Raw genomic sequence first — 57,671 nt, forward strand, 5'->3', positions numbered from 1 at the left:
CTAACCTGGGTGAGAAAAGGGCCGTAAAATCTATCAATAAGTTACTACAAAACTCTGACACAGAAGATTTTGTAAAAAGGAAGGCCAAAGAAAGCATGGATATTCTGAATACCATCTGATCTAAACAAACAATTATGAAAAAGCTATTACTATACATGGCATTGATATGCCTTGCAGGAAATCTGTATGCTCAAAAAAGCAAAATAACGGGATATGTGATTGATTCAGCCGGAACAAAAGCCGTAGAATTTGCCACTGTCGCCTTACTGAAAGAAGGAAAACCCATCGACGGGTCTACCTGTGACGAAACCGGGAAATTCACTTTCCACAAAGTAGCCGAGGGGCTTTACCAGCTGAAAATCAGTTTTATGGGTTACAACACAAGAACCGTTCAGAATGTACTGGTCTCGCCGGACAAAGATACCGACCTGGGAGCCATTAAGCTGGGACAGAACAGCATTGTCCTGGACGAGATAAAAGTAGTGGACCAGAAATCTCTTTTCGAAGACAAGCCCGACCGGCTCATTTACAACGCTGAAAAGGACATTTCTGTAAAAGGAGGAAACGCTGCTGACGTCTTAAGAAAAATCCCATCCATTTCTGTAGATATGGATGGAAACATTGAACTGAGAGGAAGCGGGAATATTAAAGTACTGATCAATAACAAACCATCCAATATCATGGCCAGAAGTGTGGCGGATGTACTCAAGCAAATACCTGCTGACATCATCAGCAAGGTGGAAGTAATTACCTCCCCTTCAGCCAAATATGATGCGGAAGGCACTGCCGGGGTCATCAATATCATCACCAAAAGCAACAACCTGGAAGGTATGAACGGGAGTGCCAGCGTGGCCGTCAGGCAGTGGGGTGACAACCTGAACGGGTCAATCAACTACAGGAAAAAGAAAGTAGGGATATCTACCCGCGGGGGATACAACCGCTGGCTCAACCAGGGCATGAACATTGTGACAAGGCAATCTGCTGTAGAAAACATCACCAGCAACCTGACACAAACATCTGATTTTAAAGGAGTAGGCCAGAATGGTTATGGTAATATTACCCTCGACTGGGACATTGATTCACTGAACAGAATCAGTGGGGGATTAAACTTATATGACGGTAAAAACGGAATGAACTTTGACTATCTCAATGATTTTTCGAGTTCATCGGGAGCCAAACAAATTTTCAGCCGTGATTTGTTCAGGGTCTATGACTGGCAGGGCAAAACCATTAACCTGGATTATACCAAAACATTCAGAAAACCGAAAAGAGAGTTTAACTTCCTGACGCTCTACTCTACCGAAGGAGAGGACGGAGACTATCATTTTGACCAGTTTGAAAAAACCGAACTTCCGACTTACCGTGAAAAAAGCCTTAACATCAGCGACAACCGGGAAGGAACGATCCAGATGGATTTCACCAATCCGATAGACAGCACCAGTACCATGGAATTCGGCTTGAAATCTATCCTGAGAAGTGTAAAAAGTGACTACACTGTCCAGAATTCACCGAATGGCTCGGATCCGTTCAAAGATGTGCCGGAGCTGGCTAATATCTTTAACTATTCGCAGCAGGTGGCCTCCGGGTATATGACTTATTCCTATTCCGGTAAGAAAAAATGGAGCATGAATGCAGGTTTCAGATATGAACACACTTTTATTCAGGCAGAATTTTTAGCAGGAAAAGTGGCGTTCACCAATAATTATGGCAACATCATCCCGAATATCAGTTTTTCAAAAACCCTCCCGAAGGACCAAAAGCTGAGAATCAGTTATTCGCAAAGAATTCAAAGGCCTATGTTGTGGTTTCTGAACCCTTATGTCAACCAGAGTGAGCCTAAATCAACTTTTTCGGGAAACCCGTACCTGAAACCTGAGCTTACCCATTCAGCTGAATTGAATTACAATGTTTATCTTAAACAAAACTCAATCACGGCGGCGTTCTTTATGCGACAAACCAACAACGCTTTTGAAAGGATCAGGGAGTTTGACGGGGAAGGAAATTCGCATACCACCTTCCAGAATATTGCGAAAAATTCTGCTTACGGGGTAAACCTGAGCGGCACCATCAAGTTTAAAAAGCACTTTTCGACCAATACCTCCTTTAATATGTTCTATAATGTATTGCAGAGTCCGGTGCTACAGGCGGCCAATCAAAGCTGGATGTACAGGGTCAATGTCAACGCCACCTACGATTTCGGGAAAGGTTATAAGGCTCAGCTGTTCGGGTTCTTTAACTCGCCGCGTGTGATGCTGCAGGGCAGAGCAACCGGTTACAGATACTATAACCTGGCCATCCAGAAGGAATTTACCAAACAAAAAATCAACGTCAGTGCAGGATATGAGAACTTCTTCAATAAATCACTGACACAGACAACCACTTTATCATCCCCTGATTTTGTGCAGGAAGTTCAGAGTATCTACTTTAACCGCGGATGGAGAATGAGTGTTTCTTATGAATTCGGGAAACTGAAAGCCCAGCAGAAAAAAGGTAAAAAGATTTCAAATGACGATAAAGCCAGCGGAGATGGCAATTAATAATTAATCAAGGATAATAAACCTAAAATACAAAAATGAAAAATCAAGTAAAAATGAAAAATGTAATGATCATAGTGCTGAGTTTGATCATCAGCTCAGCCATGGCTCAAACCAAACCATTCAGGGTACCTTTCAGCGGACAAGGCAAAAAAGTATTGATAAACATCCAGCAAACCACCGTTGAGATCGAGGGATATGACGGAGCCGACGTGATACTGGAGCAAACCGGTGAAAACCGTAAAGAATTACCGAAAGAAGCAGAAGGTCTCAGGTTATTTACAGACGGAGTAGTGGACAATACCGGATTGGGTGCCAATGTGGAAGTGGAGGGCAGTACCCTTAAAATAACCGTTCCGAAGAACAAATATGCCGGAGTGCTCATCATCAAGGTGCCTAAAAATCTGAACCTTAATGTGACAGAAACTCAGGGATGGGGAACAAACAAATTAACGATCAGCGACATTGCAGGTGAGATTGAGGTAGAGTCTTTTGCGACCAAACTTTTCCTGAATGACATCACCGGGCCATTGGTAGCCAATAATCAGAAAGGGAGAATCTTTGTAAGCTACACCAAAGTCAATCAAAGCTCACCTAGTTCGATCCACGCCAGGGATGCCATAGACATCACCCTGCCGGCAGATACGAAAGCCAATCTGAAAATAAAAAGCTATTACGGCGACCTGTTTACAGACCTTGATATTGTCGGAGTCAAAAAAGAAGTGAAGGAAAATACCTCGGCTTCTACTTCCGTTTCAGGGAAAGTAGCTGCTGTCGAGAAAACAGGAGTGGTAACGATCAACGGAGAAGGTCAGGTAAACAACAAGGTTAACATCAACAGGGATGAATACCCCGGACAAAAAGCTTATGCCTATGTCGGCAACAGAACCCCGGATAATTTTGAGGGTACCATTAACGGCGGAGGGGTGACCATAGACCTCAAGTCAAGCAACGGCAACATTTACGTGCGTAAAAAGAAATAGTGGAGAAATAGACGTTACAAATACAATAAGCCTGCTGATTTTCGGCAGGCTTATTTTTTTATCAATTGAAAAAAAAGTGGTTTGAAGATTTTGTGCGGTGTTTCGGTTTTCAAAATATTCATCCCAAATGAATTCAATAAACTCGCAGATTCACAACAACCACATCGTCACAGACAGATTCGCCGGGGCCAAACGGCGGCATAGATTCTGATGACCTCCACGTAATGCGGAATGGCAATTATTAGATAGAGCCAAAACGAATATGCGACCCCGCTGGGGTCGTGAATTTCAGGGGAAACATGTTTTTCTACAAATATTTGACCCCGCTGGGGTCACTCTCTGTAAACATTTGAATCCTTCAGATTCATTCGCAGAGGAAGAATGTAATTGGTCTTTTCGGGACCCTGAAAGGGTCAAATGTTTATAGAAATTATCAATTCACTCCAACCCTCCATTTCTCTGCCCGAGTAATCTGAAGCCAAAAGCACAGCAGATCAAAACAAAGGTAAGCGTAAGCCAAAGGGAGTTATACCCCCATCTTTCGGCCAGGTAAAAACCGCTGGTGGGTCCGATGACCTGGGCCACCGACCAGCTTAAAGTATGCCCGGCGGCATATTGCCCGCGGTTATATTCATTGCTTCTGCTGATCACAAAAGTATTGACAAATGGCAGGGCAAACATTTCACCTATGGTAATCAATGTCACCGATAAAACAGCAATAAGAATAGGTATAGATTTTGGCAGCAACAGCAAAGCATAGGAAGAAGCCATGAACAAGACTCCGATCATGATGAAGAAGACCGGCGATTTCCTGTTTTCGATTTTACTGATCAGCACCAGTTCAAAAATGGCGATAATGACCCCGTTCAGTCCGAGCAGCATACCGATCATCCACTCATTGATGTGCCATTCTTCTTTGTAAAACAAGGGCACCACCCTGAAATTAAGAAAAAAACAGGTGGTAAATACAGTGGCCAGAACGATGAATTTCATAAAAAGAGCATCTTCCCAGGGCTTTCTGACTTTGATGTTCAGGAGTTTTTCTTTGGTCCTCTTTCTGAAGGCTTTGGCGGAAGGCAAAAGCCACAATATACTTAAACCGGCAATAATGCTCACCGAACCGTCTACAATAAACAGGAGCTTGTAATTAATAGAAGCCATCACGCCACCCAGGCTACTCCCGACAGCCCAGCCGATGTTGATCATCAGCCTGTTCAGTGAATACGAACGTGTCTCTGTATTGGGAGCTGCATAAGCCGCAATGGCCGTAAAATTAGCCGGACGGAAAGCCTCTGCAAAAAAGCTGATGATAATAGTCAGTAAGCACAGCAACGCGAAATGAGTCACCATAGAAAAAAGCAGGAAAAACAGTCCGCTGATGATAGAGGAGAAAATCTGAACGGGCCTGAAACCGATCATGTCGGTGAGCTTCCCTCCTGCCGAGGCCCCGATGATTGATCCCACACCAAATAATGTAATGATAAGACCCGCATCAGAAGGCGGGCGGTGCAGAAACTGGGTGACATACAAACTCATAAAAGGCACAGCCATGTAACCGCTCCGGTTAATAAACATGACGATACTCAGTAACCAGGTCTCACGGCTGAGGCCAATGAAAGAACTTTTATAAGCGTTGAAAATCTGTCTGAACATCCTGCAAATATCCGCGAAATTCCATGGATTGCAAAAGAAGAACAGAGATATTAAAATTAAATCTGCCAGTTAAATGCCATCCCCGAAGTTATCCTCAAAATGCACTTTTTTGTTCGACAACTTAACGTAATCGACAGTACCCGTTCCATGAAAATTGAAAGATATCCCGATGATTTTAGCTTTGTCAATCTTGTCATTGACTTCATAGGCCACCTTGTCATTGACCATCAGAACGGCCTTCCCTCCTTTTGAGACGATTTTCAGTTTCACAAAATCATTGAAATCAACCCCGAAACCGGAAAGGTCTTTTTTCTTTCCATCCTGAAAATGCCCGGTAAAAACAAGATTAAGATCTGAAACACAACCTTTGGCACTGAAATTAGCCCAGATGACATTGCCCTGGCACTGAAGATAGACGGTGGTATACTGACAAACCGATGAACCTCCGCTGACGTCATTCTTAAAGGAAGTTTCGAACTCAAAATCATCGGAATAAATCTCTCCGTAATCCTGGATATTAGTAAAGAGTACCTCCGGAGGCTCGGGCTTCAAGCTGACATTTTCTTTCGCAATCTGCTCCTGACTGACGCTCATTTTCCCGTTGGTGATCACTTCTTCGTTTTTCAGATACACCGGCACCGGGCTTCGCCTGATGATCGGCATCCAGCCTGACGACTTTATCAACAGACCATGCTCTTTAACAATGGTATTGCCGACAATCAGCTTGGCATTGAAATAGCCCGGATAATAATAAATAGAAGTATGTTGTTTCTGATTCTTATGCACTCTTGATTGTAAACGATTATCCCACGATTGTTGTATGATCACAGAATCGTCCGGAGACTTGGCCGCATCCAGGTCAAATATCACCGAATTGGGGATTCCTTCACTGACTACTTTCTTGCTGCTGAAAGCATAATCTTTCGGATCAGGGTCTGCCGCCCGGCCCGAGATGATGTTGATCAGTACGACCGCCAGCAGAATGGCGGCTCCGGACCAGATCACATAACGTTTGAAATCGGATTTGTTTTTTTGCTCCGGTATCACAACTACCGGTTCTTCAACCTGTGTTTCCTGCTCCTGTTTAAACCTGAACTCCAGCCAGTTTTCATAATCCAGGTACTGGGCGAGGGTGTTAAGGGTATGTGTGTTGGGCAGGCTCTCGTATTTTACTTTGCCCCAAAGTCTCTTGAGTGTCTGGTGACTGAGAGAAACCCCGTTTTTTTCAAATATCTTCTCGCTCAGGTTTATAAAATCCTGATTGAGCCAGTCTTTGCTGTCACCCCAACCTAAGCGGGCGGCGATCATTATCCTGGCTTTTTCTATTAATTCTTCCTGCGTGATTTTGCTCATATTCCGTGCAAATTTAAGGATAAAGATAATAATAAACCTGCGATTTTACGCTTGTTCCAACTTGTACAACCCGTGAATTGTCATAATTCCTGATACTTTTCAACTTTGACCCCGGATCTGTAAGTTCACCTTATTAATTACATCAATTATGAAAAAGCAAATCATTTATTTATGCTGTATGCTCATCAGCGTCTCAGCCCTCGCACAAAAGAAAAGCAAAACATCCGCCTCGCCTCCGCCGGCTCCTGTAGCAGAAGTCATTCCGCTCAAAGCTGAGAACTGGGATTTCGCTCCAGGCAAGGTAGTGTTTACGGATCACAATTCGGTACCTTCCATGAAAATCACTGCTAATTCTGCCCGGGTAGTCCTTAAAAACAAGGATTTCAAAGACGGCACCATTGAATTTGACATGGACCCGCTTGATCCTGCTTTTTTTACTTTTTACTTCAGGAGAAAAGACGACAAAAACGCAGAGTGTTTTTATTTCAGAACGGCAAGGGCGGGTTTCCCGAAAGCCACAGACGCGATCCAGTACGCTCCGGTGATAGACGGCGTTAACCTCTGGGATATGCTGTACCATTATCAGGCCAATGCAGACTTTAAAACCGGTCAATGGAATCATGTCAAACTGGTGATTTCAGGCAAACAAATGAAGGCTTACGTCAACAACATGCAAAAGCCTGCCCTGGAAATTCCGCAATTGGAGACCGACGTCAGCGAAGGCGGGATCGCTTTTGAAGGCTTCGGAATACTGGCTAACCTGGTCATCAAACCGGGCCAGACCGAAGGACTTTCGCCCGCAGCAGGCATTGATCCGAGCCATCATGACCCGAGGTATCTCAGAAACTGGCAGGTAAGTAATGCCATGAATACCCTTCCGAAAGTTGATTTCAGCTATGAGCAGATACCGACTGCCGAGACGAAATGGGAAGACATAGAAGCTGAAAGAATGGGACTGATCAACCTCACCCGGAAATTCGGTAAAGGAGATGCCCGCAGGATCGCCTGGTTAAAAACCAACATCAATTCTTCCATCGCCCAAAATAAAAAGATTAACCTCGGGTTCAGTGATGAAGTATGGGTATTTGTCAATAAGAAGTTGGTCCACATTGATAAAAACCTCTATGGTACCCAACCCCACAAAGAACCGGACGGCCGCTGCTCGCTGGAGAACAGTTCCTTCGTGTTACCACTGAATGCCGGCGACAATGAGGTGCTGATCGCCATAGCCAACGACTTTTACGGATGGGGAATTGTGGCGAGGCTTGTTAATACTGAAGAGATCAGGTAAAGGAGAAAGGTGGAAAGGAGAAGGGAGAAAGAAATAGCGTCTATTTATCATCATTTAAACATTAACAATATGACAAAGAAGATCATCACCTGCGTACTGCTCATTTTTTCGCTGAGCTTTATGGCTGAAGGACAGACCATTACGCCCGACCTGAACGATCCTTCCAAATGGACGGTACTGAACCGGAAGGTGACCAACATTACAGATGGCGACAGAAAAGGCATTTATATGAATGAAAATGAAGAAGACGGAGGCATGATACTCAACAACTTTGAGTTTTCCGACGGAACCATCGAATTCGACATCAAAGGCCGGAATGTACTTCAAAAGAGTTTTGTAGGAATAGGCTTCCATCTTCAGGAAGATAAAACTTTTGACGGCATTTATTTCCGCCCTTTCAATTTTATGAATTCCGATACCGTCAGACGGTGGCGTGCAGTACAGTATGTGCACCATCCTGATTTCCCGTGGGATAAATTAAGGAAGGATTTTCCGGGTAAATATGAGAACAAAGTCAATCCTGTGCCGGACCCTGACGGGTGGTTTCATGCTAAAATCGTCATTAAAGGAAAGAACATCCAGGTATTTGTGAACGACTCTCCGAAACCCAGTCTGGTGGTGGAGAAACTGAGCAACACCCGTTCAGGCAAAATATTTTTATGGGCCGGCGTAGTATCTGACGTGTCATTTACCAACCTGAAAATCACCCCCTCAAAAATGAATTGAACCTCATCAGCCGCTGAACCGTGGCGTCTTCCACACAACACCAGTCTGAAAAAGCTTCCCGAAAAAGTATTTACACCTGATCTTCTATCACTAAATCCCGGAAAGCATGCATCTTTTGCATGCTTTTCTTTATCTTTATTACAAAAACATCATTTCATGAAAATTGCCCGTTTCCTGGCTGTGTTACTGCTTTCAGCCATTCTTATTCCAGCCTTTTCACAAAACCCCGGCCTGAAAATCGGCTATGAAACCTTTACCCTCAAGAATGGACTGAAGGTGATATTCCATGTAGACCGCTCCGACCCTGTCGTGGCAGTCAACCTGACCGCCCACGTGGGTTCTGCCAGGGAAAAAGCAGGCCGCACGGGCTTTGCCCACCTTTTTGAACACCTGCTTTTCCTGGAATCTGAGAACCTGGGCAAAGGAGGTCTTGATAAATTATCGGCCCGCATAGGTGGCTCCGGTGCCAATGGCTCCACCTCCCGCGACCGCACCAATTACCTGCAGACTGTGCCCAATGATGCCCTCGAAAAAATGCTGTGGGCTGAAGCCGACAAACTCGGCTGGTTTATCAATACCGTTACTGAAGAAGTACTGACTAAAGAAAAACAGGTCGTTAAAAACGAAAAAAGACAAAGCTATGACAACGCCCCCTACGGTCATACGCATTACGTAATAAGCAAGGCCCTCTTTCCAACCACACACCCGTACAACTGGGAAGTGATCGGTTCACTGGAAGACCTTGACAATGCTACCCTGGCTGATGTGAAGGAATTTTTCCGCAGGTGGTATGTCCCTAATAATGTGACGCTGGTAGTTGCCGGAGACTTTGATACGGTACAGGCTAAACAATGGGTGATTAAATATTTTGATGAAATTAAGAAAGGTGAGGAAATTCCTGCCTTACCGAAAGACCCGGGTTCACTGAAAGCCACGGTAAAACTTTATCATGAAGATAACTTTGCCAGACTGCCGGAACTGACTTATACCTGGCCGACAGTAGAAGAATTCCATCCTGATGCCTATCCGCTTTCTGTATTGGCCGAGTACCTTTCGACCGGGAAAAAGGCTCCGCTTTACAAGGTTTTGGTAGAGGATAAAAAACTGACGTCCGATGTAAGGATCAATACTTATGAATCTGAAGTAGCCGGTCAGCTGCTTTTATCTGTCAGGGCTTTTGCTGATAAAGACCTGGATGAGGTTTCAAAAGGGATAACAGAGGCTTTTGCCCTGTTTGAAAAGGAAGGTATTTCTGAAAAAGACCTGAACCGCATCAAAGCCGGACAGGAAAGACAATTCTATAATTCATTGTCCAGCGTATTAGGCAAAAGCTCTACCCTGGCCCACTACAGTATCTTTGCGGGTGATCCCGGCTATGTGGAAAAAGACATTAAAAACATCCTCGCCGTTACCCCTGCCGATGTGATCAGGGTATATGAAAAGTACCTCAAAGGCAAAAACTATGTGGCCACCAGTTTTGTACCGAAAGGCAAAGCAGACCTGGCCCTCGAGGGGTCTGCTAAAGCAGAAGTAGTGGAAGAAAAGATCGTCACCGGGGCTGAGAAAACTTTCGATTCCTCGATCGCCGCTACTTACGAGCGTACGCCTTCTACCTTCGACAGAAGTGTGGAACCTGCCTACGGTAAGTCTCCGGAAGTAAAAATACCGGCCATCTGGGAACAGAAACTTAAAAACGGCATCGGCATTTTCGGGATCAAAAACACCGAAGTGCCGCTGGTACAATTTAATCTTTCTATCAAAGGCGGGCAACTGCTGGAAGCTCCCGGCAAAACAGGTGTGGCGAATCTTGCAGCCAGGCTGATGATGCAGGGAACACAGACCAAAACCCCTCAGGAGCTTGAAGAAGCCATCCAGCAGCTGGGTGCACAAATCAGGGTTTCGGCAGACAAAGAAGCCATTAACATCAGTGTCAATACGCTGGCCAAAAACTATGAGGCTACGCTTAAACTGACAGAAGAAATCCTCCTGAAACCGCGTTGGGATGCGGAAGAATTCAAGCTGCAGAAACAGGCGGTGCTGAGCCAGATCCGTCAGCAGGAGGCAAACCCGAACAGCATTGCCCAGAATCATTTCAACGAGCTGGTTTACGGCAAAGGCCATGTCTATGCCAAAAATATCCTGGGAACGGAAGATGAAGTAAAAGGCCTCACCATCGAAGATCTGAAAGCATTCTATAACCAGGCTGTTTCACCTTCTGTGACCACGCTGAATGTCGTAGGATCGCTGGATAAAAGTGTAATCGTCAATTCATTAACAGGCCTTTCGTCAAAGTGGAAACCTAAACAGGTAAATATTCCTGTCCTGCAGGTTCCTGTAGCCCCCACCCAGGCAAAAGTATATTTCTATGACATCCCGGATGCCAAGCAGTCGGTATTGAGAATCGGTTACCCGGCACTGGCAGCGACTTCGAAAGATTATTATCCTGCCACAGTAGCTAATTATATCTTAGGTGGTGGCGGTTTTGCGTCACAACTGACTCAGCAACTGCGTGAAGGTAAAGGCTATACCTACGGCATCAGGTCCGGTTTCAGCGGATCGAAAGACCTGGGTGTTTTTGATATATCCAGTGGGGTGAGGTCGAACGTGACCCTTGAGTCGCTGCAGCTGATCAAAGACATTCTGCTCAATTATGGTAAAAATTACTTAGCAAAAGACCTTGAAACCACGCAGGGATTCCTGGTGAAAAGCCAGGCCAGGTCTTTTGAAACGGCCAATGCGAAACTCGGTATGCTGGAAAACATCAGCAAATACGGCTGGAAATATGATTACATCAAAGGCTGGGAAAGTATCGTGAAAAATATGACGCGTGAGGAAATACAAAGACTGGCAGCTCAATACCTGGATGCCAACAAAATGATCTGGCTGGTGGCCGGAGATGCCAAAACGCAGCTGCCGAGATTGAAAGATCTGGGATTTGGAGAGCCTGTTTTATTGAAATAAAGGAGAACGGAAAAAGGAGGAAGGAAAATGCAGGCTGGAGTAAGGAGTACGGAAAAAGGAAGATGGAAAACGGATTCCTTTCTCCTTAATACGAACAAAATCTATCATAAAAAATCCCGGCAGTGTCTTTGACATCTGCCGGGATTTTGTGTTTTAAGCTATTACAGCATCTGCTCCACTTCCTCACCTTCAAGTGAGAAGGGTTGCTTATAGAGTCTTTTACCTGTTGCCTTGAAGATCGCGTTGGCGAGGGCTCCTCCTGTCGGTGGCAAAGCCGGTTCTCCCAAACCTGTCGGGTCAATGCCGTTGTCGACAAATGACGCATCGATTTCAGGTACTTCATTGTACTTGATCAGCCGGTAAGCATTGTAATTGGTTTCCTGTGGCTTACCGTCCTTGAAAGTAAGGTTACCATACATCGCATGACCCAGTCCGTCCACAATGGCTCCGTAAATCTGGTTTCGGGCACCACTCTGGTTGATCACGATCCCGCAGTCTGTTACGGCATATACTTTTTTCAACACCGGTTTTCCTTTCTTCAACTCCATCTCGGCGATCTGTGCCACGTAGGAATTGTGAGAGAAGTAAACGCTGAATCCCTGCGAGAAGCCTTTTTTAGGTTTGCTCCAGCCTGATTTCTCCGTTACGGCTTTGATTACTTTCTCGAAACGGTCCGGTTCGTAAGTGATCTTGCCTACCGGCGATTGTTTCACTTTAGCCAGCAGGTCGAGTCTGAACTGAACGGGGTCTTTTCCAGCTGCAAAGGCCACTTCATCCATAAAAGCCTGCTCTGCATAGGCCAGGAAATTGGTGATCGGTGCCCTCCAAGGTCCTGTGGTGATGTCTGATTTATAGTCTAATGAATCTACCAGGACGTTCTCCACCGCACCGACAGGGAAGTTGTCCTGTCTGGTCGCGTTTCCGGCATTCATCCCGATACCCCTCAGCATAAAGCCGGTCATGTTACCGTCTTTGTCCAAAGCAGCTTTAAATCTGTATCTTACGGCAGGTCTGTATATTCCGCCTCCCATGTCATCCTCTCTGGTCCACATCACTTTGACAGGAGCTTTGATGATGCTTGACAGTTCGGCAGCCTCCAGGGCATAATCATTGTTAAGTCTGCGGCCGAAGCCCCCTCCCATTTTGGTGAGTTCCACCGTAATGTTGTCTACCGGGATGTTGAGCAATTTCGCTACCGCCCCCTGGGCTGACTGCGGCACCTGCGTAGGACCTACCAGTCTTGCCTTATCGCCTTTCACATCTGCGAAGAAGTTCATCGGCTCCATCGGGTTGTGAGGCAGGAAAGGACACTGGTATTCAGCCTGAACTACTTTATGGGCGTTTTTGAATGCAGCTTCCACATCCCCGTCTTTCCTCCTGACTTCAGCTTTGTCGCTGTTCATGAGGTCGGTGAATATCTTATTGTGCATTTCATCACTCTCCAGTTCTTTCTCATTGGTCCACTCCATTTTCACTACACCCCTGGCTTTCATGACCTGCCAGGTAGACTTGCCCACAATGGCCACTTTATTGCCGAAAGAAACGACATCGACAATGCCCGGAAGTTTTTTGGCTTCTGTGGCATCAAAAGATTTGAGTTTTTGTCCGAATCCCGGAGGTCTTTGTATCTGGGCATACAGCATGCCTTCGGTCTTATAGTCCAATCCGAAAACAGGTTTACCCAATAATACATCCTTATTGTCCACACTCTTGATGGTCTTACCGATGAGGCTGAACTCGGAGGTCTTTTTCAGTTTGACGTCTGCCGGAACGGGTAATTTTGCGGCAGCTTCTGCCAACTCACCAAAAGAAAGTTTCTGTCCGGTACTGCTGATGATAAAACCTTTCTGGGCTTTGCAGGTCGACGCACTGACGCCCCATTTCCGGGCAGCGGCTTCGGTCAGCAACTGCTTGGCGGTAGCCCCGGCTTTGCGTAACCTCTCCCACGAGTGTTTGATGGCCCCGCTGCCGCCGGTCAGTTGTCTTTCGTATTTTTTAGTATCCAGGTTGGCCTGTTTCACGATGACGTCTTTCCAGTCGACGTCCAGTTCTTCAGCCACTATGACGGCAAAGGCCGTTTTAATACCCTGCCCGATTTCGGGGTTAGGTGAAAATATCGTTACGCTGCCTTTCGGAGAGATGGACAAAAAGGCATTGAAGGCCAGTTCGTCGAGGGCAGGATTCTGTACAATTTCAGCGGCGAAGGTCTCAGAACCCATCCAGCTGAATCCGAGGATCAATCCGCCACCTGCTGCGAAAGTATTTTTCAGGAAGTTCCGTCTGCTGTTATCTGCTATGTTTTTCATGTTCATTCCTTTTAATAATTACTTAGCTTTTTTAGCGGCAAGTTTAACAGCATCGTGAATCCTGTGGTAGGTTCCGCATCTGCAGATGTTTCCGGACATGGCCTGCTCGATGTCATCGTCCGTAGGGTTGGCTTTTTGTTTGAGCAATGCAGCGGCAACCATCATCTGCCCGGCCTGGCAATAGCCACACTGGGGCACATCTATTTCATCCCAGGCTTTCTGCACCGGGTGGGAACCATCTTTGGAAAGCCCTTCGATGGTGGTGACTTCGGATGTTCCAACTGCCGAAACGGGCAGTACACAAGAGCGGGTCGGGGTGCCATTAAGGTGAACGGTACATGCTCCGCACTGGGCAATTCCGCATCCGTATTTGGTACCGCAAAGATCAAGGGAATCGCGAAGCACCCACAAGAGCGGGGTATCTTCTGCAACTTCAACGGAAGAAGATTTACCGTTGATTTTCAGTTTGTAATTTGGCATAACGAATAAGTTGAATAAGTAATAAAGCTAATGATTATTCCGGAAAATACCAAATTTGGGCGATGGAGGCCATCATTTCACCATGCATATGATACATATATCCCGGTAAACGCAGGTTTATACTTTCCACCCTCCACATCCTGCGGTAAAGGTGTCTCTTTGTCGCTAAATTCCGTGAGTTATCGAGATTATAGCCCGAAAATTACACGGGAAAGCCTGAATATGAACATAACAGGTCGTTCATCCGGCAAAGAGGCCGTCAAATATATGGATGAAACCCTGAATTTTATAGACGTTTATTGCCGCTCAGTTGTTTTACCTGCAGGTATTTAAAATGTAATAATCAGTTTTGAACGTTACGGAAGCAGAATGATAAACGACGGAGTCATCACTGAATATGCATTAGTTAAAACCTTTCGACTCCCCAGTCAAATGATGCTTTACGGTGAGCCTATTTAAAAAGTCGGGACAGGTATTGATCATGTCGTGCAAAAAATTGTGAAGGTAAGCGGTAGTTTTGTCACCCGGGTGGGTAGTTCCTCTTCTCGTGTTAGCAGGTTCTTCGCTCGTGTCGCCATATTCTTCACTCGGGTCACTATGTTCTTCACTCGGGTCGGTATATTCTTCACTCATGTTACTATGTTCTTTACTCAGGTCACTATATTCTTTACTCAGGTCACTATATTCTTCACTCAGGTCGCTAGGTTCTTTGCTCGTGTTACCAGTTTCTTCGCTCGTGTCGCTGTATTCTTCATTCGGGTTGGTAGACTCTTCAATCCGGGAGGCAGTTCTCTCGCTGCGGTAACCAATTTCATGCGATCACCCGGAAGTTTGATCAAAGAAGTGAAAAAATGCGTAAATGGGATAAAGGGTGGTGAAGTTTCTGGTGGGGGTTCTTATTTCGAAGGGAGAAGAAGGCCCGGTGAAGTAAAATGAATGGAGCAATACCTGTTAATATTTAGTTAAACACCCGGTATATCTAAAAAATAACACGACCTATACCGTAATTATTCCTAAAAAAAGCTAGATTTAGCCATGAAATTTGCACTCGTTTTACTGCTTTTTGTGACAGTCGGTGTCTACGCACAAAACACGCCTCCCAATGATCTTGAAAATTATCGTTCGGAGAAAGACAGTGTGATTTATTCCAGGCTGAAAACCCGGATGAATAAGAGTAAAATGGGTGGTAAACTCTACGGGTTTGTTTTCAGGGATGTATACAACAGTAACAGCAAAAAAGTAGAGCTCAACGGTCTGGAAACGAACCCTTTCCAGGTATATGAAGGCAAAATCATCACGTCTGTCAGGATACAGCAACTGGAAGTGCTCGGAGGAAGTGTTAACGATACCACGCGTAAGGGAAGCCGGATCGGCGAGTTTCTGAGCAAGACCCTGCACACCAATACCCAGGAAAAGGTGATCCGTAATTCATTCCTGCTTTTTAAGGAGGGTGACGCTGTCAATCCGCAGAGGCTTAAAGACAATGAAAGGCTTCTGAGGGCCAACCCGATCATTCATGACGCCCGTATCCTGGTGCTGGACAGCAATCCTGCGGACAACTTCGTGGACATTGTGGTGGTGGTGCAGGACGTGTGGTCGCTCAATATTGTGGCGGGATTCAGCAGTTTTAATGATTTTCAGCTGGGCATTGAAGAAAAAAACTCCAGGGGGATGGGCAATTCGTTCCTGAATAAAGTGACCTGGAAAAAAAACGATCCTTATAAATCTTTCGGATTCAGGAGCATTTACACGATCCCTTATATCGGCAACAGCTTTATTACAGGGCAAGTCAGCGTGATTTCAGAAAAAGACCTGACTGAATTTTCAGGAAGTTTATCCAGACCTTTCCTGACCGTCGAAACCAAAAACGCGGGGGCTTTTGAGGTCGGATATTTCAAAGAAAGAGAGTATAAAAAACTAAAAATCAACAACATTGAAAAGGACTATATATACCAGGTAGGTTATTTTTATTCTGATATCTGGTATGGGCGGGCATTCAAAACGAATTTCGGGAGTAAAAACCAGCGTCTGATCCTGGCTGCGAGACGGAGCAGTTATAATTTTATGACGAGACCGGATGTGAGTGCGGACAGCAATAAAATTTACTGGGACAGGAAAACCGTGCTGGGGAGCATCGGCTATTCCACCCGGAATTACCGGAGGGATATCCTGATTTACGGTTTCGGACGAACCGAGGACGTGCCGATAGGCGACCTGGTATCTGTGACTTACGGGCGTGAGCAGACCGAATTCGGCAGCCGTAATTATGGGGGCATACAGTTTGCGAAAGGCTTGTATCTGCCTAAATACAAAGGTTATGTTTACAGCCTGGTCAATTTCGGGACCTACTTCAACGGTAAAAAAGCCGACCAGGGTACGCTCAATATACAGCAGTCCTATTTCACTCCGCTCACCAAATTAGGCAAAGCACAAACCCGGCATTTTGTTGACCTCGGGTTTACTTATGGTATCAACAGGGACGACCTGGACTATCTCAACATCAGCGGCAAAGAGGGGATTCTTGGGGTAAACAGCTCGGGTCTGAGGGGTGACAAAAGACTTACACTCGGCATTGAGTCGGTTTTGTTTTCAAGAAGGAGCCTGGTGGGTTTCCGTATTGCGTATTTTACCTTTGCCAATTTTGGCCTGGTCAGCCTCAAAGGGCAGTCGCTCTTCTCCAGTAAACTCTACAACGGCTTCGGACTGGGGATGCGGATCAGGAATGAGAACCTGACGATCAACACGTTCCAGGTCAGGATCGGTTTCTACCCTAATATCCCGGACATCTCTTCACCATGGAGATTTGCTTTCGATGGTATCCGTCCGTACAGGCTAAGGGATTTTGATATTTCTGCTCCGACGATCATTCCTTTGGAACAACAGCAATAAAATAGTATTTTCAAGGCATCATTAATCAACCATTAATTATTAACAGGAATGTCTTTTAAAAAACTGCTCAGTTGTTTTTCCCTGCTCTTCGTTTCGAACCTCGTGATGGCCCAGAAAGCCGACCAGCCGGACTTCCGGAAACCTGTAGAAATCAAAGGAATGAAGCTGGTCTGGAATGATGAATTTAACCAGCCCGGCCCGCCAAACCCTGCGAGTTGGAGACATGAAAAAGGTTTTGTGAGAAATAATGAACACCAGTGGTACCAGCCGGAAAACGCATATTGCAAAGGCGGCCTGCTGGTGATTGAAGGCCGGAAAACGAAAATACCTAATCCGCTTTACAAAGCAGGAAGTGAAGACTGGAGGACCAAACGCGAGTTTATAGAATATACCTCTTCGAGCATCCAGACCCGGGGTATGCACAAGTGGAAATTCGGGAGATTTGAGGTGCGGGCAAGAATAGACACGACGATGGGTGCCTGGCCTGCCATCTGGACTTTGGGCGTCGAAAAAGAATGGCCGCATAACGGCGAAATTGACATCATGGAGTTTTACAGGGTAAAAGGTGTGCCGACGATCCTGGCGAATGTGGCCTGGGGAACAGAAAAACGGTATTCTGCCAAGTGGGACGAGGCCAAGATCCCTTTCTCGAAGTTTGCGGCGAAAGATAAAAACTGGGTAAACAAGTTCCATATCTGGCGGATGGAGTGGGATGAAAAGAGCATCAAACTTTTTCTTGACGATGAACTGCTGAATGAGGCCTTACTGAGTGAATCGCTTAATCCTGACGGGACCAGTCCATTCACGCAGCCTCATTACCTGCTGCTTAACCTGGCTTTGGGCGGCAACAACGGCGGCGATCCGGCAGCGGGCAGGTACCCGGTGAAATATGAGGTGGATTATGTGAGGGTGTATCAGAGGTTGTAGGACAATGGAAAAAGGAGAACGGAGGAAGGAAGAAGTCCATCCGGCCTGGGCGGCCACGTCGGACGGGGATGAAGGAAATGGAGATCCTTTGAGTGGGCTATTTTTATAAAGTATTTAATTAAACATCAATGAACAAAATGGTAAAATTCAGATTTACGAATCTTGTTTGCGGGGGAATGAAGGGAGGGTTGTTAATCCTTTTCGTCCTGGTTTCGCAGCTTAGTTTTGCACAGGGAAAAATCAATGAAGACTCGCTGTATATCCGTCAGCATTACACCAAAATGGAGAAGATGATCCCGATGCGTGACGGGGTTAAGCTTTTTACTTCTATTTATGTACCTAAGGATGCCTCGGCTACCAAACAGTACCCGATCATGCTGAACAGGACACCTTACAGCTCGGCACCCTATGGAGAAACACTTTACAAGACATTGATCGGGCCTTCGATGCTGTTTGCGAGAGATGGCTATATCATTGTTTACCAGGACGTCAGAGGAAAATACATGTCTGAGGGTGAGTTTGACGGCTACCGGCCGTTCATCACCAAAAAGAAAGGCCCGAATGATACGGATGAGAGCTCTGATGCTTATGACACGATTGAATGGCTGACCAAAAATATTGACGGCAACAACGGCAGAGTGGGCACCTGGGGGATTTCAGCTCCGGGGTATTTTACGACCATGACGACCATAGAAGCCCACCCGGCCTTGAAAGCGGCTTCGCCCCAGGCTCCGGTAACCGACTGGTGGATGGGTGACGACCGTCACCACAACGGGGCTTTTTTCCTGATGGGTTCCTTCTCCTTTATTTCTTCTTTCGGAGCTCCGAGGCCTGCCCCGTCCTCAAAAGGCACACCGGGTTTTTCGGCTTACGGAACGCCCGACGGATATGAATTCTATAAGAACATCGGTCCTATCAAAAACCTGGACGCGAAATACCTGAAGGGCCAGAACAAGATATGGAATGACCTGATGGAACATGAGACATACAATGAATTCTGGCAGTCGAGGACACCTGTTCCGCACCTGAAAAACATCAAACCTGCCGTAATGGTCGTGGGCGGATGGTTTGACCAGGAAGACTTATACGGACCTTTGAAGGCTTACCAGGGTATAGAAACGAACAAGCCGAAGTCGCCTAACCTGCTGGTGATGGGACCATGGATTCATGGCGGATGGTCGAGAGGCACAGGGGAATCGTTGGGAGATATCCGTTTCGGATCAAAAACGAGTCCTTTTTACCAGGCTGAGATAGAGTTTCCGTTTTTTAATCATTATTTAAAAGACAAAACCAATCCTGACCTTCCGAAAGCCTACATCTTCGAAACCGGGGCCAACGAGTGGCGGAAGTATGATGCCTGGCCGCCTAAAAACACGGTGGAAAAGAAGCTGTACCTGCATCCGGGCGGTAAACTTTCGTTCAACCCGACGATGAGTATCATGGAAGTGAATGCGAAGCCTTCGTTTGATGAGTACGTCAGTGACCCGGCCAAACCGGTGCCTTTTACGTCTACCATCAGGGTGATCAGAGGAGCTGATTTTATGTATGAAGACCAGCGTTTTGCGGCTCAGCGGCCGGATGTGCTGGTGTATGAATCGGATGTGCTGACAGAAGACGTGACGATATCAGGCAATGTATTTGCCGATCTGTTTGTATCGACGACGGGCACTGACGCGGATTTTGTGGTGAAACTGATCGATGTGTATCCCGGAGATGCTCCGAATAACAGCCCTGCTAATCCTCAGAAGGCAATGGGAGGCTTCCAGTTGCTGGTCCGCGGAGAAGTGATGCGGGCGAAGTTCAGGAAGAATTTTTCGAAACCCGAAGCGATGGTGCCGGGTAAAGTTGAGAACGTTAAATTTGACATGCAGGATGCAGCCCACAGGTTTAAGAAAGGGCATAAAATCATGATCCAGGTGCAAAGCAGCTGGTTCCCGCTGGTTGACCGCAACCCTCAGAAATTTGTCAATATCTACAAAGCAGACGAAAGCGATTTTCAGAAAGCTACCCATAAAATTTTCACGTCCGGCAAAGCCTCCTCTTATATCGGGGTGAGGGTGGTGGAAGATTGATTATGAGACCATGTCATCTTTTTTGGGATGACATGGTTTTATTCAAAGATTGGAAAAAACTGATTCTGAAAAAACAACAATAACTCCCGTTCAATTACTTCTACCTAATAAATACACGAAAATACTTTACCAGCCCTTGCATTATTGTTTTTCTTCTTTACATTTGAAACGTAATCCATTACGAATTTGAAAAAACATACAACCACAACATGTACCTGCTTAACCCTGATCACTTTGATATCCTTAACTTAACGGATGAGGAAATCTCACACATTTTTTCGTTTTTTAAGGAAAAACATTTTCCAAAGGGGACTTTCCTGCTGCAAGAAGGTGAAAGTTCAAATTTGATTTTCTTTATCAGAAAGGGGCTGGTAAGAGAATTTACTTTCCGCTGCGATGAAAACGGGAATGAAAGCTCTTCCAGTCTTAACTTTATGCATGAAGGAATGTTTGCTCTCTCAATAGAAAGCTATCTGAGCAATTCTGTTTCCAAATCCCATATTCAGGCCCTGGAGAACACGCATACAGCATTTATAAAAAAAGAAGACCTTGAAAAGCTATCTCATTCATTGCATTCCGGGGCTTTATTTCTATCGGTGATCTATCAGAGCTGTCTGGCAGAACAGGAAAAGAAGAACAGGATACTCAAAAGCCCGAATTCCAAATTGGCTTATTCAAAATTCATATCAGCCTACCCTGGCATAGCCGAGAGAATTCCCGACAAATTTATCGCGTCTTATTTAAACATACATCCCAATTCGCTCAGCAGGCTAAGGGGCAAAAGAAACTAACATTTGTTAACCTTATTTCTTAACATTTGAGGATTTTATCGGAATCAATACCCGGATATATTTGACAAAACAAAACTAAAAATATGAAACACATCATTTTCTCTTTCATCATCTGTCTGTTCAGCTCTTTAACACTCTCCGCTCAAACTGAAAACAAGAGTAAATGGGAAGCAGCTGTAAATCTGAAGTCATTATTTGTGAAAGGTACAGTCAACCAGTACTACGTCAGGCTGAACACCAAAAAGGAAGACATCAGTTTAAGGTTTTCATTTCTGCCCAATTTGTCGCTCAAGAAGAAAAGTGACCTATATTTTGAGCACAGGCTATCGGGTTCCATTTACGCCATGGCCGGAGTGGAAAAACATTGCTATACTGACCATAAGATGGATGTGTATATTTTTGGGCAATTGGGAGATAAATTATCAATAAACAACATAGACTATATTAATATCCTGATTCCGGGTCTTGTGCAGATAACAGAAGAAAAAAGAGTTCCTTATCTGACCAACCAAATCCTGCTCAGTCCCGGAATCGGTTTTAAGTATGCTTTAACAAGTAAACTATCTGTCAATTTTGAAAGCCAGCTGGATGTTTCTAAATCTTTTAACCGCAGGGGTTATCTGCTTTTAAATACTATTGAAAATGGACAAACTCATGGTTATCTAACCGGAACCATGCTTAGTAACCTGCCTGCAGCTGCCATTTCTTCAAATCTTACTGCTTTTTTGGGCCTGAGTTTCAACTTTTAACTTTCTTCTGCAATCACAGAGACCGTATCGTTTAAACAGCCCTGGAATACTAACATTTGTTAACCTGATTTTCTAACATTTGGTGATTTTATCAGAATCACCAACCAAATATCTTTGACAAAACAAAGCCTGATCAATCCTGGCAGACTATCAGGCTTTGCATTTTTGTTTGCCTAACAATTAAACAAAGTTAAAAATATGGAAAGAAAACAAAACTAACAAATTCATGAAACGCACCGTCTCAGCATTAGTAATCTGTCTGTTCAGCTTTTTTACACTCTCCGCTCAAACTGAAAATAAAAGTAAATGGGAGGCCGCTGTAAATCTGAAATCTTTGTTTGTTAAAGGCACTGTTAATCAATACTATGTCCGGCTGAACACCAAAAAGGAAGACATCAGTCTAAGGTTCTCTTTTCTGCCCAATCTGTCGCTCAAAAAGAAAAGTGACTTATATTTTGAGCACAGGCTTACAGGGTTTATTTATGCCATGGCGGGGTTGGAAAAACACTGCTATACTGATCGTAAAATGGACGTGTATGTTTTCGGGCAACTGGGCAACAGATTGGGAATTAATGAACGCGGAACCTCTGTCAATATTCCCATCCTACCTTTTGCAAAGATAATCGTAGCAAAGAGGGCACCTTACCTGACAAATCAAATCCTTATTAGTCCAGGGATTGGATTTAAGTATGCTTTAACAAATAAACTATCTGTCAATTTTGAAAGCCAGCTGGATGTTTCCAAATCCTTTCATCAATCCGGATACCTGAGATTGGAGACTGAATATAACAATCAAACCACCAGCGAGACTGCCGGGATGATTTTTAGTTTACCAGGGGCTGCCATTTCTTCAAACCTTACTGCCTTTTTAGGCTTAAACTTCAACTTTTAAAATGAAAAAAATATTGTTTTTATCATTGCTATGTCTCAAAGCATTAGCTCAGTCTGTAACAATTACATGTGGAGAGCCCGCTTGCTTCTCGAATATTGAGCCTAAAACGGGAAGCATATCAAGTTACACAGTGTACACTGCAAACCTCTCAGTTTCTAGCACAGCTACGGACATAACGTATGAGTGGGACTCTCCTGGCGGCGATGTAATGCCACCAGGAGTAAAAAATTTACAGGTTTACAATGCCTGGTTTCCTAATACTTCGAATTCGTCGAGTCCAAAGAAAATTAAGGTAACAGTAAATTATAAGCTTGGTGGAGTCGCTCAGACAGCAATAGTGAAGGAAGAAACAGTAACCGTAAAACATATCGGGGCCATCAACACGATGAAACTAAACGGGGCGTCGGTAAGCAACGGTGGAAGCCATAGTATTTCCTGCGGAAGTCAGACGGTGAATGTCGTCTTAAATGGCGGCTCAGATGTGGTAACAGACCCCTATTCCGGCGTAACCTATACCTGGCAATATCCATCCGGTTGGTCGGGTTCTACTTCCACTTCTTCGCCCTCGGTGTCACTGACAGCAAATACCGGAAGTGCTGGCCTTTTAAAGGTTACCGCCAAACGCAATGACGGAACAACCACCCAAACCTTCCAGGTAAACATCACCAGGCCTACGGCCGGTACCGCTTCGATTTCCGGAGCTAATCCATTAATTCTCTGCGGAAGCGGGACAACCACACTTTCCGCATCGGCAACAGGAGCCAGCACTTACACCTGGACACCCTCAGGAACGGCGAGCATTATTTCCGGTCAGGGGACTTCCTCCGTTACGATAGGAGCATCATCAGACGGAGGCGGCTCATTTACCGTTACGCCTTCAAATACTTGCGGCGACGGCACGACCAGTTCTCCACACCCTATTTGGCGGGGGACTCCGAAAATAACCAATGCAACGGTTGACGGCGGATCACTCCAATATCCCAATTATGTAGGTTCGCCGGGAATCTTACAGCTCTATACCAACGGTACAACAGGAACCAACTGGTCCGTTATCAATGGAACGGGATACGTAAGCCCTCTCGGAACAACTTGTTATGGATACCCGAATACCTTTATAAGGGTCTACGGTCAAACTTACAATAGTTGTGGAAACGGAGAAGACAGGACTTTCTATCTTCAGTTATCAGGGTCATCTATGTATAAAGTTGGTCCAAATCCTGTGAAAGAGCATAGCCTGAATATTGAGTTTGCGGATCAAGCTATTCTTAGTGAATTACTCAAAGAGGTGACCATATTTAATGGTAACAATGAAAAAGTTCTCGCCTTCGACCTTAAGAAAGAGGCGGCAAACAGAACAGATACCCAAAAGAAGGACATTACAGTCAATACGAGCGATTTGAAAACCGGCATCTATTATCTTCAGTTGAATATCGGTGACAATATTTACAAAGAGAGAATCCTTATTGAATAATGCACAAAAAAGACAGTTTCAAACTTCATCATCATTTGAAACTGTCTTTTATCTAATCACTATTCCAAAGAACTAAGCGGCCTGACCGTTACAAACGCCCGGAGTTTGATGTCGTCTTCGACGTCGATGGGTTTAAAGAGGTCGTACCAGCCTGTCCGGAAACCACTTGATCCGTAGTTGATGTGCACATAAAATACCCCGTCTTTTTTGAGATAGCCGTCAATGACCGTGGAGTGTCCGTATGTCGTAAAATTCCCCATGTGAAGGTAGACTGGTCTTTTCTGATCGATTTCCTTCATGACTACCAGTTCCACACTGTCTCTTTTTATCAAATGCCTGATACTTTCTTTTTGAGCAATGCCGAGCAATTGTTCCTCTGAAAAAGGAATTTTGCCGGAAAAACTGCCGTAGAACTCCGCTTTGCAGTCGAAGTGTTTTTCCAACTGAGGGGCAGGATTCACCATTTCCAGGTATCTACCTGTTCCGAAGTCTTTGCGAATGGCCATGGCTGTCAGGTAGGAATACCTGGCGACGGCGTCAATGTTTTGGGGAGAGCTGTTTTGAGTGATCTTTGATTCGAAATCTTTCCAATTGATGTTGTACTTCGAAAGGGTATCGCTGATTTTGTAGCCTCTTGAGCATTGGTAGTCGACCAATCCGTGGGGTTTCAGCTGGTGATAATACAGGATTTGAGCCAGGGCGGTACTCCAGCATCCTAATACCTGGTTTTCAGGAGTGTATTTAGCGTAAACACCCCACTGATCCCAGTTGGTTTTGAGCAGAAACGGGGCATCTAAAGAACGTGGTTCCTGCTGGGGCACGGTTTCTTTGCTGATCTGGGCCTGGCCCGATAATGAAATGAGGGCGAAGATGACGGTGATGATTGTTTTCATTCTGATATTGTTTTTTGAGGTAAAACAAGCCGATAGAAAACTGTGAGCCCACTTAAAACGTGTTTTGAGTGTAAATAAATGAAGGTTTTGAAAGAGTTTGACAGGATTACAAGATTTTCAGGATGAACAGGATTTTTGTCGGAGTTATTGTTTTGAAGACCTTTGGTAGGTTTTGGGGGAGGCTCCATCGAATTTTCGGAAGATGCGGTAGAAGCTGGCTTCGGAGTTGAAACCGCAGTCGAGGGCGATGCCAAGGAGTGTGAGATGCTGATAAGTGGAATCTGATAGTCGCTTTTTTACTTCGGCAACCCGGTAAGAGTTAACGAGGTTTCTGAAGTTCTGATCAAAATGGCGGTTGATGGTGGCTGAAACCTGGGCTATGGGGTACCCGGCTGCGGCTGCGAGTTGTTTTAAGCTGAGGTCGGGATCTAAATGCAGTTGTTTTTCTTCAAAACAGGTAATGATGGCTTCCCTGATGTCGTCAAAAGGAATGTTTTGTCCTGTGGTTTCCAGCAGAGTTGCGGCGGTTTCTTTAATCGGTATTGATTCCTCGCGGTTGGTAGTCCACTGTGAGGACAAGACCTGATTGCGGCCGTTGATAGCAAAGAAATAGATCAGGAACGACAGGTACACGTAAAAAAGCTGTGTATAGACAAACCCTGAAGAACCTGTCTGGATGATGTTGGATTGTAAAGAAGCGACCGTCAGCGTAATGACAAATATCCCGGAGCCAATCAGCAGGTTACGGATCCACGTGAGTTCAGGGTAATGCGTGTCTGACTGGTTTTCAAAAAGCCATTTTCTGTATTGCTGCACATGCCTGAACGACAGCACCCAATAAAAAATGGCCGACAGGAGAGCCAGAACATCTTCGGCCCATTTGACTCGGTTATACCCCCACCCTTCGGCCAGGATTTCTTTTTGGGCAGGATCATTGTGGCCGACCGTGAGAAAATAGACCAGCAGACCGTGCAACATAAAAAGGCCCGGAATGATGAAATGAATAAGTTGACTCCCCTTTTTCTGATGAAAATCTTTTGTGAGCGACAATGCATACAGATAAATCAGGGGCTGAAAAAGGGTGTCAATGGCCAGCGGAAAATACCGGAAGAGGGGCTGCTGCCACAAACCCAGGGTGTGCAATAGGATCTTGAAACTCAGCAGCACCATGACCAGCAGCAAAACAATGGTCAGACTTTTCACCCGTGATTTTACCGGGCTTAATAACAGCAAAACCGCATAGACGATGCCCTGGATCATCCCTGCAATCACGATCAGATCAAATATGCTGAATAATTGGTTCACTTTACAAATGTGTGATTCTTTTCAGGGAAAACAAAATGTATGGTTGAAACGCCCTTAAAAAAGTAAAGCTTATGCATGAGACGTGTATTGTTTAGAGGAATATCTGTATTAATTTTGGAGGGTTCAGAGGTCATAAATGAGATTCAATTGTGATTTTAAATTGTTTGCTACAATTATTTAAAGGAGTAGATATTTTGATATGAAAAACGAAAAGACAGTTCTTTGTCAGGTTAAACTTATTGAAGGAAGTGATTTACACTTCAGGTATGCTGACGGCAAAGCATGCTATACAATAATAGATCATAAATGGCAATCAGACATGGAGAGTTCTATTATAGGGAACCTTTTTTCCAATGTCACCAATTTACTATTCTACAAAATGCAGGGACAATTCAAGTTAGAAAATACTGTAAGACTTAACATAAGTTTTTACGACTCTGATAGCATGTCCGTGGAAATTAAGGAAAAAACCAATGGTAGAACTAATAACTTTATGTTAGGTGCTTATCCAAGTTTTGCAAGAATTGGTTACAACATTTGTTCCATGTCACGTTCGTATTTTCACAGTTTACCAACAGATGGAGAAAGGTTAAGCTATGCCGCAGAATGTATATACAAGTCATTAATGAATTTTTGTATTGAATTTAAGCAAGACACGTCAGAGCTGGAAAAAGGATACGAAGAGATAAAGTCTATGACCGATTGGTATTTACCAAACAGAGGAGGTAAAAAATCGGCCAATAAACAGGAGACTCATAAAATATGGATTCAGCGTTTATTCGGATATCAAAAAGATAAAATCAGGCTTGCGGTACAGGATTTAGTGACAAATCAAACACAATATTTCTTCGTTGCAGAGAAAGATCCATGGATTAAAATATATATTGAGAATAATTTGGCTGAAGCTTATCGAAAAGGAAATAGTGAAGGGACTCCTGCAATAAGATTTGACATCCTGGGCTGGAAAAAGAAAGGAACTGTATTTCAGTTCAATTGGGGCGAAGAAGAGTTTTATGAGTTTTCGTTGAACACGATGGAGTTGGTGAGGAAATAACGACAGCTCCATCAATTCCAAAGTTTCTATTTATTATCAGTCTATTATGTTACGACAGAAATTTAAAGATGAGTCTTATTTTGTATTCTTTTTTATTGAAACCATAGAAAGATTAAAAACTGGTGAAGAAAAACTAATTAAGGGAAAAGTCGCAAGTGATATGGTAAAATGGTTTATAAAAGACCAATTTAACCTACATCTTCGTCGTACCATTGCCAGCTACACCAGCGGAGAAAATCTTGAAAGTGTAAAAGAAAAGTTAATTACAACTATCTATTATATGGATAAAGGTTGGATGCCTGAAGTTGTCCTACTAAACAACAGAGGAAAAGTTTATAATCAGTATGCCGAAACTTATGACGAAATGCTCTGGATTTTATCGTTAGGCTATTTACTTGACATTGAAAATGATACTTTCCAAAAGCTTGTAGATTTTATTGACAGGGATAAAGTAAAGGATTTTCTGTATGAATTTATAATTCAGGCGAAAATAAAAGACAGGAGAATAATAACCGAGGAAAGTTGGCGGAAATACTTTGGAATCCCATGGACATTCGAAAAGTTAAGACAAGTAATAAAAGAAACCGAAAAGGAGTCGGCAGAGTATCTAGTAAAAGAGTTTGTTAGTAAAGAATGGTATAGAAGACATAAACAATATAGCTGGCACGATGATCACAAGTATGAAATTTGCATATACTCCGGTTACTGGAGCTTCGAAACAGCGGCGGTTGTAAAAATCATGGGTCTTGATGACAGCAGTTTTATTGACTGCAAATATTATCCTAAGGACTTAGTGCATCAGGAAAGATCACTATAAGGTCTGCTAAATCAAAAAAACACTCCAGTATCTGACAAAAAAACAAACTACATGAATCAAAAATTATTGCTGGCCCTGCTAATTTTCATCTGCGGCTGTAAGCCCTCACCGAAATACATTACCAAAGAAGAGGTGTATAAAGTAGCTTTCAGTAACCCGGAAGAGGTGGAACAAATCCGGACGGCTATTTATGACAGTATAGCAGTGTGGAAAAAGGAGAAAGTTGAGCGTTATAATATGGCTCCTTATGTTAAAATGAAGATTGATACACTGATTTGTTTTAATAAGAAAAGAGATAAATTAATCACTTGCAGATTGAGTAGTCCAAAAACAACCACCTCTTTCGACAATATTGTTTATTTTTATGGTGTAAAAATAAATGAGAAATGGTATTTCTTCGACGGGCCTGGTTTGGTTATCGGTAGAAAAGATGAAAAAATACCTAATACTTTTACCCAACTCAGCAGTATGGCCTATCAAGAGGTATTCAGTGGCTATCTAAAAAGAAACAAAGAAGGCAAATTAGAGATAAATGACGACTTTTTTGCTGATCTGACCAGCGGAGCATGGTATCGCGACACACCTTACCCTCACAATAAAGAAACATGGGATAAGCGATACCTGGAAATTGTATCAGAAAATCGTTCTAAAATAGATACTAATGATTATTCGAAGATGAAGTAATCTCCGAAACCCCTAAAAACATATATTGCCGCACCAGGAGTGCGGCAATATGCATTTGTTCACTAAAAACCCGCTAAAAATTTAGTCCCCACTTTGCACGTCATCATTTCTGATGCCACGCTTGTTCTTTTTGATCGATTCTTTCAGTTTTCCGAATTTGTAATTCATACTGACATTGAATGATCTGAAGTAATCTCTTCTTTCATTATTCTGTAAGAAATCAGGGCCGAAGCTTTCTCTGATGTTCTTTCTGTATTTGTTGAAGGGGTTGTTGAACGACGCCGAGAAAGATAATTTATCTTTGATCACGTCTTTGTTTACACTCACCGAATAGCCCAGGTAAGTATTGGTCCTCTCCTGGATGTTGATGCCCGGACCGTTGAAATTAACATTGGCGTTGAGCCTCCAGTTTTTCTCCAGTCTGTATCCCGACGAAATATTGGCCCCATACATCAGACCTTTGTTTTTAACGAGTTTACCATTGATCATGCCTTCGGTCATGGCATAAGCTAATCTGCTGTTAACACTCAGATTCCATTTTTTACTGATCGGATGGTTAATGTTCAGGTTGGCCATCGGTAACAACTTGGCCTTGCCCACATTTCCAAAAGACGAACGGGTGATCTTCGTAACCGGATCAAACACGATCACCGGGAAGAACATGTCTTTGATAAAGGTATGGCCGATGCTCAGGTTATAGGACGTTTTCGCCGACCAGTTAAATCCTACACTGACCTCGTTCATCACAGAAGGCCTTAACTCAGGATTCCCTGTACGCTCAAAACTCGGGTTGGAGCGGTCTACGAAAGGGTTCAACTGATAAATACCCGGTCTTCTGATCCTCTGGGTGTATCCGAAATTGATACCGCCTTTCTTTAATTTCCTGTTCAGGGTAAGGGTCGGAATCACATTGAAATAGTTCTGGTTCACTTTTGAATTGGTCGACTCAAAGTCCACATCCAGGACGGTCTGTTCCACACGGACACCGCCTTTGATACCCCATTTCTTGAAATTGTACCCGTAAGTATTGTAGATACCATAGATATTCTGGGTATTGGAGAAACTATTGCTCAGAAAATCAATGACCTCGTATTGCTCGGAATCAGAGTTATGCGTCCTGTATTCAAAATCACTTTCATTTTTACGGAGGATGCCTTTCAAACCGGCTTCAATCGTCAGTTTTTTGACCGGATAAACATAATCTACCTGTAAGGTCTGCTCTGAAAACCGCTGGTCGTTGAGCTGACGGTAATTAGGAAGGTCGTAATTTACACGGTTGGTGATCGTGGTAATGTTATCATTGCCGTTGTCGTAGCCAAAATAACGGTAAGAGAAAGTCAGCAAGCGGTTTTTATCCTTTTTGAAACCCAGCTGATAGTTCAGAGCCGCATCTGCCCCTGTTCCGTTGCCTGTCCATTTGTTATTTAAATGATATCCCTGCAATGTTTCGATGTTATTGTCCAGCAATGAAGTCTGCCTTCCTGTACCGTCATTTTTATTGCCGTTGATGTTAAACTGGCCCGAGATGAGGTTGAGGCTGTCCAGTTCGTAACTGATCTCCAGACCCAGGTATCCGTTATAACTGGCTGATTTATTAAATCCTCGTTGAGTAAGCAGCGTAGAGGTTTCGCCAAAGGTTGCCCGGTCGATCATGTTGGTCGTTTCAGGGTTGTTATATTGATTGCCTCCGCCAAAAGCTGAAATACCCCATTTGCCCAATTTGGCAGATAACGAGCCTCCAAAGCCTGGTCCGCCGACAGGAAAACGCTCGCTGACGTTGATGCTGCCGTTGTAACCGTTGTCCACCGCCTTGTTGGTGATGATGTTGATGATCCCTGACAATCCCTCCGCGTCATATTTGGACGGCGGTGTGGTGATGACTTCGATACGCAGGATGGAAGAGGCAGGCATGCTCCTCAGTACGTCTTTATAGCTCCTTTCGACCATGCTCGAAGGCTTACCGTTTATCAATATTCGAAAGTCGCTGTTTCCTTTCAGCTGGATGTTGTCTTCGGCGTCCAGCGACAGGTAAGGGACTTTCCTCATCATGTCCAGGACGTTGAAAACCTTGCTTTCGGGGTCAGCCTGCAGGTCATAAGAGATGCGGTCGACTTCCTGTTTAACGATCTGTTTGGTGGCACTGACTTTGACTTCTTTCAGTCCCACGGCATCTTCCCGGATAAAAAGCGGGCCTAAGTCCAGTATTTTTTTGGTGGTATCGCTGAGGTCAGCCATGACGGTTTTGCTTTTATAGCCTACCCCCGCTATTAAAAGCACATATTTCGAGGGGTTCAGACCCGAAAACTCAAATGAGCCGTCTTCTTTGGTATAACCGGCTTTCACGACGGTGTTCTTGTCTTTCATCAGGTTGAGGGTGATGAAGTCCAGTTTCTTTTGCGAAGCGGAGTCCGCCACAGATCCTGTGATCTTAAAATGCTTTGCGTTGGTTGGTGCCGGAGCGGTCTGGGCATAGGAGTAACAACTCACCATCGCCAGAAGGTAAATAAGTAATAACTTTTTCATTTTTTCATAATTAAATTATCATACGAACAAAAAGACCATAAAAATCCTGCTAAGAGATTGCTCTCTTAAAATTCTGAAACAGCATTGTCAACAGATCTGGGTTGACGGCTGTTCAAACGTACGAACAGTAAATTCCAAACTTGGTGATACAAATATATACAAAGGTACTTTGCGATGCAAGGTATTATGTAAAAATATTTCAAAAGCTGTGTTTTTTGTGATGAATCATCCGGTTATCGTGATCAATCCTGCTTTTCTTTTTCTTTCAGTTTGCGTTCGATGATGAAATTGGCGATCAGACTGAGCCCGCCAAAAAGAAAAGCCATAGACAGGAAAGCAGTACCTTTAAACATCCCCAGGAAATGAAGGTAATCGCCGATGAGGATACCGATAGCCAAACCCACCAGCAGCATACCGAATTTGAGGGTTGGGGATATCGGAGAACTTTTATTGATAAAAATGGAAGCATCTACTCCTTTGTCGATCATCGACATCCTTTCCTTGTGGCGGGTAATGAAGAATATAAACCCTAACATAAATATGCCGATGATTCCGGCCACCATTACTAATCCAGGTCCCATACTATTTTTAATTTAAGATTTTACGATTTAAAATTAATTGCACATATGACTGGGGAAGGGGGAAAAAGGTTACAACATTTGCCGGAAAATATTTTTCGAAATAAATAGTCCGGAATCTGTAACCTCCACGACAAAAAGCGGGTCTAAGACATAAGTTAAAAAACAATGACTTAAATTAGTGTATCATTTCCTGTGCAAGCGTCCCTTAATTCATGAAAGAAGCAGAAGATAATGTCTATATCGACAGAATAAAGAAAGGAGATCCTGCTTCTTACGGTTTTCTCGTAGACAAATACAAGGATATGGCGTACACTATTGCCCTGAGAATCCTCCATAATTCGGGGGATGCCGAGGACGCCGCCCAGGAAAGTTTCGTGAAGGCTTATCAGCAGATACACCGCTTTGAAGGCAAATCGAAATTCTCGACTTGGCTGTATACCATTGTTTACAGGACCTCGGTGACCAAGCGTCAGAAAAGTAAGGCGGAGGTCTTTTCGATCCATGACCATTTCAGCGACACTTACATGGCGGACGATGACCAGAACCAGGTGGAGCGGCTGCAGGCCAGCGATGAGCAGAAATTTATCAGCCAGGCCATTGCCAAGCTGCCTCCTGTGGAAAGCCTGCTGATTACTTTGTTTTATATGAATGAGAATTCAATTAAAGAAATTATGGAAATTACGGGCCTGACGGAATCCAACGTGAAAGTGAAATTATTCAGGGCCAAGAAAATATTGGAGGAGCAGTTAAGGTTTTTATTGTGAGTTACCTTGATAAAGAATTTAAAGCAATGAAAAAGGAAGAGCGTTTCAGAAAGTTGATACAAAAAGCAGAACCGGACAAGCCTTCGTCCGGATTTTCGGCCATGGTCATGCAGCAGATTGAAGCTGAAGCAGTCACGGCTCAGAGCAGAGAGGTAGCACTGGATCTTCTGCTGAAACAACAAACTGTAACAATAGCACCGCTTTCATTCGGTGAAGATGTGATGCAGAAAGTGCTGGCACCAAAACCCGCTCCGAAAACAGTAAGCATCAACAAAGTAGCCTGGTATTCCGTGGCCATAGCTTGCATGATCCTGATTACGCTGGCATTCTTGCCGGGGGCTCCTTCTCCGGAGATCGTCCCACATACCCCGCATCCGGGCTTTTTTGCCATTATCGCCCCTAAACTGGGGGCTATCCCGATGGTTTACCCGATTACTTTTTTTGCCCTCGGTATGCTGGTGGGTATGGATTATTTACTGAGGAGGAAGCTGGATTTTTGAGAGGCTATAAGCTTTAAGCGGTAAGCTGTGGGCCAGTATTCAGAGATCGGAAATCCGGTTATTTTTGGGGCGGCACTGACAGGATAACACCTTTTTCGGGTTCCCGGAGGAGAATGCTGTGTTCGTCGAGCAGTTCCCTGGCAGCTTCGTAAGGAAGGGAATCCAGGCTTTCGTTTTTCAGCTGGAAAGACCTCACTTTACCGTCAGCCTGCGTCCACTTAATGATCTTACAGCGGCAGAGGGCGTTTTCAGGTTCGTTGATGATTTCTTTCACGGTTCCGCCTTTGCCCAGTTTGATATACACTTCCCTGATGCCGATGATGCGGTTGCGATCACCGATGTCGAAATTCCAGGACGCGGAAATGACGCTTGAGAGGGTTTTGTTTTTTTCCAGTTTTAATAAGGAATGTTTGGGCGACTCATTTCCTGCGGCGTTCTTTACCCGGGAATGAACAGATACCAGCCACGGCGACTCAAACTGCATAAATCCTGTATGGTTGAAATTGGATCCGTACCGGACAAAGGTAAAATATCCGTCTTTATAGGTTACGTCGGCAATATTCGAAACCACCATATGATAGCGATCCGGATCAAAACTGCGTGCCTGAGGCGAACCGGTGTAACAAAGCCAGATGCCTTCCAGGCTGTCGGTTTCTGCCTTTGAGGGTGAATATGGCAGGATATTAAAGTCTTCTTTCAGGGTTTTCAGCTTACTCTTTTCCTGCAGCCAGAAGTAAGTGACCGCAAAAAGACCTGCTGTCAGAATGAAGACCAGTCCTTTTAGTAAGCCGGGTATTTGCCGCCAGCTTAAATAATTCCCTCTGCCAGTATTCTTTTGTTGAAGAGGGCCTTCTGAAACTGCCGGCTCATCATTATCCAGAAGAGCGGGATCCGACGGATTTTCAGCAAAGCCTTTCCGTCCGACACCAAAAAGGTAAATATAGCAGGCATCAACCAGGAACGGCCTGGGGTGGGTGACGATCTGGTTGTAGTATGCATCTTTGACCTGGTTGCCGGTGATGTCGTATTTCCTGAACGGGTATTCCGACTTCCTGATGCCTCTTTCGGGTGGGTAACGTTCATGCTGAAGGGCTTCGGCAGTAGTGGGCAGCTGGTTGCTGATCACACTCAGGGCCCGGGCTACTTCTTCATAGTTTTTACGGTTCGAATTACGAATCACCTTCTGACCGGTCTCGTCTTCAAACTTCTCGATGACCTTTCCTAATAAATAAGCTATCTCTTCTTTACCGGATTTTAATTTCATTTCTCAAAGGGATTCAACCTGGATGAGCAGCTTCAGACGTTCTGCACTTTTTTATATAACTCACTAAATAACAAACAATTAACGAATTCCAGAAATTAAGACTGAATTTCCGGAATGCATTTCATAAGTCAAAAACAGCAATAAATTGCCGGCCTTTTATACTTTTGGAAAATGCGGTGGCATTTATCACGGGGATTCGTCCGTCCATAAAACACTGACATGTAACCCGGAATTAAAACTACTGAAATTCGGGTGAACGACCAAGTGAATCCTGTGCTTTGCGGCATCGCATGCTTTAAAACATGAAATTCTGAACAATCAACCTTAAACAAATGAAAAAAAATCTCCTGATCTGTTTTATTATCTTCCTGGCAAGTCATGTTGCATGGGCAAAAACCGATACCATTGAAATAGCCTCTGTTAAAATGAAGAAAGCCTATAAAGCAGCGGTGACACTTCCGGCGTCTTATGCAGGGAGTACGAAATCGTACCCGGTGCTCTATCTGCTGCACGGCGGCTTCGGGCATTTTGATGACTGGCTGTCTAAAACACCCGACAAAAACCTGGTACAGCAACTGGCCGACCGATACAACCTGGTGATTGTTATGCCGGAAGGTGAGGTTTTCAGTTATTACATCGACAGCCCGGTAGATAAGAACAGCCAGTTTGAGTCTTATATTGTTAAAGACGTCATCAGCAAGATCGATAAAACTTACCGGACGATCGCTTCCAGGAACGGACGGGTGATCACAGGACTTTCGATGGGTGGCTACGGGGCTTTGTACCTGTCCGGAAAATATCCGGAGTTGTTCATTGCCGCAGGAAGTATGAGTGGAGCACTTAATCCCGACATGCAAGCATGGAAACTTCCCCAGGACGCTACCGCCAATATCAGAAAGGCCTTTGACGGGATCATCGGGTCTTATGCCACAGACCCTAAAACATATGATCCCTATTCTGTTATCCAGATGGCCGATAAAATGAAAACCAACGGTGTAAGTCTGATCTTTGATTGCGGTACCGACGATTTCCTGGTCGAACCCAACCGTGAACTTCACCGCAGACTGGTATTCAACAATACACCTCATGATTACTCAGAAAGACCTGGCGGGCATTCGTGGCCGTACTGGGAGAACTCTCTGCCCTATCATGTGCTGTATTTCAGTAAAATTCTTGCCACGGTTAATCCAGGTCATACCTATTAAATATACCCCTATGAAAAATATCCGTTTCATCCTGCTTTACTTTTTCATCCTGTTGATCGCCGGGCAAAAGGCCCGGGCTGCCGGGGCAGATACCCTGGAAATACAGAGTGCAGCCATGAATAAAACCCTGAAAGCGGTAGTTATTACTCCGCAAAACTACGGACATTCAAAAAAGAATTACCCGGTGGTTTACCTGCTTCACGGCGGAAGCGGTAATTACAAAAACTGGACGCAGCAAACACCTGATAAAACGCTGGTGTCGCGGATGGCAGATTTATTTGACGTCATCATTGTGACGCCTGACGGCGGGGCTTCCAGTTACTATTTCGACAGTCCGCTGCTGAAAGAAAGTCAGTACGAAACCTTCATCTCCAAAGAAGTGAGAGAGAAGGTGGATAACAGCTACCGCACCATCCGTGCACGGGAAGGCCGCGTGATCACGGGCTTGTCCATGGGAGGACATGGTGCGGTTTATATTGCCACCAAACATCCGGACCTTTACTGTGCCGCCGGAAGCATGAGCGGCGTGATGAATATCAACCCGGCTACCTGGAAAGTGACGCCGGATTTTGCGAAAATCCGTATTGAGAACTTTAAAAAAATGATCGGAGAACGCGAAGAAGCAGGCCCGTTTTATCCGGGATTTAACCTGATAACGATGACCGACCAAATCAAAACTGCAGGTCTTCACCTCATCCTGGACTGCGGTGTAGATGATTTCCTGATCGAACCGAACCGTGAGATGCATAAGCTCCTGACCGCCAACGGTACGCCTCATGACTATATCGAGAGGCCGGGCAAGCATGACTGGGCTTATTGGGAAAACGCATTGCCATACCACCTTTTGTTTTTCCAGAAGGTTCTTCAAACCAAAAAACAATAGGTAACCATGCTGGCATTATTAGGTTTTCTGACCATCGCCCTGTTCCTTGTGCTGGTGATCACCAAAAAGCTTTCGGTGTTGTTGTCCCTGATCATGATCCCGGTGTTTTTTGCCCTGGTCGGAGGTTTTGAGTTGCAGGCCATCGGCGACATGATCGTTACGGGCATTAAGCAGGTGGCCCCTACGGGTATCCTGCTGATCTTTGCTGTCCTGTACTTTGCCCTGATGATCGATGCGGGCCTTTTTGATCCGGTGATCTCGGGCATCATCCACCTGGCTAAGGGCGATCCTTTAAAAATAACCCTGGGCACAGCCCTGCTGACCATGATTGTTCACCTGGACGGTGACGGTACGGCCACGTTCATGATCACGATTTCGGCTTTGCTCCCTATTTACAAAAGACTGGGCATGAACCGGCTTCTTCTTCCGTGTATTGTGGCTTTAAGTGCGGGAGTGATGCACCTCGTTCCGTGGTCGGGTACCATGGCCAGGGCTTTGCAGGTCATGCAGACAGACGCCTCGGGCTTACTTGTCCCAGTGCTTCCTTCGATGATTACCGGCATTCTCTGGGTGCTGGGGGTAGCTTGGTGGCTGGGCAAGAAAGAACGTAAAAGGCTGGGCATTATCCATCTTGACTATAAACACGCTGACGAACTGACCGAATCTCAGAAACTGAGCCGCAGGCCTAAACTGATCCTGCTCAATGCGGTGCTGACAATTTCTTTGATTTTCTGTCTGATCATGGCCCTGCTACCTCCATCGGCTTTGTTCATCATCGGGTTTTCAGTGGCGATGCTGGTCAACTACCCTTCACAGGCTGATCAGAAAAAGAGGTTGCAGGAGCATGCTTCCAATGTCTTCTTTGTGTCGGTGATGATTTTTGCGGCAGGTGTTTTTTCGGGGATACTGACCGGCACCAAAATGATTGACGCCATGGCTCAGTCGCTGGTGACGCTTATTCCTTCTGAACATGCGGGCTATCTGCCTGTGTTGGTAGGGGTAACGAGTATGCCCCTGAGTTTTGTTTTTACGCCTGACGCTTATTATTTCGGGGTGTTGCCTGTATTAAAAGAAGCGGCCATTCATTACGGACTTAATCCCATCGAGGTAGGCAGGGCGGCTATCCTGGGACAGATGACGGTAGGTTTTCCCCTGAGCCCGCTCACGGCCTCCACCTTTGTACTGGTCGGGCTTTCGGAGGTTGAGTTATCCGACCATCAGAAGTTTACCTTCAAATGGGCCTTTATGACTACGTTTCTGATGACTTTAACGGCTTTGATTACCGGGGCCATTCACCTGCTATGAAAGAACTGAAAAAAATAAGGATCGGAGCCGGAGCGGGTTTTTCCGGTGATCGCCTCGAACCTGCTGAAATATTAGCCCGGAAAGGAGCAATAAACTACCTGGTGCTGGAATGCCTGGCAGAAAGGACCATAGCCCTGGCTCAGAAAAGAAAGCTGGCAGATCCGTCAAAAGGTTACGATCCTTTACTGGAGCGGCGGATGGAAATCCTTTTGCCGGTCATCAAAGAAAAAGGGATCAGACTGATCACCAATATGGGAGCAGCCAACGCCATAGCCGCTTCGCAGAAAATCATTGATATTGCAGTAAGAAATAACATTAGAGTGAAAGTGGCTGCCGTGACAGGTGACGATGTGCTTTCCCGGATCACAGGAAACGAAACCACCCTGGAATCAGGTAAGCCCCTCAGCAGTTTTGGCAAGATCATTTCGGCCAATGCTTACCTCGGAGCTGACAGTATCCTACCCGCCCTGGAGGCTGGGGCGGATGTGGTCATTACAGGAAGGGTGGCGGATCCGTCGCTGGTGGTGGCACCGCTGATGCATGAGTTCGGCTGGACTTACGAAGATACAGAACTGATCGGAAAGGCTACCGTTACAGGACATTTAATGGAATGTGCAGGCCAGGTGACGGGCGGGTATTTTGCCGATGGAGTTAAAAAGGTGGTTCCAGGCCTGGAAATCCTGGGACATCCGTTTGCCGATGTTTATGAAGACGGCACTTCGGTGATCGGGAAAGTGGAAGGCACCGGCGGGCTGATCAGCCTGGCAACGGTTAAGGAACAATTGCTCTACGAAGTGCTTAACCCGCATGCCTACCTCACGCCTGATGTTTCGGCCGATTTTACCTCGGTCTCTCTGAATCAGATTTCAGAAGACCGTGTGAAGGTAAGCGGCGGCGGCGGATCATCAAAACCAGATCAGCTGAAAGTCAGCGTAGGTTATCACGCCGGTTTTATGGGCGAAGGAGAAATTTTGTATGCCGGGACGTTCGCGATGGAAAGGGCAGAAATGGCTGCCGGAATCATCAGTTTAAGATTGAAAGGTGCATTCCCCGACAATCTTCGCATCGATTATATAGGTAGACATTCAGGTCATCCGGGTATCAGTCAGGATCATCCCGCTTCCTATGAAGTCCGCCTGAGAATTTCCGGCATGGCAGATTCAGCAGACATTGCTGCCCTGATCGGCGAAGAAACAGAGGCTTTGTATACCAACGGCCCCTCAGGTGGTGGCGGGGTGAGAAAATCTGTGAATGAGATCATCGGGGTACAGTCCATACTGATGGACCGGAAAAGTATTCATCCATCATTTTCTGTTTTTGAATCATGAAGACGAAATTGTACAACATAGCCCACAGCCGTGCCGGGGACAAAGGCAACACCCTGATGTTATCCCTGATCCCATTTGAAGAATCAGACTACCCGGCCCTGATTGAAAAAGTAACAGCTGAAAAAGTAAAAGAACACCTGAAATCCATTGTCAAAGGCAAGGTTATCCGCTATGAAATGCCTAATATTTCATCGCTGCTGTTCGTTTGCGAGGAAGCTTTATCCGGTGGGGTAACGACTTCGCTGGCCATTGACCCTCACGGGAAGACCCTCAACTATGCCTTACTGGAGATGGAAGTGGAATGGTGAACAACGGTCAGTACAGACGATATCAATCCTTAGATACGAACGGCCGTTCGTATCTAAGGATTATCTATTTTGTGTTTATCCGCTGATTCTTCAAAAAACAGACGTCGCAGGCAAGACCTCTACTATTCTTTCTTCCTTCAAAACATGCATCCGAGATTCTATCATTTAAAATTCTGTCATTCAAAATTGTATCATTCCATCACTCACTCTTCAGTGTTTTCACCGGGTTCATGAGGGCGGCTTTGATAGCCTGATAGCCTACGGTAAACATGGCCAGAACAATGATAGCAACGGCCGACAACACAAATACCTTCATATCAAGGTCTATGTGATAGGCGAAATTGCTGAGCCATTCTTTCATGCCCCACCCTATCAGCGGAAAAGCAATGACCATAGCGATCAACACGAGTTTGAGAAAATCAGCCGACAACAAAGCGGCCACATTACCCACAGACGCCCCCACCACTTTACGGATACCGATTTCCTTTTGTCTTCTCTGGGCCGTAAAGGTGGCCAGTCCGAATAATCCGAGGCATGAAATAATGATCGCTAAGCCCGCAAAATACCTTGACAATATGCCTACCCTGCGTTCTGAAGCGTACAGGGCTTTATAATTTTCATCCAGAAACTGGTACTCAAAGGGGTGACCTTTGTGAAAATCCTGAAATGCTTTTTCTACCCTGGCGATGGTCTGGACTTCAGAACCTCCGCTGATTTTGACCATGATGTTAGGCATCACCGGGTAAACCTGGAAGAAGCAGGGCTTCACCGTTTCATATAAAGATTCGAAATTAAAGTTTTTGACAACCCCGACAATCTGCCTTTCGTTGCCCCAGAATTTAATGTTTTTGCCTACGGGGTCTTTCAAACCCATGCTTTTAATGGCCGCTTCATTAAAAACGATCTCATTGCCGGCATTCTGGTTGGGCGAAAAACTACGGCCTTCTTTCAGTTGTATCCCTGCAGTTTCGATAAAATTGTAACCCACTTCCAGGTTGGCAAAATCAATGGTTTTGCCTTCTGCTTTGCCCGGCCAGTGGAAATCGGAAATGGAGCCGTGATCACCGGTCAGGTTATGGGAATAACTGGATGCACTGACAACACCGGGTATATTCCTGATTTCACCGAGGAAGGTTTCGGCAGCTTTGAGATTGGCCGGATCCATTTCGAAAGGGATCTCGAAGTGAATAATGTTGTCGCGGTTATAACCCAGGTTTTTGGTTTGTATATAGTCAATCTGCTGATAAACCACAAGAACAGATACAATGAATATTACCGAAACTGAAAACTGGAAAATGACCAGCCCTTTTCTCACCATCAGTTCTCCGACGGAGGTCCTGAGTTTGCCCTTCAACACAGCTGTGGGATTAAACCCGGACAGGTACAGGGCAGGATAACTCCCGGCCAGTAACCCGGTGAGCAATGTAATACCGGACACAGAAAGGATAAGGTTAAGGTCAAACCCAAGACTGATCTGTTTGCCGGTGAGGTTATTGAATTGCGGCAATATCAGCAATAAAAGGACACCCGCGAGGATGAGGGAAAGGAATGCCATCATCAGGGACTCTCCGAGGTACTGTATCACAAGGGAACTGCGGTGTGCTCCTATTACTTTTTTGATGCCTACTTCTTTCATTCTTCCGGAGGCTTTGGCGGTCGACAGGTTCATGAAATTGATACAGGCGATCACAAGAATAAAAACAGCGATGACAGAAAAAAGCTTTACATAAGTGATCCTTCCTCCTGCCTGCACACCGTTTTCAAATTGTCCGTGCAGATACTTATTCGAATATTTAACGGCAAATAACTGTGTGGTCATTCCTTTACCTTTCGATTTCAGATAGTGCCTGATCTTGCTGTTGAATTTCTCCACCTCTGTTCCCTTTTTCAGGACCAGGTAGGTGCCGGGGTCGCTGTTGCCCCATTCTTTCATACCCGGACGTTTTTCAACAAACAAATCAAAGTTGAACAGTACGTCATATTTTTCAGCGGCATTTACCGGTACATCTTTAAACACACCGCCGATGTTGTACATGCCGCTGAACTCTCCGTTGTTCCATTTGATGGATTTCCCCACGACATTTTTTTCAGAGCCAAACAACTTCGAAGCCATACTTTCTGAAACCGCTATGGTTGTTTTGCCTGCAAACAGTTCGCCGGCATCTCCCTGCACCATCGGGCAGGTCATCACATTAAAGAAGTCCTTACTGACAAACTGCCCTCCGGCTTTCAGGTGGGTCTCTCCTAAGCTGATGATCCCTTTGTTTGAAAACCAGGAAGCAGGCAGCACCGTGGCAGCATGCTCAATTTCGGGCATCTCCGATTTCATTGCTTCGGCAAGAAGTCCGGCGGTGTTAGGTATGGTCTCAATCCTGTCTTCATGAAAATGATTGGCCATGACCTGGTAAAGCTGCTCATCTTTTTCATTGAATTTGTCTATCTGCCGTTCGTCCTGCACCCAAAGATAAATCAGCAAGGTGCAAGCCAGGCCGGTTGACAGACCTGCCAGGTTAAGTAAAGTAAACTGGCGTTCTTTCAACAGATTACGCCAGGCGATTTTGAAATAATTCCTAATCATATCTATATGGAGTAATGGGTTTGAATAATCACTATCTTCTTTCTTTTTTAAGGCAAAAGGCCTGAAAAAACCAAGGACGCTCCAATAATATTGCCGTTTTGCCAACCGCTCACCAAACAGGCCGACGTCCCGTTGAAAGCGTTCATGCAGATCGCCCTGCACCTCTTCCAGAAGATGAGAAGCACAGAACCATTCGAGGAAACGGTCGGCAAGCCGGGGTGGGTTGGGTTTGGTTGGCATTTTACTCTGGAAAAAGGAGAAAGAAAAACGGACAAAGTATTTTTCCTCTCTGCACCGACATCGCAGGCAACGTCTCGGATTTTATTTAATTAATTTTTTTCTAATATATTTTGAACAGACGTTGCATGCAACGTCTCTACCTCACTAAACGCTAAATAGCCAACAGCTAATAGCTACTCGCTCTTCAGCGACTTCACGGGGTTCATCATCGCGGCTTTGATGCTTTGGAAGCTTATGGTCAACAGGGTAATCAGTAAAGCTCCTGCACCGGTTAAAGCAAAAATCCACCAGGAAAGACTGGTCCGGTAAATGTATCGCTGGAGCCATTCTTCCATATAGTACCATGACACCGGGACGGCGATACACAATGAAATGAAAACCAGTATGACGAAATCCCGCGACAATAAGCTCCAGAGGTTAAAAACTGAGGCTCCGAGGACTTTCCTTACCCCGATTTCCTTGGTCCTTTGTTCTGCCACAAAAGACGAAAGTCCGAATAAACCAAGGCAGGAGATAAAAATGGCGAGTGAAGAGAAGAAGGCCGCAAGCTTTCCGATCTGTTCTTCTGCTGCAAACTTGAATTCATATTCATCATCGACAAAATCATACGTAAACGGAGAGGAAGGGTCATGTTTCTTAAAAACCGCTTCCATGTTTTTCAGGGCCTGGTCTGCTGATAAATGAGGATGGATACGCAGGGTGATAAAGTTTCCCCCTCTCGGAGCAATAAAGTATATGGTCTGCTTGACAGGTTCAAAAGGCGAACTCATGAGCATGTCTTTTATCACACCGATGACTTTGAAGCTCCTGTCTTCCCACCTGATTGTTTTTCCTACCGGGTCTTTTAAGCCCATAAATTTCACTGCGGTTTCGTTGAGCACAAAACCGGCAGAATCTGTTGAAAAGTTTTTTGAGAAGTCTCTTCCGTCGGCAAATTTCCAGCCTACGGTGTTTCCGAAATCATGGGAGACGCCAATGGTGGCAAAATCTGCCTGAAAAGCCGGGTCTTTGCCTTCCCAGTCAAAATCTATGTTGTTGGAGAACACATCGGTGGCCGGACTCGCCGATTCTGCCATATCCAGTATCGTTCCGGTTTTTACCAGCTCATCTTTCACTACCTCAAAATGTTTGTGGATGTCTTTCGTATTGAGGTGAACGCTTACCAGGCCGTTGCGGTCATAACCGATGGGGCGGTTTTTGGCAAAAAGTATCTGCTTGTAAACCACCGCCGTGCCGATGATGAGAACGATAGAAACAGTAAACTGCGTAACCACGAGCACTTTTCTGGGAACAGCAGCGAACCTTCCGGCCTTGAAAGTACCTTTGAGGGTGGCAAGCGGCTGAAAAGAAGAGAGATAAAATGCCGGGTAACTTCCGGCCAGAAGCCCTGTCAGGAAAGTAAACCCAAGACCGGCGATCCAGAAATAAGGATTGGACCATAACATATTCATTTGCTTGTCAGCCACATCATTGAAAACGGATAAAGAAAGCCAGACAATGACCAGGGACAAGATAAACGCTATAAAAGATATCAGGAGGGATTCTGTAAAAAACTGGGTGATCAATTGTTCCCGGAGTGACCCTACGGCTTTCCTGATGCCCACTTCTTTGGCCCTTTTCTCCGACCTGGCGGTACTGAGGTTCATAAAATTGATACAGGCCAGGATAAGCACAAACACCCCGATGGCTCCGAAAAGCCAGACAAACTGGATTCTTCCGCCATTATTGAGCCCATTTTTCCATTCAGAATACAAGTGCCACCTGTTCATCGGGTGCAGAGAGATTTCCGGATTTGATAAAGCTTCGTCGGCTTCGGTTCTGCCCTTTTTCATGTACCTGATCTTTTCTGAAACGAGCTCCGCGTCGGCATTTTTGCTGAGCTTCACAAAAATCCGGAATGAATTATTACTCCATTCATGGTTGTCGCGGGCTGCTCTGATCCAGTCGGAAGTAGACACTAACAGATCCCAGGGCAGGATAAACCTTACGTCTCTGAAGGTTGTATTATAAGGCAGATCTTCATAAATACCTGTCACTTTTACGTCCAGCTTATTGTTTACTTTTACAATTTTATCGATCGGGTTAAGGTCTCCGAAAAGGGCTTTTGCCAGGGTGGTCGAAAGTAAAATGGAGTTCTGTTCTTTCAATCCGGATTTTGTGCCGGCTGTCATTTTAAGAGACAGCAAGTCAGGAGCTGCGGGTGACATGAAATTTCCCTGCCGGGTTATTTTACTGTCGCCGAAGGCCAGGTTGTACCGGGTGGTCCATGAGGACATCACCACGTCATCAAAATCAGCCGGATAAGTTTTGGACAACTCCTCTCCGACCGGAATCGAAACCGCAACAGCGGATTCGATTTCCCCGTTCATGGTACGGTGCTGCATGACCTGGGCAATGCGGTCATGATTTTCGTGATAATGATCGAAAGTCATTTCGTCATAAATCCACAGCCCGATCAGCATGGCCACGGTCATCCCCGCTGTGAGTCCCAGGATGTTGATCAGTGAATACCCTTTGTAACGGAGCAGGTTTCTGAACGCGATTTTAAAATAATTCCGTATCATATTCATTTGAAGTAAAGGGTTTGAATAGTCATTATTTGTTTTCTTTTTCAAAGCAAAAGGCCTGAAAAAGGCAAGTACACTCCACAAATACTGCCGCCTGGCCGACCTCTCCCCAAACAATTTCACATCCCGCTGAAAACGTTCATACAAATCACCCTGCACTTCCTCCAGCAGATGGGAAGCACAGAACCATTCAAGAAAACGGTCGGCGAAACGGGGTGGTTGGGTTGGCATTTTATTCCGGAAAAAGGAGAAGGAAAAAAGGACAAAGGTATTTTTCTTCTCCACAAGGAAGTTGTAAGCAACGTCCTCTATTTTATTTAACAATTCTCTTATTACAAATCAATGCTGCGAAAAGACTTTACGTGCAATGGCTCTGCTTTCCTCTGTCTTTTGAATTTCTTACAGAGGTCAGTGCAATGTCTGCTTATAAACCTTGCCATCTTTCATGACAAAAACTACTCCTTCCAAAACGCCGATGTCATTTAGCGGATTTCCCTTAACCGCAATAATATCCGCAAACCGACCGGCTTCAATAGTGCCTATGGAATTGCTTCCTATTAAATCCGCCGGATTAAGGGTTGAAGCACGCAATATCTCCATATTGCTCATTCCCGATGCCACATAAGTTTTATACATTCCTATGCTGGCCTGGCCCCGCGTCATTCCCGGAAACTCGTAATAAATATCCGATCCTATAGCAATCCTTACCCCTGCTTTTAAAGCCCTTTTTATCCTGTCCTGGTATCTTGTAACACCCGAAGCATCTGTAGGAACCAGGAAAATATTCTTTTTTGCCATCAGGTTAAGTACGGCTTCAGAAATGGTATAGCCGTGTTCAATGGAGCTTACACCCGCCTCAACAGCCGTCATCGAAGGACCGTCTCCGTCTGTAGCGTGTGCCGCCACAGGCAGGTTGGCCCGCTTTGCTTCCTCAACAATAACTTTCATTTCCTCAGAAGACAACCTGCGTGCACCTGAATTGGCGATTACCTTAATGCAATCGGCACCCTCATAAACGGCCTGACGCACGGCCTTCCTGGCTTCTTCTACTCCGCTTATCTGAATATATTCCTGACCTATCAGCTGCTGGGCTTCCGGCGTAACGGATTGGAACTGTCCCCCTACCGGAGCAAGAGCCCGGGTCGAAACAAACATGCGGGGCCCGGGCACATCCCCGTTCTTAATGGCATCTCTTAACGCAATGTCGGCATTGATGCCTGCATTTCCCAGATCACGCACAGATGTAAAACCTGCCTCCAGCATTTCACGTGCCAGCCTTGCACCGAGTAAGGCCCTTCTGGCAGGCCCGAGCTGAACCATTTCCAAAAGCCTGTTCGAGTTGTCGTCACCATATTTTGCATAATACTGGTGAAGCAGGTGTGTATGGGCGTCAATAAGTCCGGGTAAAAGCGTCACATCGCCCAGGGCAATCACCTGTACACTGTCGGGAATGCTGAGGCCTGAACCCACATTCACGATCTTATTTTTTTCGATGAATATGACTGCATCCGTGATTTCTTTACCCGAACGGACATCAATCATCCGCTTTGCGGTAACGGCAATCCTCTCTGATGATTTTTGAGCCTCTGCAGGCAACATCAACAACAGGGTTGATACAATGGTTAAAAATGTTATTTTCATTTTCACTAAAAGATGGTTTATTTCACCCCGTCCGGGCAAATTCAGGCCGGACGGGAATTCAAAATTATCTTACTCACTCTTCAGCGTTTTCACCGGGTTCATCAGTGCGGCTTTGATGGCCTGGTAGCTTACCGTCAACAAAGTGATGACCAAAGCACCGGCCGCCGTAACCACAAAAATCAACCAGGAAATTTCTGTATGATAATCATAACCGGCCAGCCAGTTTTGCATGGCATACCAGGCGATCGGAGTAGAAATAATACTCGAAATAAGTACAAGTGCCATAAAATCCCGGGAAAGCATCTGCCACAGATTCATCACCGATGCACCCAGTATCTTGCGGATGCCAATTTCTTTGGTACGCTGTTCGGCTACAAATGAAGCCAGTCCGAATAAACCCAGGCAGGATATCAGGATCGCGAGAGAAGCAAAAAAGCCCGAAAGTTTACCTATCCTTTCTTCTGCCTTAAACTTAGCGGCATATTCCACGTCAGCAAATTTGTAATCAAATGGTACAGCCGGGAGTACCTTTTTAAAAACCTCTCCGATTTTCGGAACAGCCACTGCAGCACTTACCTCAGGATTCAGCTTAACATTGAGCCAGTTCGGATCTCCGTACATAAAAAAGACAGTGGGTTTAATTTCAGCAAAAGGCGATTCCATGACCATGTCTTTTACCACTCCGATGATTTTGAAAGGTTTCTGAATATCCCCGGTCATCCACTTGCTTTTCCAGTTTACCGTTTCTCCGACCGGGTATTTTAAACCCATCAAACTGGCGGCGGTTTCATTGATGACAAATCCTGAAGAATCCGAGGCGAGTTCTTTTGAAAAATTCCTGCCTGCCACAAACTCCCACCCTACAGTTTTGGCATATTCAGGCGAAACAGTCAGTGTGGCAAACCTGTCTTTCCCCTGCTGATTCCCCTGCCATTTAAAACCCTCATTAGCACTCCAGACTCCGGTGGCCGGGCTTTGGGACAAGGCCGTTTCCAGCACTACACCTGTATTTTTCAATTCGGCCCTCAGCAGCTCTGATTTGGCGGCAAAGTCTGCCGATTTTATCTCTATCATCATCAGACCGTTCCTGGAATATCCTACAGGCCGGTTTTTAGCGAACTGTACCTGGCTATAAACAATAGCCGTGCAGATAACCAGTGTAATAGACACGGTAAACTGCATAGCCACCAGCACTTTCCTCGGCATGGAAGCAAAGCGGCCCAACTGCACTGTGTTGCCTTTCAGCACTTTAACCGGCTGGAATGACGTCAGGTAAAATGCGGGATAACTACCCGCCAGCAAACCGGTGATTAAAATAAAACTCAGGTTAAATATCCAGAAGTACATATTGCTCCACGGGATGGTCGTTTGCTTGGCAGCAAGATTATTAAACCAGGTTAATGACGCCGTTACCAGGACAATACTTATGATAAAAGCCAGAAACACGACCAGGAAAGACTCACTGAAAAATTGACTGATCAGCTGGCTTCTCAATGACCCTACGGCCTTCCGGATACCCACTTCCTTAGCCCGTTTTTCAGATCTTGCAGTGCTCAGATTCATGAAGTTAATGCAGGCCAGCAGCAACACAAAAAAGCCGATCAGTCCTACCAGCCAGATGTACTGCACAGGGCCGCGGTCAGGAATACCGTTTTTAAAATCAGAATATAAGTGCCAGTCCGACATCGGGTTCAGCCACATCTGAGGATTGGTGGCCGCCTCCTCTTTCATATTGTCCATGTTCCTGATCACATTTAGCTCAGAGTCCTTTATCGCTGCACTCACTTTTTTGAAGTCGGTTCCGGGCTTTATCTCTGCATACATCCACAAAGCGTGGTTGTCCCACAGCTTCTTACTCATATAAGGGTTCATAGCCAGGAAATAGTCCCAGGAGGACAGAAAGCTGACATTATGAAGAAACGAGTTCTGAGGGATATCCTCATAAACACCTGTGACTTTGACCTGATTCTTGTCTATTTCCAGGGATTTGTTTAAAGGATTTTCTTCCCCGAACAATGTTGCGGCAGCAGAAGCAGAAAGCAAAACAGACTGCTGATCGCTTAAACCGTCCCATGAACCTTTGAGCATCTTTAAAGTAAACATTTCAGGGGCTTCCTTTCCAACAAACTGCCCGGTCAGCGAAAAAGTGTTTTCACCGGTAGTAATGATATGCTCTCCGGGGTGCGTCACCGGAACTATGTGTTTAAAATGCTCCGAATAGTTACTTTTCAGCTCATTAACAAACGGGAACGGCACAGATGTGTTGACATCCACCTCACCGTTAACCACCTGATTTTGCATCAACTGGGCAATCCGATCATAATTTTTATGGTATTTATTATAGGACAACTCATCATAAACCCATAAACCGATGAGCATGGCCACGGCCATTCCCATAGCGAGCCCACCGATATTGATAGCAGAATAACTCTTGTTTTTCAGAAGATTCCGCCAGGCGATCTTGAAATAATTCCTAATCATATCTATGCTGAGTAAAGGGGTTGAATAATCATTTTGTTTCTTGTTTTTCAGGGCAAACGGCCTGAAAAATGCGAGTACACACCAGAAATACCTCCGCCTGGCAAACGGCTCTCCAAACAGCTTCACATCCCGCTGAAAACGCTCATGCAAATCGCCCTGTACTTCTTCCAGCAGGTGGGAAGCACAGAACCATTCGAGAAAACGGTCGGCCAGACGGGGTGGTTGGGTTGGCATTTTATTCCGGAAAAAGGAGAAGGGAAAACGGAAAAAGGTATTTTCTTCTCCATAGGGACGTCGCTTGCAACGTCCCTGTTTTTATTTAATAATTCTCTTATTACAAATCAGTGCGGCAAACAATCCTCGCATGCAATGACTCTTCTCTAACAGCTAAATAGTTAATAGCTTATTGTTTACCCCTATTCACTCTTCAGCGTTTTCACCGGGTTCATCAGTGCCGCTTTGATGGCCTGGTAGCTTACGGTCAGCAGGGTAATGAATAAAGATCCCACACCCGCCACCGCAAAAATCCACCAGGATATATCCGTTCTGTAATCATATTTCTGAAGCCAGTCGTTCATGAAATACCACGCGACGGGAATAGCAATAAACAATGAGATCAGTACAAGCATGACAAAGTCCTTCGACAGCAACTTCCAGAGGTTGAATACCGATGCTCCGAGCACTTTCCTGACACCGATCTCCTTGGTGCGTTGCTCCGCCACAAAAGAAGCGAGACCGAATAAGCCGAGACAACTGATAAAGATAGCCAAACCAGCAAACACCGACGCCAGTTTTCCTATCCTCACTTCTGCATCAAATTTGGAGGCAAACTCAGTACTCGCAAACTTGTAATCAAACGGAGCGGCAGGAATCAGTTTTTTGAAGACCTTCTCTGCTCCGGCTAAAGATTCAGAGGCACTTTTAGCAGGATTGAGCTTAAGAACAATCCAGTTGACATTGTGAGGACTCAGCATATAAACGGCCTGTTTCACTGGTTCATACGGCGAATCCATCAGCATATCCCTGATCACCCCGACTATTTTGAAGTTTGGGGCATCTTTATCACTTCCCCATTTGACCGTCTGTCCTACCGGATCTTTAATGCCCATAAACCGTACAGCAGCTTCGTTAAGCACAATTGCCGAAGTATCCGTAGAAAAATCGCGGGAGAAATCCCTGCCCTCTTTAAATTCCCACCCAACTGTTTTACCAAAATCATGGGTTACCCAGACGGTTGCGAAGTCAGCATCAAGCTCAGGATCCTTGCCCTGCCACTGAAACCCTCCGCTGTTAGACCACACACCGGTAAGCGGACTGGAACATTCCACCATTTCTTCCACCGCTCCTGAACTTTTAAGTTCGTTTCTCAGGAGATCAAATTTTCCGTAAAAGTCGGGAGAAGACATCTGTATCATCACAAGACCATCCCTGTTGTATCCCACCGGGCGGTTTTTGGAGTGTTGTATCTGTCTGTACACAATGATGGTACCAATGATCAGCGTAACCGATACCGTAAACTGCAGCACAACGAGGGCTTTGCGGGGCATGGAAGCAAAACGCCCTGCTTTAAAAGTACCTTTCAGTACCTTCACCGGCTGGAAAGAAGACAGGTAGAGTGCCGGGTAACTTCCGGCGATCAGGCCTGTGAAAAGGCTGAAACCGATTCCGGCTATCCAGAAAAACGGATTTGTCCACAATATTTCGATTTTCTTATCAGCCACTTCATTGAACCAGGAAAGGCTCAGCTGTACCATCACCAGCGACAATGCGAAGGCGATCAGCACCACCAGCAGCGACTCGCTGAAGAACTGCGAGATAAGCTGACCACGCACTGAACCTATGGCCTTACGGATGCCTACTTCCTTGGCCCTCTTTTCAGACCTAGCGGTACTGAGGTTCATGAAATTGATGCAGGCTAGGATCAGCACAAACACGCCCACCACACCAAACAACCACACATATTCTATAGCTCCGCCGGTCTGGATCCCATTTTCCCAGTTTGACCGCAGGTGCCATTCAGACATCGGGTGAAGCTGGATTTTAGCTTTGTATTTTTTTTCATCGTCTGCTACATTATTCAGCTTTGCATTGAGGATCGCTTTGTTGACAGTTTCGAAATCTGTGTTGTCAGCAATCTGGGCGAAAATCTGGAATGAATTATTGCCCCATTGGTTCTGATCACGGGCCCTTTGTACCCAGGGTTCTGATGACACAAAAAGAGCCCAGGTAGATATAAATTCAAGTTCCCTGAATTCTGTGTTATACGGCAGGTCTTCATAAACCCCGGTTACCCTGACATCCAGTTTGTTATTGATTTTCATCAGTTGATTGACCGGGTCCGTTTCTCCGAAAAGGGCCTTTGCCGTTGATTCTGAAAGTAATATTGAATTTTGTTCCTTTAGCCCGTCTTCCGAGCCATGAATCATCTTAAGAGAGGCCAGTTTAGGAAAATCCGGCTCCATAAAATTTCCTTTTTTGTTCATCTTTTTATCCCCGAATGAAAGGATGTTGTCCCCTGTCCATGTGGCCATGGACAAATACTTGAAGTGACTGCCGTATTTATTTTTCAGTTCCGGACCCAAAGGAAACGGCATGGCCACCTCGGCGAATTCATTGCCGTTAGACGTCTGATACTGTAATAACTGGGCCACCCGGTCATAATTTTTGTGGTATTTGTCATACGATAACTCATCATAAATCCACAGGCCGATGAGTATGGCTACCGTCATGCCAGTAGCTAGACCGACGATGTTGATGGAGGAATAACCTTTGTGTTTTACAAGGTTTCTGAAGGCGATTTTAAAATAATTGCTAATCATAATCTGAGTATATAAGGGTGTTGAACTTTTTTCTTTCCAGGCAAAGGGCCGCATAAATCCCAGCACATTGGCCACATATTCTCTTTTTGCCGAACGCTCTCCGAACAAAGCCGCATTCTTCTGAAACCGCTCTTCCAGGTCACCCCGGATTTCCTCCAGCAAATGGTCTGCACAAAACCATTCTAGCAATCGGCTGGCCCATCGGGGCGGTTGGGTTCTTTTTATCATTATTTTTTACCTTAAGCAGTAAGCTTTTCTTTTTTTGACAATCCACTCATTCTATCATTCATCATTCTATCATTCACTCTTCAAAGACTTTACCGGGTTCATTAACGCTGCTTTGATACTTTGATAACTTATGGTGAGTAAGCCGATAAAAGCCACCAGCAAACCGGAAAGCACAAAGACCAGCCAGCTCATATCTACTTTATAGGCAAAATTCTCCAGCCATCGGCTCATCACATACCAGGCCAGCGGTGAGGCAATGAGAATAGCCACAACCACAAGTCTGAGAAAATCCTGAGAAAGCATGGCTACAATGCCGGACACAGAGGCACCGAGTACTTTCCTGACCCCGATTTTCTTGATGCGTTGCTCTGCCGTGAAAGCAGCAAGGCCAAATAGCCCCAGGCATGCGATAAAAATAGCAAGGCCGGCAAAAATGGTGGCCAATACACCTACAATACTTTCACTTTTGTAAAGTTTCTGATACCCTTCGTCTACAAAAGAATAGGTAAAAGGGAACCTGGGGTTTATTTTTTTATACACTGCCTCAAGGCCCGACAATGCCTCTTTAGTTTGCCCGGGTTCTGTCCTGACGAGTATGCTCCCAGCCTTCCATTCAGCCAGGCGGATGATCAAAGGGCGGATGGGATCATGCAGCGAGTTAAAGTGAAAGTCTTCTACAAGACCCACTATTTTTCCGGGCTTATCCCAGAACGTCAAAGGCTGGCCGACAGGATTTTTATATCCTATTTTCTTTGCAGCCGTTTCATTGATGATGTAACTGCTTGAATCTGTCGCAAATGCCTTATTGAAATCCCGGCCGTCTTTAAATTTCACTTTCATGGTTTTGGCAAAATCGTACCCTGTTGCCGTATTATGGAATGAAATAACAGCTGCCGGGCTTTTACCAGGCCAGCTGACGCCTTCTGTAGTATTACCGTTGTTGAGCGGGGATGTGTGCATAAACGTTACCGATTGGATCCCGCTTTGCCTTAACAAATCTTCCTTAAAAATATCGTACTTACTACTCAGTTCACCTTCAAGAGGTATACTGATCAGGTTTTCACGATTATAGCCGAGGTTTTTGGTTTGCAAGTACTGAAGTTGTCTGTACACCACCGCCGTACCTACGATCAGCAGCATGGATAAAACAAATTGAAAAACCACCAGTCCCCGTCTGAACAGCTTCGCCCCGCTTCCGAAACGTAATGTGCCTTTCAGTATCTTTACCGGATTCAGGGAGGATAAAAAGAACGCCGGATAACTGCCTGCCAGCAAGCCCGTAAAAATCAGTAAACCCGCCATATAAAACCAGAAAACGGGTTTCCCAAACGGCAAAAACAACTGTTTATCCGTCAGTTGATTAAAGAAAGGAAGAATAAAATATACCAGGGCAATGGCCACAACGGTAGCCATGGCGGTTAATAAAACGGCCTCTCCTATAAATTGCCCGATCAGCAGCCCTCTGTCTGCCCCTACCACTTTTCTCACACCTACTTCCCTGGCTCTTTTAACAGACCTTGCAGTAGCCAGATTCATAAAATTAATGGTAGCGATCAGCAGTAAAAACACGGCAATTATGGCCAGAAGACGAACATAATCTATGCGGCCTCCGTCAAGATACCCGTCTTTGAAATTAGAATGAAGATAGGCGTCTTTCTCGGCCATCAGAAAGAGGTTGACAAAATATCCTGAGCTGAAATCCTTGTTCAGGCCTTTCAAAAACCACTTAAGCCTGGCATTCACCTGTTTCGGGTCAGCATCTGACCGGAGAAGAATACGGGTGCCAGGACCAAAATTGGTCCACTCTTTCAGCCACTTTTCTCTTGAAAGGTAGTCGTCCCAGTTCAATAAAAATTCATATTTATCAGGAGCCTGAGCCGGAAGGTCCTCATAGACAGCCGTAATCTGGTAATCCTTTCCATTACCAAACCTTATGGCTTGCCCAAAAGCTTTCTCCGGATCAGAAAAGTATGTTTCTGCCAACTTTCTGGACACAGCAATGCTTCCAGGGGATTTAAGAGCTGAATATGTTCCTGCCAACAGTGGGATTTCATACATTTTGAGCCAGTCTTCTCCTGCGAAATTTCCTCTTTGGCGGGTTGTTTTATTACCGGCCGTCAGAACGTGTGACTCGGAAGATGAAAGACCGGCAGCATAAATAATCTCAGGGAACTGTCTTTTCAGTTCATCAGCAAGTAAGCCGGGTGTGTCTTCATCAGCCACTATTTTGCCGTCTGTAAACTCCCTCTCCATGATCCTGTAAAGGTCAGAAGTATTTTTATAATGTGTCCCGATACTTTTTTCATCCTCAATCCAAAGGAAAATCAGGATAGCCGAGGCCATTCCCAGGGCAAGCCCTGAAATATTAATAGCTGAAAAAGATTTACTGCGAACCAGGTTCCGCCATGCGATTTTAAAGTAATTGCTTATCATCATTTTCATCTGTAAAGGTGTCGAACTCTTTTTATCTCTCCAGGCAAACCGCCTCACAAACCCGAAAACTTGTGCTACATACTGCCTTTTTGCGGAACGTTCTCCAAACAAATCCACATTCCTCAGAAACCGCTCTTCCAGATCTCCCTGTATCTCTTCCAGCCAATCATCTGAACAAAACCATTCGAGCAGACGAGCGGCCCACCGGGGTGGTTGAGTTCTTTTCAGCATCGTTTTTTCTCTTTTTAAGCGACAAGCTTTTTATTTTCCTGAACAAATCACAATTCATTCATTCTATCACTCTATTATTCTATCACTCTATCATTCACTCATTCCATCACTCACTCCTCAAAGACCTCACCGGGTTCATTAATGCTGCTTTGATGGCCTGAAAACTTACTGTTAGCAGTGAGATCAGCAAAGCTCCTGCCCCGGAGCCCACAAAAATCCACCAGGTAATGTCCGTTTTGATGACATACCCTTCGATCCATTTATTCATAAAATAATAAGCAAGAGGCGAGGCGATGAAAAGGGAAATGGTTACCAGGATCAGAAAATCCCTGGAAAGCAATCCCCAAAGGTTCAGGACCGAGGCCCCAAGTACTTTTCTGACACCAATTTCTTTGGTACGTTGTTCCGCAATAAAAGACGCCAGACCGAATAAACCCAGGCAGGAAATCATGACGGCGAGGATGGTAAAAAACAATGACAGCTTACCGATGCGTTCTTCTTCTTTGAATTTTTTACCATACTGAACATCCACAAAATTGTACATGAATGGGCTGGAAGGGTTATGCTTCCTGAAAACATCTGCTACTTTTTCAAGGGCTGTCGAAACGGGCATTCCTTCAGATAGCCTGACCATGATCATATCTACCGCCTTATAATTAATGACATAAAAAGCCGGTTTGATTTCCTGGAAAGGAGATTCTTTGATGATGTCTTTGACAATACCGATGACTTTAAGAGGTTTTCCCTGGTGTGTAACAATCTCTTCCAGCGGATTTTTGAAACCCGTAAGTTTCAGCGTAGCTTCACTCAGAATAACGGCTGAAGAATCTGTGCTGTAATTTCTTGAGAAATCCCTGCCCTGTACTATTTCCCAGCCAATCGTTTTTCCATAATCGTGCGTGACATTGTTGCCCATCAGCAATGGCCTGGAATCCGGTTCCTTGCCCTTCCATGAAAAATTAGTGGTAAGTCCGCCGCTTCCTGTAATAGACCCTACAGATTCCGCCACTTCAACCACTGCCCCGGTTTCAAGAAGATCTGTCCTTAGCTCATCATAATGCCCCTGCAACTCAGGCGTATTCAACCTGACCTCAATGATGCCCTGCCGGTTGTATCCGACCTCCAGATTTTTAACATGCTGAATCTGTCTGAAAACGATAACCGTGCCTATGATGAGTGTGACCGATACTGTAAATTGCATAACCACCAGTACTTTCCTGGGAACCGCCGCAAAACGGCCCACTCTGAAAGTTCCTTTTAGCACCTTTACAGCCTGAAAAGAAGACAGGTATAAGGCCGGGTAACTACCGGAAATCACGCTCGTCAGCAAAGTAAAACCAAGTCCGGCGATCCAGAAAAGAGGATTTTCCCATAAAATCCTTATTTGCTTAGCAGCCACTTCATTGAATAGCGGAAGGCTAAGCTGAACGATGATCAGTGAAAGGATGAATGAGAGGAGAACAACCATCAGCGACTCGCTGAAAAACTGCATGACCAGTTGAGTCCTGACAGATCCCACGGCTTTCCGGATCCCCACTTCTTTGGCTCTCTTTTCAGACCTGGCCGTGCTCAGGTTCATAAAATTGATGCAAGCCAGGAGCAGAACGAACCCGCCGATGATGCCGAATAGCCATACAAACTGGATAAGCCCTCCCGTATTCAGGCCATTTTTAAATTCAGAATAAAGATGCCACCGGCTCATAGGGTGGATAAAAAATTCAGGTTTGTAAGAAGGCGGATTGTTCATTTTCATCCGGATATCACGGATTTTAGAAGATAAAGCCTCGAAATCAGCCCCGGTCTTCAGCTGGACAAAAATCTGGAAAGAATTGTCGTCCCAGGCGTCAGTCACACTCTTTACATAAGGATTTGTGGCCTCATACAAACTCCAGGGCAGAAGAAACGACACGTCATTGAAGGAAGTATTAAAAGGAAAGTCCTTATACACCCCTGCCACTTTAACACTGGCTTTGTTATCTATCTTTATGATTTTATTCAAAGGGTCTTCGTCCCCGAATAAGGCTTCAGCACTGGATTCGGAAAGCAGCACCGAGTTTACATCTTTCAGACCGTCCTTTGATCCTGAAATCATGTTCACGGACAGCATATCTGTGAAAAATGGTTCTACATAATTACCTTTCCTTTCCATTTTCTTTTCCCCGGCATCCAGGATAAGCGAGAGGTTGTTGGAAGAAAGACTCACAGCCTCCACGTCAGGGTATTTTGTCCTTAACTCCTTTGCCAGGGGAATCGGCAATACGGTGTAGGAAGATTTTTCGACATCAAATGTCACAAACTGCCACAGCTGTCCCAGGCGGTCATAGTTTTTAAATGACTTGTCATAGGACAATTCATCATGCACCCACAGACCGATGAGCATGGTCACTGCCATCCCGGTGGCCAGTCCGAAAATGTTAATAAAAGAGTAACCTTTGTGTTTCAGCAGGTTTCTCAGGGCGATTTTAAAGTAATTGCTTATCATAATTTGTGTATATAAGGGTACCGGACTTTTCTCATTTTTCAGGGCAAAGGGTCTGATAAACCCCAGCACACTAACTGCATACTGCCTTTTTGCGGATTGCTCTCCGAACAGATCAACATTCCGCAGAAACCGCTCTTCCAGATCTCCCTGTATCTCTTCCAGCAAATGGTCTGCACAAAACCATTCGAGCAGACGACTGGCCCATTGGGGTGGTTGAGGGTTCTTTGGCATTTTCCTTGGCTTTAACTGGTAAGCCTTAAGCTTTTAATTTTTTCAGACCATTCACAAATCACTCATTCATCATTCTGTCACTCACTCATTCATCATTCAGACATTCTATCACTCACTCTTCAGCGTCTTCACCGGGTTCATCAAAGCCGCCCTGACTGATTGATAACCGACCGTCAGCAATACCAACCCTATAGTAGCCACAGCGGTGAGCACAAAAATCCAGACATTGAACGGCACCTGGTAGGGAT

At 45.1% G+C, this 57,671-nt stretch carries 41 protein-coding genes (2 of these 41 cut by a window edge); 23 read left to right on the forward strand and 18 right to left on the reverse strand.

From position 1 onward, the window contains the following. The 3 genes in view from GVN16_RS19050 to GVN16_RS19060 are tightly spaced (at most 35 nt apart) and all read left to right on the forward strand, a layout consistent with a single transcriptional unit that may run on beyond the window. On the forward strand, nucleotides 1-119 hold the 3' end of the coding sequence (locus tag GVN16_RS19050; RefSeq protein WP_166565528.1) for a HEAT repeat domain-containing protein. Its footprint begins 724 nt before the window's first position; 119 of the gene's 843 nt are visible here — the last part of the coding sequence; its start codon lies off the left edge, out of view; it ends in the stop codon at nucleotides 117-119. 15 nt (nucleotides 120-134) lie between these two features. Continuing rightward, nucleotides 135-2,537 (forward strand): outer membrane beta-barrel family protein, encoded by a 2,403-nt coding sequence (locus tag GVN16_RS19055; protein ID WP_166565529.1) that lies wholly within the window; start codon nucleotides 135-137, stop codon nucleotides 2,535-2,537. Between the two features lie 35 nt (nucleotides 2,538-2,572). Beyond that, nucleotides 2,573-3,517, forward strand: a complete 945-nt coding sequence (locus GVN16_RS19060) for a DUF4097 domain-containing protein (protein WP_166565530.1) — start codon at nucleotides 2,573-2,575, stop codon at nucleotides 3,515-3,517. A 438-nt stretch (nucleotides 3,518-3,955) separates the two neighbouring features. Here GVN16_RS19060 and GVN16_RS19065 read toward each other — a convergent pair whose 3' ends face one another. Beyond that, entirely contained in the window at nucleotides 3,956-5,170 is a 1,215-nt protein-coding gene (locus GVN16_RS19065; RefSeq protein WP_166565531.1) for an MFS transporter, read from the reverse strand. Between the two features lie 69 nt (nucleotides 5,171-5,239). After that, nucleotides 5,240-6,523, reverse strand: coding sequence for a hypothetical protein (locus tag GVN16_RS19070; RefSeq protein ID WP_166565532.1), 1,284 nt, complete (start codon nucleotides 6,521-6,523; stop codon nucleotides 5,240-5,242). Nucleotides 6,524-6,671: 148 nt separating this feature from the next. Between GVN16_RS19070 and GVN16_RS19075 the strand changes: the two genes are divergently transcribed. The 3 genes from GVN16_RS19075 to GVN16_RS19085 all read left to right on the forward strand — a co-directional run bounded on the left by GVN16_RS19075 (nucleotide 6,672) and on the right by GVN16_RS19085 (nucleotide 11,501). Then, the gene (locus GVN16_RS19075; protein WP_166565533.1) at nucleotides 6,672-7,814 is read left to right on the forward strand and encodes a hypothetical protein; all 1,143 of its coding nucleotides are present in this window, start codon (nucleotides 6,672-6,674) and stop codon (nucleotides 7,812-7,814) included. A gap of 69 nt (nucleotides 7,815-7,883) precedes the next feature. After that, nucleotides 7,884-8,540, forward strand: coding sequence for a family 16 glycoside hydrolase (locus tag GVN16_RS19080; RefSeq protein WP_166565534.1), 657 nt, complete (start codon nucleotides 7,884-7,886; stop codon nucleotides 8,538-8,540). 156 nt (nucleotides 8,541-8,696) lie between these two features. Next, complete coding sequence (locus tag GVN16_RS19085) at nucleotides 8,697-11,501, forward strand: pitrilysin family protein (RefSeq protein WP_166565535.1); 2,805 nt, start codon at nucleotides 8,697-8,699, stop codon at nucleotides 11,499-11,501. Nucleotides 11,502-11,662: 161 nt separating this feature from the next. Here the strand turns inward: GVN16_RS19085 and GVN16_RS19090 are convergent, their stop codons facing one another. From GVN16_RS19090 to GVN16_RS19100, 3 genes are all read right to left on the reverse strand, one after another. Continuing rightward, entirely contained in the window at nucleotides 11,663-13,807 is a 2,145-nt protein-coding gene (locus GVN16_RS19090) for a xanthine dehydrogenase family protein molybdopterin-binding subunit (protein ID WP_166565536.1), read from the reverse strand. Between the two features lie 18 nt (nucleotides 13,808-13,825). Beyond that, nucleotides 13,826-14,287 carry a (2Fe-2S)-binding protein gene (locus GVN16_RS19095; protein WP_166565537.1) on the reverse strand — a complete coding sequence of 154 codons (462 nt, stop codon included), beginning with the start codon at nucleotides 14,285-14,287 and terminating at the stop codon, nucleotides 13,826-13,828. Nucleotides 14,288-14,689: 402 nt separating this feature from the next. After that, nucleotides 14,690-14,920, reverse strand: a complete 231-nt coding sequence (locus GVN16_RS19100; RefSeq protein WP_166565538.1) for a hypothetical protein — start codon at nucleotides 14,918-14,920, stop codon at nucleotides 14,690-14,692. A gap of 402 nt (nucleotides 14,921-15,322) precedes the next feature. On the opposite strand from GVN16_RS19100, the gene GVN16_RS19105 reads away from it, so the two are divergent. From GVN16_RS19105 to GVN16_RS19135, 7 genes are all read left to right on the forward strand, one after another. Beyond that, nucleotides 15,323-17,176, forward strand: a complete 1,854-nt coding sequence (locus GVN16_RS19105) for a hypothetical protein (RefSeq protein ID WP_166565539.1) — start codon at nucleotides 15,323-15,325, stop codon at nucleotides 17,174-17,176. 48 nt (nucleotides 17,177-17,224) lie between these two features. After that, nucleotides 17,225-18,103: a family 16 glycosylhydrolase gene (locus GVN16_RS19110; RefSeq protein WP_229244241.1), complete on the forward strand. Its 879-nt coding sequence runs from the start codon at nucleotides 17,225-17,227 to the stop codon at nucleotides 18,101-18,103. Between the two features lie 137 nt (nucleotides 18,104-18,240). Further along, complete coding sequence (locus tag GVN16_RS19115; RefSeq protein WP_229244242.1) at nucleotides 18,241-20,175, forward strand: CocE/NonD family hydrolase; 1,935 nt, start codon at nucleotides 18,241-18,243, stop codon at nucleotides 20,173-20,175. A gap of 209 nt (nucleotides 20,176-20,384) precedes the next feature. Continuing rightward, nucleotides 20,385-20,966 (forward strand): Crp/Fnr family transcriptional regulator, encoded by a 582-nt coding sequence (locus GVN16_RS19120; protein WP_166565540.1) that lies wholly within the window; start codon nucleotides 20,385-20,387, stop codon nucleotides 20,964-20,966. 83 nt (nucleotides 20,967-21,049) lie between these two features. Beyond that, nucleotides 21,050-21,715: a hypothetical protein gene (locus GVN16_RS19125; RefSeq protein ID WP_166565541.1), complete on the forward strand. Its 666-nt coding sequence runs from the start codon at nucleotides 21,050-21,052 to the stop codon at nucleotides 21,713-21,715. A gap of 226 nt (nucleotides 21,716-21,941) precedes the next feature. Beyond that, nucleotides 21,942-22,607 (forward strand): hypothetical protein, encoded by a 666-nt coding sequence (locus GVN16_RS19130; protein ID WP_166565542.1) that lies wholly within the window; start codon nucleotides 21,942-21,944, stop codon nucleotides 22,605-22,607. Between the two features lies 1 nt (nucleotide 22,608). Next, nucleotides 22,609-24,078, forward strand: a complete 1,470-nt coding sequence (locus GVN16_RS19135) for a T9SS type A sorting domain-containing protein (protein ID WP_166565543.1) — start codon at nucleotides 22,609-22,611, stop codon at nucleotides 24,076-24,078. A gap of 59 nt (nucleotides 24,079-24,137) precedes the next feature. Here the strand turns inward: GVN16_RS19135 and GVN16_RS19140 are convergent, their stop codons facing one another. Both GVN16_RS19140 and GVN16_RS19145 read right to left on the reverse strand, forming a co-directional pair. Then, complete coding sequence (locus GVN16_RS19140) at nucleotides 24,138-24,971, reverse strand: C10 family peptidase (RefSeq protein ID WP_166565544.1); 834 nt, start codon at nucleotides 24,969-24,971, stop codon at nucleotides 24,138-24,140. A 144-nt stretch (nucleotides 24,972-25,115) separates the two neighbouring features. Continuing rightward, nucleotides 25,116-26,276, reverse strand: a complete 1,161-nt coding sequence (locus GVN16_RS19145) for a helix-turn-helix domain-containing protein (protein ID WP_166565545.1) — start codon at nucleotides 26,274-26,276, stop codon at nucleotides 25,116-25,118. Nucleotides 26,277-26,475: 199 nt separating this feature from the next. Between GVN16_RS19145 and GVN16_RS19150 the strand changes: the two genes are divergently transcribed. The 3 genes from GVN16_RS19150 to GVN16_RS19160 are packed head-to-tail and all read left to right on the forward strand — an operon-like array spanning nucleotide 26,476 to nucleotide 28,831. Continuing rightward, on the forward strand, nucleotides 26,476-27,330 hold the full coding sequence (locus GVN16_RS19150) for a hypothetical protein (RefSeq protein ID WP_166565546.1): 855 nt from the start codon (nucleotides 26,476-26,478) through the stop codon (nucleotides 27,328-27,330). A 46-nt stretch (nucleotides 27,331-27,376) separates the two neighbouring features. Further along, a complete protein-coding gene (locus tag GVN16_RS19155) occupies nucleotides 27,377-28,147 on the forward strand; it encodes a PoNe immunity protein domain-containing protein (RefSeq protein ID WP_166565547.1) in 771 nt (256 codons plus the stop codon). 51 nt (nucleotides 28,148-28,198) lie between these two features. Further along, nucleotides 28,199-28,831 carry a hypothetical protein gene (locus GVN16_RS19160; RefSeq protein ID WP_166565548.1) on the forward strand — a complete coding sequence of 211 codons (633 nt, stop codon included), beginning with the start codon at nucleotides 28,199-28,201 and terminating at the stop codon, nucleotides 28,829-28,831. 81 nt (nucleotides 28,832-28,912) lie between these two features. Here the strand turns inward: GVN16_RS19160 and GVN16_RS19165 are convergent, their stop codons facing one another. Further along, nucleotides 28,913-31,354 carry an outer membrane beta-barrel family protein gene (locus tag GVN16_RS19165; protein WP_166565549.1) on the reverse strand — a complete coding sequence of 814 codons (2,442 nt, stop codon included), beginning with the start codon at nucleotides 31,352-31,354 and terminating at the stop codon, nucleotides 28,913-28,915. Nucleotides 31,355-31,596: 242 nt separating this feature from the next. Continuing rightward, nucleotides 31,597-31,935 (reverse strand): DUF6249 domain-containing protein, encoded by a 339-nt coding sequence (locus GVN16_RS19170; RefSeq protein ID WP_166565550.1) that lies wholly within the window; start codon nucleotides 31,933-31,935, stop codon nucleotides 31,597-31,599. 212 nt (nucleotides 31,936-32,147) lie between these two features. Here GVN16_RS19170 and GVN16_RS19175 point away from each other — a divergent pair, with 212 nt between their 5' ends. Together GVN16_RS19175 and GVN16_RS19180 are read left to right on the forward strand one after the other, a co-directional pair. Continuing rightward, nucleotides 32,148-32,699 (forward strand): RNA polymerase sigma factor, encoded by a 552-nt coding sequence (locus GVN16_RS19175; protein WP_166565551.1) that lies wholly within the window; start codon nucleotides 32,148-32,150, stop codon nucleotides 32,697-32,699. A 26-nt stretch (nucleotides 32,700-32,725) separates the two neighbouring features. Further along, entirely contained in the window at nucleotides 32,726-33,199 is a 474-nt protein-coding gene (locus GVN16_RS19180) for a hypothetical protein (RefSeq protein ID WP_166565552.1), read from the forward strand. Between the two features lie 58 nt (nucleotides 33,200-33,257). Here the strand turns inward: GVN16_RS19180 and GVN16_RS19185 are convergent, their stop codons facing one another. Continuing rightward, nucleotides 33,258-34,463: a hypothetical protein gene (locus tag GVN16_RS19185; RefSeq protein ID WP_166565553.1), complete on the reverse strand. Its 1,206-nt coding sequence runs from the start codon at nucleotides 34,461-34,463 to the stop codon at nucleotides 33,258-33,260. 332 nt (nucleotides 34,464-34,795) lie between these two features. Between GVN16_RS19185 and GVN16_RS19190 the strand changes: the two genes are divergently transcribed. The 5 genes from GVN16_RS19190 to GVN16_RS19210 are packed head-to-tail and all read left to right on the forward strand — an operon-like array spanning nucleotide 34,796 to nucleotide 39,492. Next, nucleotides 34,796-35,668, forward strand: coding sequence for an alpha/beta hydrolase family protein (locus GVN16_RS19190; protein WP_166565554.1), 873 nt, complete (start codon nucleotides 34,796-34,798; stop codon nucleotides 35,666-35,668). 10 nt (nucleotides 35,669-35,678) lie between these two features. Next, nucleotides 35,679-36,551, forward strand: coding sequence for an alpha/beta hydrolase family protein (locus GVN16_RS19195; RefSeq protein WP_166565555.1), 873 nt, complete (start codon nucleotides 35,679-35,681; stop codon nucleotides 36,549-36,551). Nucleotides 36,552-36,557: 6 nt separating this feature from the next. Then, entirely contained in the window at nucleotides 36,558-37,856 is a 1,299-nt protein-coding gene (locus GVN16_RS19200; protein WP_166565556.1) for a CitMHS family transporter, read from the forward strand. After that, nucleotides 37,853-39,184 (forward strand): acyclic terpene utilization AtuA family protein, encoded by a 1,332-nt coding sequence (locus tag GVN16_RS19205; protein ID WP_166565557.1) that lies wholly within the window; start codon nucleotides 37,853-37,855, stop codon nucleotides 39,182-39,184. Before GVN16_RS19200 ends, GVN16_RS19205 begins: the two co-directional genes overlap by 4 nt. Continuing rightward, nucleotides 39,181-39,492 (forward strand): hypothetical protein, encoded by a 312-nt coding sequence (locus tag GVN16_RS19210; protein WP_166565558.1) that lies wholly within the window; start codon nucleotides 39,181-39,183, stop codon nucleotides 39,490-39,492. Before GVN16_RS19205 ends, GVN16_RS19210 begins: the two co-directional genes overlap by 4 nt. Nucleotides 39,493-39,691: 199 nt before the next feature. Here GVN16_RS19210 and GVN16_RS19215 read toward each other — a convergent pair whose 3' ends face one another. From GVN16_RS19215 to GVN16_RS19250, 8 genes are all read right to left on the reverse strand, one after another. Beyond that, on the reverse strand, nucleotides 39,692-42,310 hold the full coding sequence (locus tag GVN16_RS19215; RefSeq protein ID WP_229244243.1) for a permease prefix domain 2-containing transporter: 2,619 nt from the start codon (nucleotides 42,308-42,310) through the stop codon (nucleotides 39,692-39,694). 173 nt (nucleotides 42,311-42,483) lie between these two features. Further along, nucleotides 42,484-45,108, reverse strand: a complete 2,625-nt coding sequence (locus GVN16_RS19220) for an ABC transporter permease (protein ID WP_166565559.1) — start codon at nucleotides 45,106-45,108, stop codon at nucleotides 42,484-42,486. A 177-nt stretch (nucleotides 45,109-45,285) separates the two neighbouring features. Further along, the gene (locus GVN16_RS19225) at nucleotides 45,286-46,518 is read right to left on the reverse strand and encodes an amidohydrolase family protein (protein WP_166565560.1); all 1,233 of its coding nucleotides are present in this window, start codon (nucleotides 46,516-46,518) and stop codon (nucleotides 45,286-45,288) included. Nucleotides 46,519-46,587: 69 nt separating this feature from the next. Then, a complete protein-coding gene (locus GVN16_RS19230) occupies nucleotides 46,588-49,233 on the reverse strand; it encodes an ABC transporter permease (protein WP_166565561.1) in 2,646 nt (881 codons plus the stop codon). Between the two features lie 182 nt (nucleotides 49,234-49,415). Continuing rightward, nucleotides 49,416-52,046 carry an ABC transporter permease gene (locus GVN16_RS19235; protein ID WP_166565562.1) on the reverse strand — a complete coding sequence of 877 codons (2,631 nt, stop codon included), beginning with the start codon at nucleotides 52,044-52,046 and terminating at the stop codon, nucleotides 49,416-49,418. Between the two features lie 69 nt (nucleotides 52,047-52,115). Beyond that, nucleotides 52,116-54,710: an ABC transporter permease gene (locus tag GVN16_RS19240; protein WP_229244245.1), complete on the reverse strand. Its 2,595-nt coding sequence runs from the start codon at nucleotides 54,708-54,710 to the stop codon at nucleotides 52,116-52,118. A 106-nt stretch (nucleotides 54,711-54,816) separates the two neighbouring features. Then, nucleotides 54,817-57,423, reverse strand: coding sequence for an ABC transporter permease (locus tag GVN16_RS19245; protein ID WP_166565563.1), 2,607 nt, complete (start codon nucleotides 57,421-57,423; stop codon nucleotides 54,817-54,819). A gap of 108 nt (nucleotides 57,424-57,531) precedes the next feature. Beyond that, on the reverse strand, nucleotides 57,532-57,671 hold the final stretch of the coding sequence (locus GVN16_RS19250) for an ABC transporter permease (protein ID WP_166565564.1). It continues 2,500 nt past the right edge of the window; only the last 140 of its 2,640 coding nucleotides appear in the window; its start codon lies off the right edge, out of view; the stop codon is at nucleotides 57,532-57,534.

The sequence above is a fragment of the Emticicia sp. CRIBPO genome (assembly GCF_009905725.1).
Lineage (GTDB): Bacteria > Bacteroidota > Bacteroidia > Cytophagales > Spirosomataceae > Leadbetterella.

Excerpts from the sequence above, each read along its gene's own strand:
- GVN16_RS19135 (WP_166565543.1), top strand. The coding sequence starts at position 22,609 with ATGAAAAAAATATTGTTTTTATCATTGCTATGTCTCAAAGCATTAGCT.
- GVN16_RS19180 (WP_166565552.1), top strand. The coding sequence starts at position 32,726 with ATGAAAAAGGAAGAGCGTTTCAGAAAGTTGATACAAAAAGCAGAACCG.
- GVN16_RS19165 (WP_166565549.1), bottom strand. The coding sequence starts at position 31,354 with ATGAAAAAGTTATTACTTATTTACCTTCTGGCGATGGTGAGTTGTTAC.
- GVN16_RS19060 (WP_166565530.1), top strand. The coding sequence starts at position 2,573 with ATGAAAAATCAAGTAAAAATGAAAAATGTAATGATCATAGTGCTGAGT.
- GVN16_RS19130 (WP_166565542.1), top strand. The coding sequence starts at position 21,942 with ATGAAACGCACCGTCTCAGCATTAGTAATCTGTCTGTTCAGCTTTTTT.
- GVN16_RS19185 (WP_166565553.1), bottom strand. The coding sequence starts at position 34,463 with ATGAAATTAAAATCCGGTAAAGAAGAGATAGCTTATTTATTAGGAAAG.
- GVN16_RS19215 (WP_229244243.1), bottom strand. The coding sequence starts at position 42,310 with ATGCCAACCAAACCCAACCCACCCCGGCTTGCCGACCGTTTCCTCGAA.
- GVN16_RS19115 (WP_229244242.1), top strand. The coding sequence starts at position 18,241 with ATGGTAAAATTCAGATTTACGAATCTTGTTTGCGGGGGAATGAAGGGA.
- GVN16_RS19240 (WP_229244245.1), bottom strand. The coding sequence starts at position 54,710 with ATGCTGAAAAGAACTCAACCACCCCGGTGGGCCGCTCGTCTGCTCGAA.
- GVN16_RS19150 (WP_166565546.1), top strand. The coding sequence starts at position 26,476 with ATGAAAAACGAAAAGACAGTTCTTTGTCAGGTTAAACTTATTGAAGGA.
- GVN16_RS19110 (WP_229244241.1), top strand. The coding sequence starts at position 17,225 with ATGTCTTTTAAAAAACTGCTCAGTTGTTTTTCCCTGCTCTTCGTTTCG.
- GVN16_RS19245 (WP_166565563.1), bottom strand. The coding sequence starts at position 57,423 with ATGCCAAAGAACCCTCAACCACCCCAATGGGCCAGTCGTCTGCTCGAA.
- GVN16_RS19090 (WP_166565536.1), bottom strand. The coding sequence starts at position 13,807 with ATGAAAAACATAGCAGATAACAGCAGACGGAACTTCCTGAAAAATACT.
- GVN16_RS19140 (WP_166565544.1), bottom strand. The coding sequence starts at position 24,971 with ATGAAAACAATCATCACCGTCATCTTCGCCCTCATTTCATTATCGGGC.
- GVN16_RS19190 (WP_166565554.1), top strand. The coding sequence starts at position 34,796 with ATGAAAAAAAATCTCCTGATCTGTTTTATTATCTTCCTGGCAAGTCAT.
- GVN16_RS19125 (WP_166565541.1), top strand. The coding sequence starts at position 21,050 with ATGAAACACATCATTTTCTCTTTCATCATCTGTCTGTTCAGCTCTTTA.
- GVN16_RS19205 (WP_166565557.1), top strand. The coding sequence starts at position 37,853 with ATGAAAGAACTGAAAAAAATAAGGATCGGAGCCGGAGCGGGTTTTTCC.
- GVN16_RS19235 (WP_166565562.1), bottom strand. The coding sequence starts at position 52,046 with ATGATAAAAAGAACCCAACCGCCCCGATGGGCCAGCCGATTGCTAGAA.
- GVN16_RS19195 (WP_166565555.1), top strand. The coding sequence starts at position 35,679 with ATGAAAAATATCCGTTTCATCCTGCTTTACTTTTTCATCCTGTTGATC.
- GVN16_RS19210 (WP_166565558.1), top strand. The coding sequence starts at position 39,181 with ATGAAGACGAAATTGTACAACATAGCCCACAGCCGTGCCGGGGACAAA.
- GVN16_RS19230 (WP_166565561.1), bottom strand. The coding sequence starts at position 49,233 with ATGCCAACCCAACCACCCCGTCTGGCCGACCGTTTTCTCGAATGGTTC.
- GVN16_RS19120 (WP_166565540.1), top strand. The coding sequence starts at position 20,385 with ATGTACCTGCTTAACCCTGATCACTTTGATATCCTTAACTTAACGGAT.
- GVN16_RS19105 (WP_166565539.1), top strand. The coding sequence starts at position 15,323 with ATGAAATTTGCACTCGTTTTACTGCTTTTTGTGACAGTCGGTGTCTAC.
- GVN16_RS19085 (WP_166565535.1), top strand. The coding sequence starts at position 8,697 with ATGAAAATTGCCCGTTTCCTGGCTGTGTTACTGCTTTCAGCCATTCTT.
- GVN16_RS19200 (WP_166565556.1), top strand. The coding sequence starts at position 36,558 with ATGCTGGCATTATTAGGTTTTCTGACCATCGCCCTGTTCCTTGTGCTG.
- GVN16_RS19220 (WP_166565559.1), bottom strand. The coding sequence starts at position 45,108 with ATGCCAACCCAACCACCCCGTTTCGCCGACCGTTTTCTTGAATGGTTC.
- GVN16_RS19155 (WP_166565547.1), top strand. The coding sequence starts at position 27,377 with ATGTTACGACAGAAATTTAAAGATGAGTCTTATTTTGTATTCTTTTTT.
- GVN16_RS19075 (WP_166565533.1), top strand. The coding sequence starts at position 6,672 with ATGAAAAAGCAAATCATTTATTTATGCTGTATGCTCATCAGCGTCTCA.
- GVN16_RS19065 (WP_166565531.1), bottom strand. The coding sequence starts at position 5,170 with ATGTTCAGACAGATTTTCAACGCTTATAAAAGTTCTTTCATTGGCCTC.
- GVN16_RS19225 (WP_166565560.1), bottom strand. The coding sequence starts at position 46,518 with ATGAAAATAACATTTTTAACCATTGTATCAACCCTGTTGTTGATGTTG.
- GVN16_RS19170 (WP_166565550.1), bottom strand. The coding sequence starts at position 31,935 with ATGGGACCTGGATTAGTAATGGTGGCCGGAATCATCGGCATATTTATG.
- GVN16_RS19100 (WP_166565538.1), bottom strand. The coding sequence starts at position 14,920 with ATGAGTGAAGAATATACCGACCCGAGTGAAGAACATAGTGACCCGAGT.
- GVN16_RS19175 (WP_166565551.1), top strand. The coding sequence starts at position 32,148 with ATGAAAGAAGCAGAAGATAATGTCTATATCGACAGAATAAAGAAAGGA.
- GVN16_RS19070 (WP_166565532.1), bottom strand. The coding sequence starts at position 6,523 with ATGAGCAAAATCACGCAGGAAGAATTAATAGAAAAAGCCAGGATAATG.
- GVN16_RS19160 (WP_166565548.1), top strand. The coding sequence starts at position 28,199 with ATGAATCAAAAATTATTGCTGGCCCTGCTAATTTTCATCTGCGGCTGT.
- GVN16_RS19055 (WP_166565529.1), top strand. The coding sequence starts at position 135 with ATGAAAAAGCTATTACTATACATGGCATTGATATGCCTTGCAGGAAAT.
- GVN16_RS19080 (WP_166565534.1), top strand. The coding sequence starts at position 7,884 with ATGACAAAGAAGATCATCACCTGCGTACTGCTCATTTTTTCGCTGAGC.
- GVN16_RS19095 (WP_166565537.1), bottom strand. The coding sequence starts at position 14,287 with ATGCCAAATTACAAACTGAAAATCAACGGTAAATCTTCTTCCGTTGAA.